Source organism: Variovorax sp. 01T432, assembly GCF_056398605.1.
In genome coordinates this window covers 224,089-277,076 of record NZ_JBFTPS010000001.1, presented here as the reverse complement: position 1 = coordinate 277,076, position 52,988 = coordinate 224,089, and the positions used below count along the sequence as shown (strand labels likewise).

The 52,988-nt window shown below is 66.6% G+C and carries 63 protein-coding genes (2 of these 63 only partly in view); 43 read left to right on the top strand and 20 right to left on the bottom strand.

The features are described 5' to 3' along the window. Both AC1DNF_RS01415 and AC1DNF_RS01410 read left to right on the top strand, forming a co-directional pair. Positions 1 to 5: the 3' end of a Bug family tripartite tricarboxylate transporter substrate binding protein gene (locus AC1DNF_RS01415; RefSeq protein ID WP_478146735.1), read on the top strand. 985 nt of this gene lie to the left of the window's left edge; only the last 5 of its 990 coding nucleotides appear in the window; its start codon lies beyond the left edge, outside the window; the stop codon is at positions 3 to 5. Between the two features lie 16 nt (positions 6 to 21). After that, positions 22 to 900, top strand: a complete 879-nt coding sequence (locus AC1DNF_RS01410; RefSeq protein WP_478146734.1) for a TauD/TfdA dioxygenase family protein — start codon at positions 22 to 24, stop codon at positions 898 to 900. A gap of 23 nt (positions 901 to 923) precedes the next feature. Here AC1DNF_RS01410 and dusA read toward each other — a convergent pair whose 3' ends face one another. Beyond that, positions 924 to 1,910 carry a tRNA dihydrouridine(20/20a) synthase DusA gene (gene dusA / locus AC1DNF_RS01405; RefSeq protein ID WP_478146733.1) on the bottom strand — a complete coding sequence of 329 codons (987 nt, stop codon included), beginning with the start codon at positions 1,908 to 1,910 and terminating at the stop codon, positions 924 to 926. 127 nt (positions 1,911 to 2,037) lie between these two features. On the opposite strand from dusA, the gene AC1DNF_RS01400 reads away from it, so the two are divergent. The 22 genes from AC1DNF_RS01400 (at position 2,038) to AC1DNF_RS01295 (ending at position 15,498) form a co-directional block, all read left to right on the top strand. Further along, the gene (locus AC1DNF_RS01400) at positions 2,038 to 3,072 is read left to right on the top strand and encodes a tyrosine-type recombinase/integrase (protein WP_478146732.1); all 1,035 of its coding nucleotides are present in this window, start codon (positions 2,038 to 2,040) and stop codon (positions 3,070 to 3,072) included. 130 nt (positions 3,073 to 3,202) lie between these two features. Next, the gene (locus AC1DNF_RS01395; protein ID WP_478146731.1) at positions 3,203 to 3,877 is read left to right on the top strand and encodes a hypothetical protein; all 675 of its coding nucleotides are present in this window, start codon (positions 3,203 to 3,205) and stop codon (positions 3,875 to 3,877) included. A 2-nt stretch (positions 3,878 to 3,879) separates the two neighbouring features. After that, the gene (locus tag AC1DNF_RS01390) at positions 3,880 to 4,476 is read left to right on the top strand and encodes a hypothetical protein (RefSeq protein WP_478146730.1); all 597 of its coding nucleotides are present in this window, start codon (positions 3,880 to 3,882) and stop codon (positions 4,474 to 4,476) included. A 125-nt stretch (positions 4,477 to 4,601) separates the two neighbouring features. After that, the gene (locus AC1DNF_RS01385; protein WP_478146729.1) at positions 4,602 to 4,856 is read left to right on the top strand and encodes a helix-turn-helix domain-containing protein; all 255 of its coding nucleotides are present in this window, start codon (positions 4,602 to 4,604) and stop codon (positions 4,854 to 4,856) included. Continuing rightward, complete coding sequence (locus tag AC1DNF_RS01380; RefSeq protein ID WP_478146728.1) at positions 4,853 to 5,053, top strand: hypothetical protein; 201 nt, start codon at positions 4,853 to 4,855, stop codon at positions 5,051 to 5,053. Before AC1DNF_RS01385 ends, AC1DNF_RS01380 begins: the two co-directional genes overlap by 4 nt. Beyond that, a complete protein-coding gene (locus AC1DNF_RS01375; protein ID WP_478146727.1) occupies positions 5,050 to 5,370 on the top strand; it encodes a helix-turn-helix domain-containing protein in 321 nt (106 codons plus the stop codon). Before AC1DNF_RS01380 ends, AC1DNF_RS01375 begins: the two co-directional genes overlap by 4 nt. Positions 5,371 to 5,373: 3 nt before the next feature. Continuing rightward, positions 5,374 to 5,967, top strand: coding sequence for a hypothetical protein (locus AC1DNF_RS01370; protein WP_478146726.1), 594 nt, complete (start codon positions 5,374 to 5,376; stop codon positions 5,965 to 5,967). A gap of 106 nt (positions 5,968 to 6,073) precedes the next feature. Then, positions 6,074 to 6,733 carry a DUF3102 domain-containing protein gene (locus tag AC1DNF_RS01365; protein WP_478146725.1) on the top strand — a complete coding sequence of 220 codons (660 nt, stop codon included), beginning with the start codon at positions 6,074 to 6,076 and terminating at the stop codon, positions 6,731 to 6,733. 11 nt (positions 6,734 to 6,744) lie between these two features. After that, positions 6,745 to 7,194 (top strand): hypothetical protein, encoded by a 450-nt coding sequence (locus tag AC1DNF_RS01360; protein ID WP_478146724.1) that lies wholly within the window; start codon positions 6,745 to 6,747, stop codon positions 7,192 to 7,194. A gap of 127 nt (positions 7,195 to 7,321) precedes the next feature. Then, complete coding sequence (locus AC1DNF_RS01355) at positions 7,322 to 7,618, top strand: hypothetical protein (RefSeq protein ID WP_478146723.1); 297 nt, start codon at positions 7,322 to 7,324, stop codon at positions 7,616 to 7,618. After that, the gene (locus tag AC1DNF_RS01350; RefSeq protein WP_478146722.1) at positions 7,615 to 7,854 is read left to right on the top strand and encodes a hypothetical protein; all 240 of its coding nucleotides are present in this window, start codon (positions 7,615 to 7,617) and stop codon (positions 7,852 to 7,854) included. Before AC1DNF_RS01355 ends, AC1DNF_RS01350 begins: the two co-directional genes overlap by 4 nt. Continuing rightward, a complete protein-coding gene (locus tag AC1DNF_RS01345; RefSeq protein ID WP_478146721.1) occupies positions 7,851 to 8,378 on the top strand; it encodes a hypothetical protein in 528 nt (175 codons plus the stop codon). The genes AC1DNF_RS01350 and AC1DNF_RS01345 overlap by 4 nt, the downstream gene beginning before the upstream one ends. Further along, entirely contained in the window at positions 8,375 to 8,821 is a 447-nt protein-coding gene (locus AC1DNF_RS01340; protein ID WP_478146720.1) for a hypothetical protein, read from the top strand. The genes AC1DNF_RS01345 and AC1DNF_RS01340 overlap by 4 nt, the downstream gene beginning before the upstream one ends. Positions 8,822 to 8,844: 23 nt before the next feature. After that, positions 8,845 to 9,558 (top strand): hypothetical protein, encoded by a 714-nt coding sequence (locus AC1DNF_RS01335; protein ID WP_478146719.1) that lies wholly within the window; start codon positions 8,845 to 8,847, stop codon positions 9,556 to 9,558. Between the two features lie 20 nt (positions 9,559 to 9,578). Beyond that, a complete protein-coding gene (locus AC1DNF_RS01330; RefSeq protein ID WP_478146718.1) occupies positions 9,579 to 9,905 on the top strand; it encodes an HNH endonuclease in 327 nt (108 codons plus the stop codon). Positions 9,906 to 10,121: 216 nt separating this feature from the next. After that, positions 10,122 to 10,565, top strand: coding sequence for a hypothetical protein (locus AC1DNF_RS01325; RefSeq protein ID WP_478146717.1), 444 nt, complete (start codon positions 10,122 to 10,124; stop codon positions 10,563 to 10,565). Next, positions 10,562 to 10,777, top strand: a complete 216-nt coding sequence (locus AC1DNF_RS01320) for a hypothetical protein (RefSeq protein WP_478146716.1) — start codon at positions 10,562 to 10,564, stop codon at positions 10,775 to 10,777. The genes AC1DNF_RS01325 and AC1DNF_RS01320 overlap by 4 nt, the downstream gene beginning before the upstream one ends. Positions 10,778 to 10,984: 207 nt before the next feature. After that, positions 10,985 to 13,597: a phage tail tape measure protein gene (locus AC1DNF_RS01315; protein ID WP_478146715.1), complete on the top strand. Its 2,613-nt coding sequence runs from the start codon at positions 10,985 to 10,987 to the stop codon at positions 13,595 to 13,597. After that, positions 13,594 to 13,767, top strand: a complete 174-nt coding sequence (locus AC1DNF_RS01310) for a hypothetical protein (RefSeq protein ID WP_478146714.1) — start codon at positions 13,594 to 13,596, stop codon at positions 13,765 to 13,767. Before AC1DNF_RS01315 ends, AC1DNF_RS01310 begins: the two co-directional genes overlap by 4 nt. Positions 13,768 to 13,811: 44 nt before the next feature. Further along, positions 13,812 to 14,753 carry a S49 family peptidase gene (locus tag AC1DNF_RS01305; protein ID WP_478146713.1) on the top strand — a complete coding sequence of 314 codons (942 nt, stop codon included), beginning with the start codon at positions 13,812 to 13,814 and terminating at the stop codon, positions 14,751 to 14,753. 91 nt (positions 14,754 to 14,844) lie between these two features. Continuing rightward, positions 14,845 to 15,105 carry a hypothetical protein gene (locus AC1DNF_RS01300; protein WP_478146712.1) on the top strand — a complete coding sequence of 87 codons (261 nt, stop codon included), beginning with the start codon at positions 14,845 to 14,847 and terminating at the stop codon, positions 15,103 to 15,105. 81 nt (positions 15,106 to 15,186) lie between these two features. Continuing rightward, a complete protein-coding gene (locus AC1DNF_RS01295) occupies positions 15,187 to 15,498 on the top strand; it encodes a hypothetical protein (protein WP_478146711.1) in 312 nt (103 codons plus the stop codon). A 174-nt stretch (positions 15,499 to 15,672) separates the two neighbouring features. On the opposite strand, the gene AC1DNF_RS01290 is transcribed toward AC1DNF_RS01295, so the two are convergent. The 4 genes from AC1DNF_RS01290 to ku all read right to left on the bottom strand — a co-directional run bounded on the left by AC1DNF_RS01290 (position 15,673) and on the right by ku (position 18,759). Further along, positions 15,673 to 16,008: a hypothetical protein gene (locus AC1DNF_RS01290; protein ID WP_478146710.1), complete on the bottom strand. Its 336-nt coding sequence runs from the start codon at positions 16,006 to 16,008 to the stop codon at positions 15,673 to 15,675. A gap of 246 nt (positions 16,009 to 16,254) precedes the next feature. Then, positions 16,255 to 16,719, bottom strand: a complete 465-nt coding sequence (locus AC1DNF_RS01285) for a hypothetical protein (RefSeq protein WP_478146709.1) — start codon at positions 16,717 to 16,719, stop codon at positions 16,255 to 16,257. Between the two features lie 262 nt (positions 16,720 to 16,981). Continuing rightward, positions 16,982 to 17,836: a tetratricopeptide repeat protein gene (locus AC1DNF_RS01280; protein ID WP_478146708.1), complete on the bottom strand. Its 855-nt coding sequence runs from the start codon at positions 17,834 to 17,836 to the stop codon at positions 16,982 to 16,984. Beyond that, the gene (ku, locus tag AC1DNF_RS01275; protein WP_478146707.1) at positions 17,833 to 18,759 is read right to left on the bottom strand and encodes a non-homologous end joining protein Ku; all 927 of its coding nucleotides are present in this window, start codon (positions 18,757 to 18,759) and stop codon (positions 17,833 to 17,835) included. The genes AC1DNF_RS01280 and ku overlap by 4 nt, the downstream gene beginning before the upstream one ends. A 212-nt stretch (positions 18,760 to 18,971) precedes the next feature. On the opposite strand from ku, the gene AC1DNF_RS01270 reads away from it, so the two are divergent. From AC1DNF_RS01270 to AC1DNF_RS01240, 7 genes are read left to right on the top strand one after another with little or no spacing between them, the layout of a single operon-like run. Next, the gene (locus AC1DNF_RS01270) at positions 18,972 to 20,144 is read left to right on the top strand and encodes an acyl-CoA dehydrogenase family protein (protein ID WP_478146706.1); all 1,173 of its coding nucleotides are present in this window, start codon (positions 18,972 to 18,974) and stop codon (positions 20,142 to 20,144) included. A 7-nt stretch (positions 20,145 to 20,151) separates the two neighbouring features. Further along, the gene (locus AC1DNF_RS01265) at positions 20,152 to 21,285 is read left to right on the top strand and encodes an acyl-CoA dehydrogenase family protein (RefSeq protein WP_478146705.1); all 1,134 of its coding nucleotides are present in this window, start codon (positions 20,152 to 20,154) and stop codon (positions 21,283 to 21,285) included. Next, the gene (locus AC1DNF_RS01260) at positions 21,282 to 22,166 is read left to right on the top strand and encodes an enoyl-CoA hydratase-related protein (protein ID WP_478146704.1); all 885 of its coding nucleotides are present in this window, start codon (positions 21,282 to 21,284) and stop codon (positions 22,164 to 22,166) included. The genes AC1DNF_RS01265 and AC1DNF_RS01260 overlap by 4 nt, the downstream gene beginning before the upstream one ends. After that, positions 22,163 to 23,686, top strand: coding sequence for an acyl-CoA synthetase (locus AC1DNF_RS01255; protein ID WP_478146703.1), 1,524 nt, complete (start codon positions 22,163 to 22,165; stop codon positions 23,684 to 23,686). The genes AC1DNF_RS01260 and AC1DNF_RS01255 overlap by 4 nt, the downstream gene beginning before the upstream one ends. 1 nt (position 23,687) lies before the next feature. Continuing rightward, positions 23,688 to 24,686: a phosphotransferase family protein gene (locus AC1DNF_RS01250; RefSeq protein ID WP_478146702.1), complete on the top strand. Its 999-nt coding sequence runs from the start codon at positions 23,688 to 23,690 to the stop codon at positions 24,684 to 24,686. A gap of 4 nt (positions 24,687 to 24,690) precedes the next feature. After that, positions 24,691 to 25,065 (top strand): DUF6285 domain-containing protein, encoded by a 375-nt coding sequence (locus AC1DNF_RS01245; RefSeq protein ID WP_478146701.1) that lies wholly within the window; start codon positions 24,691 to 24,693, stop codon positions 25,063 to 25,065. Continuing rightward, complete coding sequence (locus AC1DNF_RS01240; protein ID WP_478146700.1) at positions 25,065 to 26,204, top strand: acyl-CoA dehydrogenase family protein; 1,140 nt, start codon at positions 25,065 to 25,067, stop codon at positions 26,202 to 26,204. The genes AC1DNF_RS01245 and AC1DNF_RS01240 overlap by 1 nt, the downstream gene beginning before the upstream one ends. Before the next feature lie 39 nt (positions 26,205 to 26,243). On the opposite strand, the gene AC1DNF_RS01235 is transcribed toward AC1DNF_RS01240, so the two are convergent. The 8 genes from AC1DNF_RS01235 to AC1DNF_RS01200 are packed head-to-tail and all read right to left on the bottom strand — an operon-like array spanning position 26,244 to position 34,615. Next, positions 26,244 to 27,380 (bottom strand): acyl-CoA dehydrogenase family protein, encoded by a 1,137-nt coding sequence (locus AC1DNF_RS01235; RefSeq protein ID WP_478146699.1) that lies wholly within the window; start codon positions 27,378 to 27,380, stop codon positions 26,244 to 26,246. 52 nt (positions 27,381 to 27,432) lie between these two features. After that, positions 27,433 to 28,422 carry an NADPH:quinone oxidoreductase family protein gene (locus tag AC1DNF_RS01230; protein WP_478146698.1) on the bottom strand — a complete coding sequence of 330 codons (990 nt, stop codon included), beginning with the start codon at positions 28,420 to 28,422 and terminating at the stop codon, positions 27,433 to 27,435. Further along, a complete protein-coding gene (locus tag AC1DNF_RS01225) occupies positions 28,419 to 29,285 on the bottom strand; it encodes a MaoC/PaaZ C-terminal domain-containing protein (RefSeq protein ID WP_478146697.1) in 867 nt (288 codons plus the stop codon). The genes AC1DNF_RS01230 and AC1DNF_RS01225 overlap by 4 nt, the downstream gene beginning before the upstream one ends. Before the next feature lie 31 nt (positions 29,286 to 29,316). Further along, positions 29,317 to 30,114, bottom strand: coding sequence for an enoyl-CoA hydratase/isomerase family protein (locus AC1DNF_RS01220; protein WP_478146696.1), 798 nt, complete (start codon positions 30,112 to 30,114; stop codon positions 29,317 to 29,319). Then, positions 30,111 to 31,148, bottom strand: a complete 1,038-nt coding sequence (locus AC1DNF_RS01215; protein WP_478146695.1) for a DUF7064 domain-containing protein — start codon at positions 31,146 to 31,148, stop codon at positions 30,111 to 30,113. The genes AC1DNF_RS01220 and AC1DNF_RS01215 overlap by 4 nt, the downstream gene beginning before the upstream one ends. Before the next feature lie 8 nt (positions 31,149 to 31,156). Next, positions 31,157 to 32,125, bottom strand: a complete 969-nt coding sequence (locus AC1DNF_RS01210) for an NAD(P)H-dependent flavin oxidoreductase (RefSeq protein ID WP_478146694.1) — start codon at positions 32,123 to 32,125, stop codon at positions 31,157 to 31,159. Between the two features lie 10 nt (positions 32,126 to 32,135). Further along, positions 32,136 to 32,909, bottom strand: a complete 774-nt coding sequence (locus tag AC1DNF_RS01205) for an SDR family NAD(P)-dependent oxidoreductase (RefSeq protein ID WP_478146693.1) — start codon at positions 32,907 to 32,909, stop codon at positions 32,136 to 32,138. 59 nt (positions 32,910 to 32,968) lie between these two features. Beyond that, entirely contained in the window at positions 32,969 to 34,615 is a 1,647-nt protein-coding gene (locus tag AC1DNF_RS01200) for a long-chain-fatty-acid--CoA ligase (RefSeq protein ID WP_478146692.1), read from the bottom strand. A gap of 235 nt (positions 34,616 to 34,850) precedes the next feature. Here AC1DNF_RS01200 and AC1DNF_RS01195 point away from each other — a divergent pair, with 235 nt between their 5' ends. Then, positions 34,851 to 36,020: a thiolase domain-containing protein gene (locus AC1DNF_RS01195; RefSeq protein ID WP_478146691.1), complete on the top strand. Its 1,170-nt coding sequence runs from the start codon at positions 34,851 to 34,853 to the stop codon at positions 36,018 to 36,020. Between the two features lies 1 nt (position 36,021). Beyond that, entirely contained in the window at positions 36,022 to 36,423 is a 402-nt protein-coding gene (locus tag AC1DNF_RS01190) for a Zn-ribbon domain-containing OB-fold protein (protein ID WP_478146690.1), read from the top strand. Between the two features lie 24 nt (positions 36,424 to 36,447). Here the strand turns inward: AC1DNF_RS01190 and AC1DNF_RS01185 are convergent, their stop codons facing one another. The 6 genes from AC1DNF_RS01185 to AC1DNF_RS01160 all read right to left on the bottom strand — a co-directional run bounded on the left by AC1DNF_RS01185 (position 36,448) and on the right by AC1DNF_RS01160 (position 42,513). Further along, the gene (locus AC1DNF_RS01185) at positions 36,448 to 37,440 is read right to left on the bottom strand and encodes a Bug family tripartite tricarboxylate transporter substrate binding protein (RefSeq protein WP_478146689.1); all 993 of its coding nucleotides are present in this window, start codon (positions 37,438 to 37,440) and stop codon (positions 36,448 to 36,450) included. 34 nt (positions 37,441 to 37,474) lie between these two features. Further along, on the bottom strand, positions 37,475 to 38,674 hold the full coding sequence (locus AC1DNF_RS01180; RefSeq protein WP_478146688.1) for a CaiB/BaiF CoA transferase family protein: 1,200 nt from the start codon (positions 38,672 to 38,674) through the stop codon (positions 37,475 to 37,477). 10 nt (positions 38,675 to 38,684) lie between these two features. Then, positions 38,685 to 39,572 carry a CoA transferase subunit A gene (locus tag AC1DNF_RS01175; RefSeq protein ID WP_478146687.1) on the bottom strand — a complete coding sequence of 296 codons (888 nt, stop codon included), beginning with the start codon at positions 39,570 to 39,572 and terminating at the stop codon, positions 38,685 to 38,687. Between the two features lie 15 nt (positions 39,573 to 39,587). Beyond that, positions 39,588 to 40,394 (bottom strand): CoA-transferase subunit beta, encoded by an 807-nt coding sequence (locus AC1DNF_RS01170; RefSeq protein WP_478146686.1) that lies wholly within the window; start codon positions 40,392 to 40,394, stop codon positions 39,588 to 39,590. Between the two features lie 144 nt (positions 40,395 to 40,538). Further along, positions 40,539 to 41,375, bottom strand: coding sequence for a FadR/GntR family transcriptional regulator (locus tag AC1DNF_RS01165; RefSeq protein WP_478146685.1), 837 nt, complete (start codon positions 41,373 to 41,375; stop codon positions 40,539 to 40,541). A 406-nt stretch (positions 41,376 to 41,781) separates the two neighbouring features. Further along, on the bottom strand, positions 41,782 to 42,513 hold the full coding sequence (locus tag AC1DNF_RS01160) for a FadR/GntR family transcriptional regulator (RefSeq protein WP_478146684.1): 732 nt from the start codon (positions 42,511 to 42,513) through the stop codon (positions 41,782 to 41,784). A 147-nt stretch (positions 42,514 to 42,660) separates the two neighbouring features. Between AC1DNF_RS01160 and AC1DNF_RS01155 the strand changes: the two genes are divergently transcribed. Beyond that, positions 42,661 to 43,635: a Bug family tripartite tricarboxylate transporter substrate binding protein gene (locus tag AC1DNF_RS01155; protein WP_478146683.1), complete on the top strand. Its 975-nt coding sequence runs from the start codon at positions 42,661 to 42,663 to the stop codon at positions 43,633 to 43,635. 9 nt (positions 43,636 to 43,644) lie between these two features. On the opposite strand, the gene AC1DNF_RS01150 is transcribed toward AC1DNF_RS01155, so the two are convergent. Next, the gene (locus AC1DNF_RS01150) at positions 43,645 to 44,340 is read right to left on the bottom strand and encodes a nitroreductase (protein ID WP_478146682.1); all 696 of its coding nucleotides are present in this window, start codon (positions 44,338 to 44,340) and stop codon (positions 43,645 to 43,647) included. A 169-nt stretch (positions 44,341 to 44,509) separates the two neighbouring features. On the opposite strand from AC1DNF_RS01150, the gene AC1DNF_RS01145 reads away from it, so the two are divergent. The 9 genes from AC1DNF_RS01145 to AC1DNF_RS01105 all read left to right on the top strand — a co-directional run. Next, on the top strand, positions 44,510 to 45,829 hold the full coding sequence (locus AC1DNF_RS01145; protein WP_478146681.1) for a Rieske 2Fe-2S domain-containing protein: 1,320 nt from the start codon (positions 44,510 to 44,512) through the stop codon (positions 45,827 to 45,829). 21 nt (positions 45,830 to 45,850) lie between these two features. Then, positions 45,851 to 46,807, top strand: coding sequence for a PDR/VanB family oxidoreductase (locus AC1DNF_RS01140; protein ID WP_478146680.1), 957 nt, complete (start codon positions 45,851 to 45,853; stop codon positions 46,805 to 46,807). A gap of 15 nt (positions 46,808 to 46,822) precedes the next feature. Continuing rightward, positions 46,823 to 47,545: a FadR/GntR family transcriptional regulator gene (locus AC1DNF_RS01135; protein WP_478146679.1), complete on the top strand. Its 723-nt coding sequence runs from the start codon at positions 46,823 to 46,825 to the stop codon at positions 47,543 to 47,545. 40 nt (positions 47,546 to 47,585) lie between these two features. Next, positions 47,586 to 48,554, top strand: coding sequence for a Bug family tripartite tricarboxylate transporter substrate binding protein (locus tag AC1DNF_RS01130; protein ID WP_478146678.1), 969 nt, complete (start codon positions 47,586 to 47,588; stop codon positions 48,552 to 48,554). A gap of 9 nt (positions 48,555 to 48,563) precedes the next feature. Then, on the top strand, positions 48,564 to 49,856 hold the full coding sequence (locus AC1DNF_RS01125; protein WP_478146677.1) for a CaiB/BaiF CoA transferase family protein: 1,293 nt from the start codon (positions 48,564 to 48,566) through the stop codon (positions 49,854 to 49,856). Continuing rightward, a complete protein-coding gene (locus AC1DNF_RS01120; protein WP_478146676.1) occupies positions 49,853 to 51,034 on the top strand; it encodes a thiolase C-terminal domain-containing protein in 1,182 nt (393 codons plus the stop codon). Before AC1DNF_RS01125 ends, AC1DNF_RS01120 begins: the two co-directional genes overlap by 4 nt. Beyond that, positions 51,031 to 51,483: a Zn-ribbon domain-containing OB-fold protein gene (locus AC1DNF_RS01115; protein WP_478146675.1), complete on the top strand. Its 453-nt coding sequence runs from the start codon at positions 51,031 to 51,033 to the stop codon at positions 51,481 to 51,483. Before AC1DNF_RS01120 ends, AC1DNF_RS01115 begins: the two co-directional genes overlap by 4 nt. A 10-nt stretch (positions 51,484 to 51,493) precedes the next feature. Beyond that, positions 51,494 to 52,606 (top strand): CaiB/BaiF CoA transferase family protein, encoded by a 1,113-nt coding sequence (locus AC1DNF_RS01110; protein WP_478146674.1) that lies wholly within the window; start codon positions 51,494 to 51,496, stop codon positions 52,604 to 52,606. Positions 52,607 to 52,791: 185 nt separating this feature from the next. Beyond that, positions 52,792 to 52,988 carry the 5' end (the start) of an ABC transporter substrate-binding protein gene (locus AC1DNF_RS01105; RefSeq protein WP_478146673.1) on the top strand. It continues 1,111 nt past the right edge of the window, so 197 of the gene's 1,308 nt are visible here — the first part of the coding sequence; it begins with the start codon at positions 52,792 to 52,794; its stop codon lies beyond the right edge, outside the window.

Sequence of the window (52,988 nt, the reverse complement as noted above, 5' to 3'; positions counted from 1 at the left end):
AATAACTCCTTCCGTCCAGCCATGTCCCTCCAACTCAAACCTCTTCATCCCGTCTTCGTAGCCGAGGCCAGCGGCATCGACATCACGCGACCGCTGTCCGACACCGCGCTTCGCCAGATCAACGCAGCGATGAACGAATACGCCGTGCTCGTGTGGCGCGGACAAGCCCTCACCGGGCAGCAGCAGCTCGACTTCGCCAAGTCCTTCGGCCCGCTGGACCTGGGCCTGAAGAAGGTCTTCAGGCGCCCGGAACGCCTGGAAGACGAACGTCTCATCGACATCTCCAACGTCGATGCCCAGGGCAATGTCACGCGGCGCGATTCGCCCAAGAATCTCTCGAACTTCGCCAACCAGCTCTGGCACAGCGACAGCTCGTTCCAGAACCCGCGCGCGGCCTATTCGATGCTGCACGCGCTGGTGCTGCCGAGCTGGGGCGGCACGACCGAATTCACCGATCTGCGCGCCGCCTACTACACGCTGCCCGAGCGCACCAAGGCCGAGCTCGAAGGGCTCAGCGCCGAACACTACGCCTTGCACACCCGCATCCTGCTGGGCGACGAGGCCTACACCGACGACCAGAAGAAGGCCATCGCGCCGGCCGTCTGGCCCCTGGTCCAGACGCACCCGGGCTCCGGCCGCAAGCTTCTCTTCGTGGGCGTCCATGCCCGCGAGATCATCGGCTGGCCGACCGCCGAAGGCCGCATCTACCTGTCGGATCTGCTGGAGCACGCGACGCAGCGGCCCTTCGTCTACAGCCACGAATGGCAGGTGAACGACCTCGTGATGTGGGACAACCGCAGCACGCTGCACCGCGGACGGCGCTATGACATCGCCGAGCGCCGCGAATTGCGCCGCACCACCATCGAGGACGTGCCCGAGGCGCGGCTCATGGCCGCCTGAGCGCGCGACGCCCTCGCCGCCGTTCAGGCGGCCTGCGCGACCGGCTCGTGCGCGATGGCCATCACCTCGTGCGGCGACAGCGTCTTGAGCTTGTGGTCGCTCCACACCTGGCGCCAGCGGCGCGCGCCGGCGAGGCCATTGCGCAGGCCCAGCATGTGGCGCGCCACATTCGACCAGGGCGTGCCGTGCTCGGCCGCTTCCCGCGCCATGTAGTCGCACATGCGCAGCTCGACCGCTTCCCGCGTGAGCGTGGAAGGCGCCTCGCCATAGAAACTTGCATCCCACTCGACCAGCCACCAGGGGTTGTGATAGGCCTCGCGCCCGACCATGACTCCGTCGAGCAGCCGCAAGTGCGCATGAACCTGCGCGCTCTCGCTGAAGCCGCCGTTGATCAGGAAGCGCAAGCCCGGAAAGTCGTGCTTCAGCCGGTGCACCAGCTCATAACGCAGCGGGGGCACCTCGCGGTTCTGCTTGGGAGACAGCCCCTTGAGCCAGGCGTTGCGCGCGTGGACGATGAAGATGCCGCAGCCGGCCTCGCTCACCGCGCCGACGAAATCGCGCACGAACTCGTAGCTCTCGGTCTTGTCGATGCCGATGCGGTGCTTGACGGTGACCGGCACGTCCACCACGTCGACCATTGCCTTCACGCAATCGGCCACGAGCCGCGGCTCGTTCATCAGGCAGGCGCCGAAGGCACCGCGCTGGACACGTTCGCTCGGGCAGCCGCAATTGAGATTGATCTCGTCATAGCCCCATTCCTCGCCCAGCCTCGCGCAGTGCGCGAGATCGGCCGGCTCGCTGCCGCCCAGCTGCAGCGCAACGGGATGTTCCTCGGCGTTGAAGCGCAGGTGGCGCGGCACGTCGCCGTGCACGAGCGCGCCGGTCGTCACCATCTCGGTATACAGCAGGGTGCGGCGCGTGAGCAGGCGATGGAAGAAGCGGCAGTGCCGATCGGTCCAATCCATCATCGGCGCTACAGACATAACCGACGATCTAATCTGTTGATTCATATAGGTATTTTTCTCTGGGCCGCGCTACGAAACCGGGTCGTGTTCAAAATAAGTGCACACGCGATGCACACACGGGAAAGATTCAGGCAATAATCTGTGCACGATTGGACAGACACAGATTGCACACATGGCTTCATTTTCCCAGCTACCCAGCGGCAAGTGGCGCGTACAGGTAAGGCGCGGCGGCTTCTACCGGGCGGCGACCTTCCCCCTCAAGCGCGAGGCCGAAAGCTGGGCGAAGTCGATCGAGACTCAGGCCCACCAAGTTGTTGCGAGCGGTTTTGCGCAGCCGCCGAAAGGCGCCACCCTCGGCGACCTGATCGACAAGTACAACGAGATGCACGCCAAGGAGGCCGGCAAGACCAAGGCGGCCACCCTGGCGATGCTGAAGGCCCGCATGGGCAAGGTGAAGCTGACCGCCCTATCGGCAATCGTGCTGCGCGACTTCATCGACAAGCGCATTGAGGATGGCGCGGGCGGCGTGACGATCGCTGGCGACCTTTCCTTTCTCGGTGCCGTCCTGAAGTGGGGCCGGCATGCTCGCCAGCTCGATCTGCCCGATCGACTGCCCGCCGAGGCGCGCGCCGGCCTCAAGCACCGCGGCCTCGATACGCGCAGCCAAGAGCGCGAGCGCGAACCAACCGATGACGAGCTGGAGCGCCTGTACGCATACTGGGCGACCCGGCCGCGGCAAAAGATCGACATGCCGACGCTATGCCGGTTCGCACTGGCGACGGGCATGCGCCAAGGCGAGATCTGTTCCCTTCAGGTTGAAGACGTCGACCTCGAGCGCAAGACGGTGTTGATCCGCGACCGGAAAGACCCGCGCAACAAGATCGGCAACAACCAGGTGGTGCCGCTGCTGCCCGACGCGCTCGAGATCGTGAAACCGCTCATCGAAGGCCGCAAGGATGGATCTATTTTCGACTCCCGGGCCTACTCGGTGTCCACGTCCTTCACGCGGGCTTGTGCGGCTCTCGTGCCTCCCATCGTCGACCTGCACTTCCATGACCTGCGGCACCGCGCGACCGCGCAATTCTTCCGCCAGGGTCTGGATATTCCCCGCGTGGCGCTGCTCACCGGGCACAAGACCTGGACGATGCTGCGCAGGTACACCGCCACGAAGCCGGAGGACGTCCACGCCGCATATCGGGAAATCTGACACGCCGAGCCTCAGGGCGGCAAATATCCCGATTTCGGGGGATTTGGATCTGAGACAACTAGAACGGCCGGAAGGGTGTTGCCGCACCCGACCGACCTGACCACAACGTGCATCACATGAAAGGCACATCATGGCTCTCACCATTATCTCAACTACGAACCGGCCGCGCAGTCTTTCTGCTCAGCTTCCCAGCGACATCACGGTGAGCGAGCAGGTTGACTGCAACGCATACCGCGGCCCTGTGGCATCGCTCGTTGCGGCGGGAATCGTTCGCGCCGATCAGCTGCCTCCGGCCGGCGCACTCAAGATCGCTTACTTCCAAGGTCAGGTCATCAAGCGGAAGTGCAAAAGGGATGAAACGTACTTGCGCGTGGATCTGCGCGACGACGGGTCGGCCCTTGTGTTGGTCGGTGTGCCTCATGATGTTCAAGCCGACCGCCGCGCCGCGAGACAGGAGGCCGATCTCGCGGCTCGGCGTGAGGCCGAGATGCGGGCCGCGATGAAAGATCCCGGGATCGAGGCTGCGAAGGCGGCAATGCTTGAGAGCCCAGCAAGATTCAATGTCGGGGAGGCGTGCGTGACGAGTGGTGGCGATCTGGCTGAGATCGTCGGCGAATACGGGGTGTATCGGGTGCGGGACGAAAACGGCTCCTTCTTTTGCGATGACGGCGTTCGTTGTTCCTACCTGCCTGGCTACCTCCTGAAGAGGCCCGGTCAGCAGCGGTTCTTTTGCCGGGCTGGCCGCCTGTCGAACGAGGACCAATCCATTCGCCATCTGCAACTGGTCCGCTCCGGGCCGAGGTAGACATGACCAACCGACCCCGCCACGAACGCACGCCGATCACTGAGGCACTGGCTGTCGTCGATCATTTGGACCAGGTGTATCGCGGCTTTGCCGGCGCGTCATTCGTGGACGACTACTTCGAGCCGATGGGGCGTGATCCGGCCACAAGCGGCGACGTCCTGGCCGAGCGCATCCGCGACGAGACGGGCATCATCGACAGCATGGCGACGGCATGCGCCTATGCCGTCGAGGCGATCAGAGCGGCTAGGGTCGGCGATACCGGCACGGCGTGGTCGTTCGTGGGCGACGCGAAGTTCTGGTGCGGCGCGGCAACCTTCGCCGCTTGGGTGAAGAACCACCCGAATGCGATGTCTCTGGAGGTAGCCGCGAGAGGTGGTGCCAAGGGCGGCGCGGCAAAGTCGACCAAGAGCGCAGCCGAGCGCACCAAGCTGCGCGAATGGTGCGATGGCAAGCTCGATCAATACGACACGTTGAAGGACCTGGGCGACGATGCGCATGCCGCCAAAGTCATTGCGTTTGGCCGCGAAAAGATTGGCGAATGGATCACTGATTTCGCCAAAGATTGGCGCCTGGAGGGGCGCTGTCCGGGCCAGAAATGACCCCCCTTTAGACCGCTCTAACACCCCCCTTTAGACCGGTCTGGGCGGGTTCTCGGCCGCCCTGGTCTCCGATTTGATCCACCCCATCACAACTACCGGCAATGCCCGGTTAAGGATGGGTCCAGATGGATGCAACAGAAGTACAGGATATTGATCGAGTACGGCACATGGCCGACCGTCTCGATTGCCTGATCGAAGAAGACTTTCAATTGCTTGCCGGCGCCACCGCCAACACGGTGGAAGCATGGCGCAAGCGCGGCCAAGGCCCGGCTTACATCCGTCTGGGCACTCGCTACCTTTACCCACGCAAGGCCGTTGCCGAGCATCTCCAATCGCTGACCAAGACGCGCATCTCGGCGCCGGCAAGGGGATCGCTATGAACAGCGACCACGACAAGGCTTTGAAAACGTTGCAGGCGCGCGCCGCATTGGAACAAGGCATGACCTGCACGCAGACCGCCGCCGGCTACATCGTCATGTCCCGCATGGGTTGTGGCGGCTGGATCTTCGACAACGTGGGCAAGGCGACCGCCTGGCTCGACCGTCTTCCCCAACCCACCACGGAGGTGCAACCATGAGCCCCGAAAAGACGAAACCTCCGGGCGGTGCGGGCCGCTCGGAGGTTCCAAACGAAAACAGAATGCAGCGCGAGTCTAAGTCGACCGCGACGGAAGTGCAAATCGCGAAGCTGCTGAAGCGGCTGCGAGTTCGTCCGCACCATACGCACGAGTTGCGCATGTGCGGAATCAGTCACCCGGCCGGCCGCATCATGGATCTGGAAAAGCGTGGCTACCTCATCGAATCCAACCGCATCACCACGGTCGACTCGGATGGCTTCGAGCATGTGCGCGTGGCGCTGTACTCGCTGACCGCCGAGCCGGAAAGGAGGGCGTGATGCATGGCCAAATTCGACAAGCCGCCTGCCGACCCGCGCGGAGGACATGTACGGCTCTACTGGGAGCTGCTGGACTCGAATGCATGGCGATGCCTCAGTTCGAGCGATCAACGCGCCTACGTGGCTCTGCTGCGTTTCCTGCGATCCACCAACAACGGGGATCTGTCGCTGCCGTTGTCGGTGGCAAAGCAGCATGGCATCAAGAGCCAGACCACGCTGGCCAAGAGCCTGCGGGCGCTGGTTGCGGTGGGCCTGCTGGCTGTGTCGCGCAAGGGCGGCTGTGCCAAGGGTGGTCAGCGGCTGCCCACTCTGTACCGGATCACGGACCAGCCGGCCTATGCGAACCCGGTGAAGCACATCGAGGCGTCGAAGGCCACCAACGACTGGAAGGCAATCACGACGCTGGGCATGGGGCGGGAGGCGATTCGACAGGCCGACGCGGCTGCGTTGGAGGCGACTTCAAAAACGAAAAGCCTAGTCCAAAAAATGGATGCTACCAGTCCAAAAAATGGGGGGGTCAGGCCGATAACCAGTCCAAAAAATGGACCATGGCCCGATCGACCACCCCAAAAGGTGGACTTGGTGAAGTCGTCGTGATGGTCCGCAAACCCAATGCTGGCGCGTGTTTCGGCGTTTTGGCCGAATTTCTACGATCGCAAATCCATAGTCCATTTATTGGACTCCTAAGTACTGTTGCCACCCTATGGGGGCCAATGGGCATGCAAGTGCTGTCGGGGAGGCTGTCATGAATGCGCTCCGACTGAACCTCGCGGCCGACATCAACCGATTCCACGAACTGGCTTGCCTGCGCGCGGACGAGGCCATCGCCCATGCGAAACAGGCCGGCCTACTTCTGCTGGAGGCCAAGGCGGCGCTGAAGCACGGCGAGTGGCTGCCCTGGCTCGAGCAGAACATCTTCGTGAGCGCTCGCCAGGTGCAACGCTACATGCAGGTTGCTCAGGGTCGGGCACTGCCGATCCGCACGCTTGTCTCGAAGGAGCCCGAGCCGGTCAAATACGACAGGATGTCGCATTTGGAAGTGGACGCGCCGCGGATCATGCCGGGCGTGCCTGACGAGGCCCAGTTCGTGCCCGATGCAGGGATGTGCTTCGGGCATGTGGCGAAGGACGGCGCCGTGTATCTGGTGGAGCCATCGAGTCGGCATCCGGGCTTCTTCTTCGTCACGCGTATGAATCGCGACGACGAGACCTATGACTGCACGAGGCGCCCGATAGCCGCGCAATGGGTGGAATGCAATCTGCAGTACTACGGCCTCGAAGATCCGGCTGCGGCCGATTGGAAGGTCAAGGAGTCGGCCGGTGTGCTGGCGGCGATGGAAACCTTCGATGGGGTCGCAGCATGAAGATTCCAGACTTGAGCATCGACACTGTCGACGGACTGATCGAACTCGAACAGCAGAACGGCCTGGACGAGCCGGATCGCATCCAGATCCATCCGCTGCATCTGCGCTACATGGCAGAAACGACCGGTCTTATCCGCGAAATGTCCGCATCGGAAGCGGACGCATTGCGGATGTGCGAGGAGCGCGGGCGGCGGTTGCTGGCGCTGAAAGCGCGCATCGATCACCTCGCCAGCTATCTGGCCCTTTCGTCGGACCACGAGCGGGCGGACTTGGCCTACGAGACCGACTATGCGGCGGCTACGGCCGATGTGTGCGAGGCCTACTGCGCGGACATCTCGGCCGGTAACGCTGCGAGCGTTACTCCAGCGTTACCGCCTGTCCCAGCGGTGTCCCGCGGGACAAGCACGGAGCATCGGCACCCGGTGCCGACCGTGCCCAGCCAACTGGAGCTCGCCCCATGAACGCGGGCATCAATGGGAAGGTCTCGTTAGTTAACGTGACTCACACGTTAGACAACGTTAACCCACAGTCGTCTAACGCCAGCACCCCAACAAGCGCGCCCTCAGTGGCGATGCGAAAGGAAAAGCAATGAATGATCTGACCCGACAAGCACCACATGCGGACCTGAGCTACGCGAATGCGGCGCAGATCCTGATGGCGCACCTCGAAGACTTCTACTTGTCGCTGAACGAGGAAAGCATCGACGCCGAGGTCGCAGAGTACGCGCGCGACGCCGGCTTTGATCTGAGCAGGCCGAGTGAGCGCGAAGAGCTGGACTACTTCCGTGCGCATCTGCACCGCCATGTTCGCGAGGCCCACGCCAGGCGCGCTGGCGTCGAGATTCTCAAGATGTTCACTCTGCCGAAGCCGGAGGCCCGCTCATGAGCAACGATATCAACGTCGCAATGGCATTCATGAGGTATTGCACCGACCCCAGCGTCGACACCGCCGAGGCCGTTGCGATCGCGGTCGAAGGCCGTCCGGACCTGGGCATCTCGGCGCAGCGCACTCGTGAAGTACTGGTTGAGAACATTGAGCTGATGCGCGCCGCGGCCACGACCACGCCTGCGGCACAGACCGCCACGCTGATGCAGAAGCTCCTTGCGAAAGGCCAGCGATGAGCGGCGAACCCTTGCACGATCCATTTGGACGATCGAGGCTTCCGCCCGAGCACAAACGCGATCCCGAGCGTGAACGCGAGACCCGCGTCCGGATGCTCGACGAGGTGCGCGGTGCCCTCATCGCCGGCCATATGCCGTCCCGAGAGGCCGCGCACTACGTCGGCTTCAGCATGTTGGACTGGTTCGAGAGCGGCGGCAGCTTGGAGCATCGCCTCAAGGTCGTGAAACCGAAGTCCCATCTGACGGTCTCGCGCATCTGGGCATCGCTCAAGGGAAAGGACGTTGCTCATCTGGATGAGGACGCGCCGGCCGAGAAGCGCGACTATCAATCAAGCCATCAAACAGACCTTGCAATGCACCTGATGAACTTCGTAGCGAGACCCAACCGTGAAACGGTTGAAGCGGTCGTGTCCGCGCTCGAAGCGCAACCGAATCAGCAGAGCACACCAGAGCAAGTGCGCGAGATGCTGACGTCGCTCATTCCGGCCACGCGCGCCGCAGCCGACTCGGGAGGCCGCGCATGATGATTGATGAAGAGCTTCGCAGCACTGCCTTCCACGAAGGCGGGCACGCTGTCGTGGCAGAGCATCTGACCGGCATCGCGGCCAGCATCGAACTCGTTCGCACTGGCAAGCGAGGGATTACCTGGATCGCTGGCCGGTGCCTCCACGCGCCAGGCAGGACGCCCGGCGACTGTCGGTCCATCAGCTTGGCTGGCGCCTGCGCCGAGATCTTGTCCGGTGACTCGCGCGACAACCTTGGCGATGCGCTGCTGAACCCAATCACAGCTCGCATCTCTGCTTCCGACGCTGCCAACGCTGGCGGCAGCTACAGCCGCCGCGATGTCTGGGATTGCGTGGCGCTTTGCCGGCAGCTCTGGCCCTGGATCACTGCCCGGGCTCACATCGAGATCAATCGCTTTCATCAACGCGAGGTTGCCGGCTCGGCGTCGCGCGCGTACTCATAACCCATATCTCCGAAGGAACCATCATGCAATTCCCACAACAACCGACCAGCTTCTTCAACGAACTCAAGAGGTTGGTTTCTCCAGCGAACGGCGAGATTCTCGATCGCTTCCTGGCGCGTCCGGAAGTTCAGAAGGTCGTCTTTCAAGAGGAAGAAGAGCGGCTGGCCGTGCGCGCCGCGAAGGTGAAGCGCCTCTCCAACGTCGAGGCCGAGTTCCAAGCGCCGTTGGCCGCTGCAGCCAAGCGCATGGCGGCCGTCGAAAAGCGAGAGCGCACCATGGAGATCGAGCGGCTTGCGATTCAGACCGAGAAGGCGGCCGCGTACACCGAGCAAAGCTCGCTCAGTGTCCAGATCACCAACACCATCGGCCAGTTGGAGAGGGAGCTTCTCGCGGACGCTGATCCCCGCCTGGAGGTCGCCATCGAATGCCTGACCACGCTATTGGTGAACCGTGTTCGCCATGCCGATCGTCAGGGCGTCACAGGCGTCGAGAGGAACCCGTTCAGCGGGATCAATCGATCGATCATCTGGACCAACATCTCGGATGTGCGGCGTGCATGGGATGCCGTCCAAGCGGGGATCGAGGAATGCCAGCGCATGCGCGGCGAAGCGATCAGTTCGCACGACGTCGAAGCCCGTCTGTCCGCCATCTTCAAGAGCGTCGCGGTCGCCCTCGCGCCGATCGACGTGCATACCACACTGCAGATGGTGGACGGCGCTGTTGTCGCTCCCGCCTGATCACCTGCCGACAGCGAACCATGAACCGAAACTCAGCCGCGCCCAGTTGGCGCACTGACAAGCGAACTACTGCCGAGCGCGGCTATGGCGCAGCATGGCAACGCGCGCGCGAGCGGTTCCTTCGTGAGCATCCGCTGTGCGTGATGTGCCAGAAGGAAGGCAAGCTAACTGCCGCTACGGTTGTTGACCATCGCACTCCACATCGCGGCGACATGGTTGCTTTCTGGGATGAAAGCGGATGGGACGCGCTCTGCGCACCTCATCACAACAGCGACAAACAGATGCTCGAGAAGTCAGGCCGCGTGAGGCAAACGATCGGGCTCGATGGCTGGCCGGTGGCGTCATGACACACACCCGAAACGCCATGGATCGGCCCACAGCACGCGCCGCGCACGGGACGCCACCACCGCACCGACCCTGCTCGGATGAGCGCGTGGGCGGCCTGCCAGCAGGCACGGCGAGGGCGACCGGCATGGGTAGAGGGGGTCGCCGATCTAGGGTTGGCTGCCCCATGACCGCCGTGTGACCTGGGCTCGCTTAAACCCGTACTTTCAAGAAAAAACATGATGACCGAAAAACGAGGCCGGAAATCAGCTGCTTCACTCTCGGCCGTGCACACGTTGCCCGGCATGCGGGCTCGGCCAGTGCCGCCCGCTGACCTTCCCGACGCTGCCGCGGCACTGTGGCGTGAGATCTGCGCCGGCTTGCCCTCCGACTACTTCGCCGCGGGCGATCTGTCCCTTCTCCATGCCCTGGTGCTGGCTGCGCACCAGAAAGCCGGCTGCGATGCTCTCGTCGCCAAGGAAGGCCTGATCCTTGAGGGCAAAGCACACCCGGCCGCCAAGTTGTCTATTCAACTGGCGGCGACGATGGCTGCGCTGTCGGGAAAGCTGCGCCTGTGCCAATCGAGCCGAACGCGCCCTGATGCCGCTGCACTGAAGTCCGCCATGAAGAGCAGCGCGCGGCCTTGGGAAACCTCGCCAGGCGCTGCGGAGTTCTTTTCATGACCGCCGCAAAGGCCAAGCGGTTGACAGTCGCCGGACTGCGCCTATCGACGATGAACGCACTGCGGTCGCTCTTCGAGAGCAACGACGCGCGCGACCGACGGATTGCCGACCTCGCGGCTGAAGTCGACGAGTTGCACGCCCGCGTGATGGCGCTCGATGCGCGCTTGGACGCACTGGACCCGATCGACCCGCCGTCTGCCAGCCATGGGTAGTGGGGTCGAGTCTCACCAAAGTGCACGGCGCGGAAACCGCTGTGGACCCCATGTGCGGAATTTTTCCCCCGTTGAGCGTTTTGTTAATCAAGCGCCCGTCATGTTAATCCGGCAGAAACCCAATGCTGGCGCGGCTCCCCGGCCCTTTGGGCTGCCGATTTCGAACGAATCCTGTTAACGCTTTAACACCCGCGCAGAAAGCAAGCAATGTCAAACCTTGGTTCCCTAACCGTCGAACTTTCAGCAAATACCGTCAAACTGCAGTCCGACCTGGGCAAGGCCGCGGCCGTTGCGGATGCCCGTTCACGCGAGATCGCCCGCAGCTTCAGCGTCGTGCAGAACGCCATCGCCTCGCAGCGCGGCATCAGCACCGATGTCCTCAAGCCCTACATTCAGCAGTTGGAAGCGACGACGGCGCGGCAGGGCGAAGCCAGCCACGCGATGGAAGAGTTCAGCTTCAAGACGGCCGGGGCCAAGCGCGAATTGCTGGTGCTGGCCCATGAACTGAGCCAGGGCAACTATTCCAAGTTCGGCGGCTCCATGCTGGTGCTCGGCGAGCGCACAGGCGCGGCGTCGCTGCTCTTCAGCAAGGCGGGCCTCGCTGCACTGGGCCTCGCGGGCGCAGCGGCGGCCGTGGTGGCGACCATCGTCCAGGCCTCGAACGAGGTAAACGAGTTCAACAAGGCGCTGACCGGCACGGGGAACTACGTCGGCAAGACCATCGACGACCTGAACCGGCTATCGGCCGCGGTGGCTAACTCGACGCATTCCTCGCAGCATTCGGCCGCAGAGGTCGCTGCTGCTGTCGCGGCGTCCGGCAAGATCTCGGGCGACTCGTTGCAGTTGGTTTCTGAAGGCGCCCTTGCGATGAGCAAGACGCTCGGCATCTCCGTCGACGATGCGGTCGGCTATTTCACGAAGCTTTCCGAAGACCCGGCGAAAAACTCCGCGAAGTTCAACGAGACGCTGCACTACCTGACCGCGTCGACGTATGAGCAGATCAAGGCGTTGGACGACCTCGGCCAGAAGGAGCAAGCCGGCTCGCTCGCTGAAGAGACGCTCGCAAAGGCCGCCAAGGTGCGGCAGGACGATGCAATCAACCACCTCGGCGTCTTCGCTCGAGCGTGGCAAATGCTGGCAGCGGACGCATTGAAGACGTGGAACATCATCGCGAACGTCGGGCGGCCTGAAACCAACGCTGAGAAGCTGCAGAACGCGCAGAACACGCTCGCTGACAAACTCTCCCGCGGTCCGCTGAACAGCACCACGGGCGACGCCTACAACAAGGGCTTGCAAGCGGCGAAGGATCAGGTCGCGGCCCTTCAGGAAGTCATCGCCCTTGAGAAGAAGCAGGCCGGCATTCAGGCCGAACAGGCGAAAACCGAGCAGGCGGGCATCCGTGCAGTAGATGCGGTCGACAAGTGGCAGAAGCAGGCCAAGGGCATCGACTCTGTCAATCGCGAACTCGACAAGTACCGCAAGCAGCTCGACGACATCCGTAAGGTCAACCCGAATAGTGCGTTGCTGGACCCGAAGGCCATCGCGGCCGGCGAAGACGCCATTCGCAAGTCATTCAGCGGTCCGAAAGGCGCGGCACCCAAGGCATTTCAGGACGATGCCGCGACCAAGTACATCGAGCGCCTGAACGAGATGGAGGCATCGCTAAAGGCGCAGCTCGGCAGCGAAGGCAAGATCACCGAGGCGCAGAAGCTTCAAGCGCAGTTCACGCAGTTGATCGCCGACCTGAAAGAAAAGAAGGTCCTGACAACGGAGCAGAAGCAATTGCTTGCGGGAGAGGCCGCGATCAAGGCAAAGCTCGATGAATTGAATGCGGTCGATGCTCTGGTCGAGAAGAAGAAGCAGGAAGCCAAACTGGACGAGACGAAGCTTGCTTTCGCGAAGCAATTGCAGGGCATCAACCTTGCGATGGCTTCCGCGCAGGACAGCCGCAACGAGCAAAACGACCGCATGCTAGGCGCCTTCGGATTGGGTGACCGCGCACAGCAAGAGGTGGAGGCTCAGAAGGCGATTCGCAAGGAATACAGCAAGTACTTGCTGTCGGCCACCGAGAAGGCCTCGGCGGTCGATCCGAAGACCGGGTTTAATGCCCTCGGATCGCAGGCCTATCAAGATGAGGTCGAGAAGATCAAGACGTCCCTCGCCGCTGCCCTTGCGGTCCAGGAGAAGTACTACGCTGACATCAAGGCCAAGCAGGGCGACTGGTCAAACGGTGCAACCAAGGCGCTTGCGAACTACGTCGATTCCGTCAACAACGTGGCGGCTGCGACCGAAAGCGCCATGACCAATGCTTTCAAGGGTGCTGAGGATGCGCTGACTACGTTCGCGACCACCGGCAAATTGAGCGTGAAGAGCCTTGCGGACTCGATCATCGCGAACATGGCCCGCATCGCCATCCAACAGACCATCACCGGCCCGCTGGCGAAGGGCCTGCTCAGCATCCTTAGTGGCTCTGCCAATGCCGCAGGAGGGGCGAATAGCACCGGCTTCGGCTCGGGCGCAGGCTTCGGGAATATGGATTTGGGGCTCGCGCTCGCGAATGGCGGTTCTCCACCCCTGGGCAAGATTTCGCTCGTCGGCGAGCAGGGGCCGGAACTCTTCGTCCCAAGCCAATCCGGCACGATCATCCCAAATGGCGCATTCGGCGGCGGCAGCGGCGGCCAGCACATCAACGTCGTGATCAACAACACGGTGGGCGATGTTGCAACGCTCTCGCAGCTTCGCGAGGCCCAGGCTGGCACGGAGCGCCGCATTGCCGCGCAGATCAGCCGTAGCCAGCGCTACGCAGGCAGCATGTCATGAGCACGATCACGCTGGCGCTCGCTTCGCTTCCAAATACCCCGAAATCGGGGCATTTGGTGCAGCTGGGGCGCCCGCCGCGCTTCGATACCAAAGCAGTAATTCCTGCTTCAACCCTTCAAATACGGGAAATTCTGGCAATTGCGCTTCGGCGCGTAGGAACTGAATCATGAATGAAGAAATGTTGATCGCAAATGCACTCGCAAGCCCTTGGGCCATGCAGCCCGAGGTGTTGACCTCGTATGCGGGCGCCCTGATGCGCCGGCTGTCCGGTCGGACTCCTGATGCGGGCGAGCGTGCCACCGTGGCCGCGGCTCCTCGCAACCGGCCAGGCGCCAAGATGGGCTCGACCTCTGGCTCGATCGCAGTGCTTCCCCTCTATGGCGCGATCATGCAGCACCCGAGTTGGATAGAGATGTTCGGCGGTGGCACTTCCACCGACACGTTCACCGCGGCGTTTCGGGCTGCGATGGCCGATGACAGCGTGAGCCAAATCTTGATCGACATCGACAGCCCGGGCGGGTCGGTGTTCGGCGTCGGCGAGCTGGCGGCCGAGATCTTCGCCGCGCGCGCAAAGAAGCCTGTCGTCGCCTTCGCGAACAGCCTCGCAGCGTCGGCGGCCTACTGGATCGGCAGTGCGGCAAGCGAGTTCTACACGACCCCCGGGGGCCAAACCGGTTCGATCGGCGTCTACATGGCACACGAGGACGTCTCGCAGGCGCTCGCCAATGCAGGCATCAAGGTCGAGTTGATCAGCGCCGGCAGATTCAAGACCGAAGGCAACAGCTTTGAGCCGCTCGGCGACGACGCCCGGAACAACATGAGGTCCATGGTCAATGAGATCTATGGCGCCTTCGTCGACGACGTGGCCCGGGGCCGCGGTGTGTCTTCCGCTAAGGTGCTCGGCGGCATGGGCCAAGGCCGCGTGCTCGGCGCAAAGGGCGCCATGGCCGAAGGCATGGTGGATGGCGCGATGAGCTTCGCCGATGTCGTTCGGAAGATGCAGGGCGCTTCTCGGCGGCCGATGCCAGCCGGGCGCAGTGCCTCGGCGCTCGCGATGGCCCGCAACGAACTCGATCTCGTCGCCGCGGGGGCCACACCGCGCCAGGCTTCGCCTCGGCTCGATCGTGCCCGCAGAGAGATCGACCTCATGAGTTGACCGCCGGTCCAAAGTGGCAACGTTGCCAGGCCGCTTCTGGGCGAACTGGTGCATGATCGCGACGACCAAGAATAACGATAGGAGAAGAAGCATGCGCGTGATCCTTCTTGCCGCAGCGGCGGCCCTCATTACTGGGTGCGCCGCCCAGCAGCCTCTGGTCTGGGATCGGGTTTGGCCCGGCGACGCCGACCTGAGCCAAGATCTCGCGCGCTGCGACTATGAGTCCACCGCGGCGACTCAGGCAACGGACTATTCATTCCGATCCGGGCTTGGGCAGGAACTCGACCGGGCAATCAGGAAGCGCGACCTCGGCATGCTCTGCATGAAAAGCAAGGGCTGGGCAGCGCGCTAAGGCGCGGGCCGCTTGCCCGAAATGCGGGGCACCAGCCAGCTCGAAGCCCTGTCTCCCCGAGTTTCAAACTGGAGAATAGCAATGGCACAACACGATGATGGCTTCAACTCGCTGCTGGCGGCGCGCGACGGCCCTCCCAGCGCGGCCAAGCCGCGTATCGGACTCTGGGTCGCCATCGCCATCTTCAGCTTGGTGATCGCGTTTCTGGCGATGGGGCACTTCGCTGGCAATTCGCCGGAAGCGCAGGCCAGGCAGCGCGACGCAGATGTGATCAGCGACTGTCGCCGACAGATCGAAGACTCGCTCACGCCCACGTCGACCAAGGAAGCGCTCAGATATTTGTGCAGCGGCCTGCGAAACGACTACGTGCGCAAGTGGAACCGGGAACCCTGACCTACCGGCATTGAGTCGACCTTCAAGGCGGCTTGATCGCGGGCAGTGCCCTGGTCTGGCAAAGGGGATGGAAAACTTTCCATACCCTTTGAAGTGCCGCCGATTACGCCGCCAGCAGCCATGCGCTCCTTCGCCTTGGCGGCGTAGTAGCTCTTCAGTTTTGCGCCGCAGGGGCTATTTGCGGCCGGTCGGATAGAGCCGTGCATCTGCTCCAGTGACCTGATTACGGCGAGACGCTGGCGTCGCAAGCGGGCCTAGAACAATGTCCGTGGCGCCGAAGCTCTTCAAGCACGCCATCGACGCATCCTCTTCGGCGGTCAGATCGACCATCGAGGCGTAGCTCGATCGCCTGAGTTCATAGGTTCCATCGTCATGAATGTCAGCGACCACGTATTGGAACGCAGACGCGATGACATCGACGCGATATCCGTCTGCCCGCTTGACCTGCCGCACATGGGTCGCCAGCGCCATGTTCTGTGCGCCCAGGAACCCATCGAAGATGCAGTCCATGAATACCGGCTGCTTCGACACGTCAAACCTCGCGGCATGTACTCGCTCGAATTTGTCCGGCCGCGCGGCAGTGGTCGGCGCTGTGCCACATCCCACTATCGAAGCGCAGGCAACAACACACAGAGTCAAACGCATAGAAGCTCCTGATTGGGTTCTTGTTGTTCACGCCTGGGCAACCTATGACCGGTCCGCGTGCCAGGGCTTGCTCATCTCGTTTCGAAGGCGGTTGACGCTGACCACGGCACCTTAGGATTGATCCGTAAAGGACCGAAACACCAACTTATCTTTGCAGCGTGCACATGACAAAGATCGCTCGCGATTGGTATGCATGTGCTGCATCTGCAGGAAGGACTTGTGCTTCTGGCTAAAACAATTGGCACACAACTTGACGGCGTTCACGAGCTTTCCTTCGTGGCCCCGCTCAACGAACGCAATGATGCCCTGAGCCACCTCCGATAGCTCATAGTTGGCCGCTTCGATTTTCCACTCGTCGCGCTCCCGTAGAGCGTTTTCCAGCTCCTCCACCTTTTTGCTCAGTGCCGCCTTCTCCTCCATCGCCTGGAGCGCGGCCCCTTGAGTGTCCATTAAGCGCTGCTGAATTTCGAAGAGGGCGTTCGCCATAGCCGCCGCGTCAACGGCTCCCTTCCCAGCTTTCGCGAGGTCCAGAGCCACCTTAAGCGCGGTCAACCCACCTTGAATCTCTGCGTACATCAACTTCTCCAAAGCGCACATGCTATGCACACGACCACTCGTGAAGGCGCATGAAATATAGGGATTTCTACCAATCCATCATCGGCGCAACCGAAAGCCTGTTGGCGTCGTAAGTCGTTGTCGGCATTGGATAAGTGCTTGAATTCTCAGGAATCTCGTGGTCCGGCCCTGCCGAAGGCCACCCCATGCAGGGGGGACATTCTCCCCGAAGGCGCGTGGCCGTGAAGCCGCCGGTCGGCGCCCGCACGAAAAGGTCGGCCCCTCAGCCGCGCGGCTGCAGCCGCCGATACGCGCTGAAGTGGCGAATCGCGAGGTGCTTCTGGCCGTTCCTGGCATACAGCAGCGCCGCATTCTGGTGGGCGTCGGCCAGATCGGGCTGGAGCCGCAGGCACTCCTCATAGCTCGCCAGTGCCGAGCTCACTTCACCCAACGCCTCCAGCGCGACGGCGCGGTTGTAGTGCACCAGGGGATCATCCGCGCAATGGCGCACGGCGGTCCGATAGAGCGACGCCGCCTCTTGCCACCGCGCCGCCTCGCACAGCATGAATCCCAGGTTCAGGTAAGCGTCCGCATGAGACGGATCGGCCGCGAGCATGCCGCGATAGGCCTCTTCCGCCGCGGCCGGGTCGGATTCCTCCAGCGCCTCCGCCATCTCGAACATCGTGTCGCGATCAGGCACGGATGCCTCGACCGCCCCGCTCTCGGCACGCTGGAAGATGAAGCTGACCTTGCCCTCGGCGGGCGCGACGCTGAAGTCCATCACCAGTTGCCCGGTGTCGGGCTCCCATTGCGCGTTGTCTTCGCGCACGGTGATCCGGTCTCCCACGGCGGTGATGCGCAGGCCGCTGACCGGCATCTCCGGTGGCAGTGCCTCCTTGAGGAGGCGAAGCGAGCGAAGAATCTTCCGGGTCGGGATGCGCGCCTCGCGCAAGTCGTGGGCGGAGCGCAGCAGCACGACGTCCCGGAACGAGAAGCGGTAGACGCGCCCGGGCCCGCGCAGCGGCTCGACGAATCCCAGCTCGATCAGCTTCGAGACGGCATGACGTGTCAGGCCGAGCATCTGACGGATGCCGCGCAGCGTGTAGGGATGCGTGCCTTGACCGGCTGCTTCTGTCACTTCTTCATGCGCGCGCGCGTGACCGGCGCGGACTCCGACGCCTTCGCCGTTCTCGGCGCACGCTTCGCGCCCTTGCTCACCGCGGCATCGATCGAAGTCACCTCGCGGCTCTCCGCCGTCTTGACCGGGCGCTTGGGCGCGCCCTTGGCCGCCTTGGTCAGGCTGGCGCGCAGTACTTCGGTGAGATCGATGACCTGGCCGCTTGCCACGTCCTCCGGATGCTCGACCGCGACGACCTCTTCTCCGGCGATCTTGGCGTCGATCGCGGCCAGGATCCGCTTCTTCTCCTCGTCCTCGAAGAGCGTCGGGTCGTAGGTGTCCGTCGAGATCTGGTCGATCAGCTGCAGCGCGAGCTTCAGTTCCGCCGCCGACGGCGTGATCTTCTCGACGTGGAGATCCTTGAGCGAGCGGACCTCATCGGCATACAGCAGCTGCTGCAGCACCAGCCCATCGTCGTTCGCCCGCACCTGGACCACGTACTGCTTCGACTTCCAGGCCCATCTGGCCAGCGCGCAGCGCCCGCTCTGCTGCATCGCCGCCCGCAACAGGTTGTAGGGCTTGCCGCCCCGCTTGTCGGGCGCGAGCAGGTAGGCCTTGTCGAAGTAGATGGGGTCGACCGCCTTCTCCGGAATGAAGGCAACGATGTCGATCAGGTGGCTGGCGCCCTCCTCCAGGGCCTTGAGTTCCTCCGGCGCAAAGATGACGTAGCGATCCTTCTCGAACTCGTAGCCCTTGACCAGCTCCGAGCGAGGGATGACGGTCTGGTCCTTCTCCGAGACGTACTGCTGCTTCACGCGCGAGCCATCCTTGGACAGCAGGTTGAAGTGCACGGTCGACGAACTCTCGGTCGCCGAATACAGCCGAACCGGTATCGACACCAGCCCGAATCCGAGCGACAACGATGCGATGGAGCGGGCAGCCATGGCGATCCTCTCAGGCGAACGAAGACCGCCAGCATGCCATCTTTCCGCGGGCAGGTGAATAGGCATGCAGCGATGCGCACCGTGAGCGAACCCTTTCCCCACGCTGTGCTTCGCGCCCGGACCATCTGCGGCTCAACAAAGCAATGGTTGATCCAATCCACAGACGCGCGCTATGATGGCTGACACCCACCACAGACGTACGCCGGTAACCGATGGACCTAGAACTCACCGCCAGCCAGGCCGAATTCCGCGACGAGGTGCGTCGCTTCGTGAAAGACCGCCTGCCCGCCGACATCCGTGAACGGCTTCGCCTGGGCCACCCCCCGCGAAAGCAGGACACTGTCACCTGGCAGCGCATCCTCAACGAGAAAGGCTGGGCCGCGCCGCATTGGCCGCGCGAATTCGGCGGCGCGGAACTCGGCCAGACCGAGCGGCTCATCCTTCTCGACGAGATGTTCCGCGCGCCCGCGCCGCTGCCGCAGGTGTTCAACGTCGGCATGCTGGGCCCGGTGCTGCTGAAGTTCGGCAGCGACGCGCAGAAGCGCTTCTTCCTTCCGAAACTCGCCAACCTCGACCTCTGGTTCTGCCAGGGCTTTTCCGAGCCGGGCTCAGGCTCCGACCTTGCATCGCTGCGAACCGCAGCCCGACGCGATGGCGATCAATACGTCGTCAACGGGCAGAAGATCTGGACCACGACCGCGCATCTGGCCGACTGGGTATTCGCGCTGGTTCGCACCGATTCCGAAGGCAGGAAGCAGCACGGCATTTCCTTCCTGCTGATCGACCTGCGCACGCCCGGCATCACGATCCGCCCCATCACCTCCATCGACGGGCAGCATCATCTCAACGAAGTCTTCTTCGACGAGGTCCGGGTCCCGGTGGACAACCTCGTCGGTGAAGAAGGCCGGGGCTGGGATTGCGCCAAGTACCTGCTGATGAACGAGCGCACAGGCATCGCCAACGTGGGCCTGTGCCGCGAACGCCTGGACTATGCGCGCGAGCTGGCCGGCAAGCTGACGCAGGCGGGACGGCCGCTCATCGAAAACGCCAGGCTGCGCGGCGAGTTCGCGATACTCGACGCCGAAATCCGCGCACTCGAAATCACGAACTGGCGCTTTCTCCTGTCGCCCGACACGGCGCAGACCAACCCCGGCTTCGCATCCGTTCTCAAGCTCAAGGGCACCGAGCTCCAGCAGGAGATCGCCCAGTTGCTCCAGCGCATCGCCGGCCCCGCCGCGATGGAGCGCCGGCCGCATGACGGCGAGGGCGCCGACCATTGGGCGGGTCCGCTCGCCATGCGCTACTTCTACAGCCGCGCGGCCAGCATCTACGGCGGCACGAGCGAAGTGCAGAAGGACATTCTTTCCAAGACGATCCTGGCTTAGGTCCACCATGAACTTCGAACTCAATGAAGAGCAGCAGGCGCTCCAGGGCAGCCTGGCCCGCCTGCTGGCAGACCTCTATGGCTTCGAGCAGCGACGCGCCATCGCCGCGAGCGCGCCCGGCTGGAGCCAGCCGGTCTGGCAGCAGCTGGCCGCACTCGGTCTCGCCGCCCTGCCCCTGCCGGAGGCACACGGCGGCTTCGGCCGCGGTGCGGTCGATCTGCTGCCGGTGATGCGCGAGTTCGGCAAGGCGCTGCTGCTCGAGCCCTTCCTGTCGTCGATCGTCCTCGGCGCCACCGCCCTTCGTCTGGCGGGCGACGACACAGCCAAGGCGCTGCTGCTGCCCGACGTCGCCAGCGGCGAAGTGCGGCTCGCCTGGGCGCATGACGAACACGCGGGCCGCCAGGCGCCGCTCTGGATCGAGACCACGGCAAGGCCCGCGAACGGACACTGGCTGCTCGACGGCGGCAAATGCAACGTGCTGCACGCCCCGGCGGCGCATCGCTTCGTCGTGAGCGCACGCGTGGCCGGCGCCCCCGCGGACGCGGGCGGCGTGGCGCTGTTCCTGGTCGACGCAAACGCCAGGGGATGGAGCTGCCGGCCTCACCGGCTGGTGGACGATACGCCCGCCGGGGAGCTGCGTTTCGAAGCCGCCGTGGCCACGCCGATCGGCGACCCGCGCGATGCCGCGCAGGCGCTGAAGGCGATCGAAGGCACCCTTGCGATGGGCACCGCCGCCGTGTGTTCCGACGCGGTCGGCGCCATGGAATCGGCCTATCGACTCGCCGTCGACTACCTCCAGACGCGCCAGCAGTTCGGCCGGCTGATCGGCGAGAACCAGGCGCTTCGCCACCGCGCGGCGGAGATGCTGGTCAGCCTGGAAATGTGCCGCAGCATGGCGATTGCCGCGGCCATTGCCGCCGACAACCTGGACGCCACCGGCGCCCGAGCCGACCTGGCGCGGGCCAAGCTGATGATCGGCCGGCACGGCAGGTTGGTCTGCCACGCCGCGATCCAGCTGCACGGCGGCATCGGCATGACCGAGGAGTACGCGGTCGGCCACTGCCTGCGCCGAGTGACGCTGATCGACCAGCTCTTCGGCGATGTCGAGGCGCAAGCGACGAAGCTGGCGGAGATGGCATGAGCGGATTCGAGACCATCGGCTGGGAACTCTCGGGCCCCGTGCTCACGCTGACACTGCACCGCCCCGACAAGATGAACGCCATGACCCACGCCATGCGGCGCGAGCTGTGCGAGGCGCTGGACCGCGCCGATGCGGACGATGCCGTGCGCGCCGTCGTGGTGACCGGCGCCGGGCGCGCGTTCTGCGCCGGCTTCGACCTGTCGGAGGGCAGCCGCGCATTCGACCCCGCTTCGGCATCGCGGGCGCCCGGGACCGGCGAAGAACCCGGCCGCGACGGCGGCGGCGTGCTGGCGCTGCGCCTCTTCGCCTGCACCAAGCCGCTGATCGCCGCAGTCAACGGAGCGGCCGTGGGCATCGGAGCCTCGATGCTGCTGCCGATGGACGTGCGCATCGCATCGACCGAAGCGCGCTTCGGCTTCGTCTTCGCGCGGCGCGGCATCGTGCCGGACGCCTGTGCAAGCTGGTTCCTTCCGCGCGTCGTCGGCATCTCGAAAGCGCTGGAATGGAGCCTGGGCGGCCGTGTCTTCGATGCCTCCGAGGCATCGGCCGGCGGACTCGTCAGCCAGATCTGCGAGCCGGGCGAACTGCTCGTCCGCGCGCGGGCGCTGGCGCTGGACATCGCCGACAACGCGGCGCCCGTCTCGGTCGCGCTCACGCGGCAACTGATGTGGCGCATGCTCGGCGCCGCCCATCCCATGGAGGCGCACCGCCTCGAAAGCGCCGCGCTGCAATCGCGCGGCGGATCGGCCGACGCCGCCGAGGGCGTCGCATCCTTCAGGCAGAAGCGGCCGGCGAAGTTCGTCGACAAGGTCAGTGCCGACATGCCGCCGTTCCATCCATGGTGGACGGACCCGCCCTTCTCCGGAGACAAGGCACCATGAGCCGGCTGGTCCTCGACGAGCGCAGTGTCGCGCGCGACCTGCTCATGCTGCGCGCACTGCGCGCGGCGCGCGGCTTCGATAGCCTGGGCGTGCGCGAGGGCGATGCCGTCGCGCTGCTGATGCGCAACGACTTCGCCTTCTTCGAAGCCCAGCAGGCCGCCGCCGCGCTCGGGGCTTATGCGGTGCCGATCAACTGGCACGGCAAGCCGGAAGAAGTCCTCTACATCATCAACGACGTAAAGCCCCGGGTGCTGGTCGCGCACGCCGACCTGCTCGCGCCACTCCGCCACCGGATCCCCACGGAGACCGCTGTCATCACCGTGCCGACACCGCCCGAGGCCCAGCGCAGCTTCGCCTTGTCCGACGCCGCGGTCGGCATGCCCGCGGACGCGCTCGAATGGAACGGCTGGCTCGAAGCCATCGCCCCTTGGGACGGCCCGCCCCGGCGCAGCCGCGCGACCATGATCTACACCTCGGGCACCACCGGCCGCGCCAAGGGCGTGAAGCGCGAAGCCGCCACGCCGGAGCAGGCCGCCGCCTATGTCGAGCTGCTGCGCAGCGTCTACGGGCTGCAGCCCGGTGTCCGGGCGCTGATCGGCGGGCCGCTCTATCACGCCTCGCCCAACGCCTATGCGCGCCAGGCCCTGCCGATCTGCGAGCTGCTGGTGATGCAGACCCGGTTCGACGCCGAGGCCGTGCTGGCGGCCATCGAACGTCACCGCATCAGCCACATGGTGGCGGTGCCGACGATGTTCGTGCGCATGCTCAAGCTGCCCGAGGCCGTGCGGCGGCGCTACGACCTGCGCTCGCTGATCTGGGTCACGCACACCGGCGCGCCCTGTTCGGCCGAGACCAAGAAGGCGCTGATGGACTGGTGGGGCCCGGTGGTCTACGAGACCTACGGCGGCACCGAGGTCGGCACCGCGACGCTCAGCACGCCCGAAGACGGCCAGGCCTTCCCGGGCAGCGTCGGACGCCCCACGCCCGGCACGCGCATGGCGCTCTACGGCGAAGACGGCCAGCCCGTGGCGCCCGGCGAGGTCGGCGAGATCTACGTGCGTGTGCCCGCCTACGCGGACTTCACGTATCACAACGATCCCGAGAAGCGCAAGGAGGTCGAGCGCGACGGCCTCATCAGCTGCGGCGACGTCGGCTACGTCAAGGGCGACCACCTCTACCTCTGCGACCGGCGCTCCGACATGGTGATCTCCGCCGGCGTCAACATCTACCCGGCCGAGATCGAGGCCGTGTTGCTGCAATGCCCGCTGGTTCGCGACTGCGCCGTCTTCGGCATTCCCGACGAGGAAATGGGCGAGAGCCTGGCGGCGGCGATCGAGCCGATGCCTGGCACCGATCCCGACAGCGACGAGATCCGCGGCTTTCTCGAAGCGCGCATCGCGAAGTACAAGGTGCCGCGCCGCATCGACTTCCACGCCGCGCTGCCGCGCGAGGACAGCGGCAAGATCTTCAAGCGGCGCCTGCGCGATCCCTTCTGGCTGGCCGCCGGGCGCAAGATCTGACGTGGGCGCCGAACACGAGCTCGGGCTTCGCGTCGCCGCGGCGCTGCGGCGCCACGCGCGCTTGCACGGGCAGGTCGACGCGCTTGGCCGACTCACGGGCGGCGCCACCAAGACGACCTGGTCCTTCGACCTGGTGGCCGGGGGGGAACGGCGCCCGATGATCCTGCAGCAGACATCCGCCCCGCCCGCTTCGGCCGACCGGGCCGCGCCCAGGTTGAACGCCCCCGAAGACGCGCGCCTGATGATCGCCGCGCGCGCCCATGGCGTCCCCGCGCCCGTGGTTCTCGCCATCCTCGACGAGAACGACGGCCTGGGCCCGGGCTACATCACGCAACGCATCGAAGGCGAGACGCTGGGTCGCAGACTCGTGGCGGACCCGGCCCTGGCGCACGCGCGCGGCGCGATGGCCGCGCAGGCCGGCGCGATTCTCGCGGCGATCCATGCCATGCCGACGGCCGGCCTGCCCTTCCTCCAGCGACTCTCGCCCGCGCGGGAGCTGGACGTCTATGGCGACTTGCTCGAGCGCACGGGCTTTCGCCATCCCGCGCTGGCGTTCGCGCTCCAATGGGTTCGCCATCATCTGCCCACGGGCGGGCGCGATGCGCTCGTGCATTCCGACTTCCGCACCGGCAACCTGATCGTCGGGCCGGAGGGCATCCGCTGCGTGCTCGACTGGGAAATCGCCCGCGTCGGCGACCCGATGCAGGACCTCGGCGTGCTGTGCATGAGGACCTGGCGCTTCGGCGGCGCCGCCGAGGTCGGCGGCTTCGGGCAACGGGAAGACCTGTACGCCGCCTACGAACGCGGGAGCGGCACGTCGGTGGACCCGGACCGCGTGCGTTTCTGGGAGGCCTTCTCCAACCTCAAGTGGGCCATCGGCTGCGTCCGCCGCGGCCTGGCGACGCGCGGCGATGGCCAGCCCGCGAGCCTCGAACTCTGTGCGGTCGGCCGGCGCATGGAAGAGCCGCTCTGGGACTTCTTCCACTTGATCGAGGACTGACGACATGCCGACTTCCGTACCAACGGCCGACACGCTCCTGCAGGCGGCCGCCCGCTACCTCGAGGACGAACTGATGCCCACGCTGGAGGGCTACCACCGGTTCCAGACGCGCATCGCCGTCAATGTGCTGCGCATGGTCGAGCGCGAGCTGCGCCTGGGCGCTTCACAGGACGAGGCGGCGCGCGAGCGGCTCCTCGCGCTGCTCCGAGACGCGCATGCCGGCGGCGATGCCGCAGACCTGGATCTCGAACTGGCCGAGGCCATCCGCACCGGCCGGATGCCGACCGATGCACCGGGCCTTGCGCGACACCTGCGCACCGGCCTCGGCGAAGCGCTGGCGATCAACAACCCCGCATGGACAACCCCCCGGAGACCCTGATGAATTTCACCGAAGAGCAGATCGCCTTTCGCGACGGCGTGCGCCGCATGGTCGAGCGCCATGTCGCGCCCATCGCCGCGGAGATCGACGAGAACGACCGATTTCCCGAAGAGCTGATCCCGATCTACGGCGACATGGGCCTGCTGCAGCTGTGGGTGCCCGAAGAATATGGCGGCCCCGGCGCCAACCTCACGATGGTGTGCATCGCGCGCGAGGAAATCTCGCGCGTCTCGGAGTCCTGCGCGCTGATGGCCGGCATGAACACCATGTTCGCGCTGCCCATCATGCATTTCGGCACCGACGCCCAGAAGCGGCGCTTCCTGCCGCTCCTGGCCGAAGGCCGCACGGTCACCGCCATCGCGATCTCCGAGCCCGATTGCGGCAGCGACGTCGGCGGCATGCGCACGCGCGCGGTGCGCGACGGCGACAGCTACGTTCTCAACGGACAGAAGCAATGGTGCACCTTCGGCAGCCGCGCCGACTACATCCTCGTGTTCGCGAAGACCGGCGAGCGCGGCGGTGCCGACGACATCAGTCCCTTCATCGTCGACGTGAAGCGCAGCGAGGGACTCGCCTTCGGCCGCAACGAACGCAAGATGGGCATGAAGGGCACGATCAACGTGCCGATCTACCTCGACAACGTGCGCGTGCCCGCCGAGCACCGGCTGGGCGAGGAAGGCAAGGGCTTTCGCTCGGCGATGCGCGCCCTCGACCTCAACCGCCCGGCCATCGCGGCCGCGTCCGTCGGCCTCGCGCAGGGTGCGCTGGACGCCGCCCTCGCCTATGCCAGGCAGCGCAAGCAGTTCAAGCGCGCGATCATCGAGTTCCAGGGTATCCAGTTCATGCTGGCCGACATGGCGATGCAGATCGAGGCCGCGCGCTGCCTGGTCTACGAAACGGCGCGGCTGGCCGACATCGGCGACTGGCGCCAGCTGCCCAAGTTCGCGAGCATGGCCAAGTGCTTCGCGAGCGACATGGCGATGAAGGTCACCACCGACGCCGTGCAGGTGTTCGGCGGCTACGGCTACGTGAGGGACTATCCCGTGGAGAAGATGATGCGCGACGCCAAGCTCAACCAGATCTTCGAGGGAACGAACCAGATCCAGCGCGTGGTCATCGCGCGCGAGCTGATGCGCTGAACGAGCACCGGGGCCGCGGCCCCGGCCCGCGCCCTCCCGCTAGGCGAGCAGTTGCCTGGCGATCATGTTGCGATGGATCTCCGAGGCACCCTCGTAGATGCGCAGCACCCGGAGGTCGCGGTACACGCGTTCGACGATCGTGCCCCGGCAATAGCCGGAACCGCCGAAGATCTGCAGCGCCTTGTCGGCGATGCGGCAGGCCGCCTCGGTACAGATCACCTTCACCATCGACGCCTTCATGCGCGCATCCTCGCCGCGCGCGGCGCGCCAGACGGCTTCGAACAGCACCATGCGCGCCGCATGCAGGTCCATCGCCATGTCGGCGATCATGTGCTGGATGGCCTGGTGCTCGCCGAGCGCCTGGCCGAAGGTCACGCGGGTCTTCGCATGCTCGATGGTTTCGTCCAGCGCGATCTGCGCCGGCCCGAGCGCCTGGCAGCCCACGTTCAGGCGCCCCTCATTGAGGCCCGACATCGCATACGACAGGCCGCGTCCCTCTTCGCCCAGCAGGTTCTCGGCCGGGATGCGGCAATCGGTGAAGGCGATCTCGCACAGGCTGTCGTCCATCCAGCCCATGGTGGGCATCGTGCGCGTCACCGTGAAGCCGGGCGTCTTCGTGTCGAGCAGGAAGGCGGAGATGCCATTCTTGCCGGCCTTGCGGTCGGTACAGGCGAGCACGGTGATGGTGTGCGCGTGGTTGGCGTTCGAGATGAAGGTCTTGACGCCGTTGAGCACGTAGTGGTCGCCGTCGCGCCGGGCGAAGCTCAGCATCTTCGCGGCGTCCGAGCCCGCGTGCGGCTCAGTGATGGCGATGCAGTTGCGCGAGCGGCCGGAGGCGATCTCCGGCAGCCACTTCTTCTTGATCGCTTCGCTGCCGTGATCCACGATGATGTGCACGCCAGGGCCCAGCGCCGATCGCACGAAGGGCCAGAACTGCGGCGGCAGGCGCGCGAGTTCGAGCTGGACCGCCACGCTCGTGAGGTGGTCGACCGGCATGCCGCCGTAGGCCTCCGGGATGGCCATGCCGTAGAAGCCCATCTCGCGCAGCGTGTGCTCGACCTGCTCGGGCACCTCGCCGGTCTCGTGGTAGCGCGGCTCCAGCTTGAGCAGCGCGTCGACCGCATCTCGGGTGGCGATGCGCATCTCTTCCGCTTCGGCGGGCAAGTCGAAATTCATGAAGTCTCCTTTGGTAGAACCATTGCCAATGGTACACTCCGGCGGAAGAGTGTCAACTCAGCGCGAGAGGATCAGGATCGCCTTGCCCGATGTCCACCGGCGTTCCAGCGCCTCGAGCGCGGCTGGCGCGGCCTCGAAGTCGAAGGCCGAGGCGTCGAGCGGCCGCAGGCGGCCTTCGCGGTACCAGGCCTGGATATCCCCGGCCGTTTGCGCCGCGAGCCCGGGTTCGCGCTTGCGCACCTCCCCCCAACAGCACGCCGATCGCCGATGCGTTGGCGAGCAGCAGGCGGTTGGCCGGCAACTGCGTCAAGCTGCCGCTCGCGAAGCCGATGACGAGCAGGCGCGCGCCGAAGGCCAGGCATCGCGCGCTCTGTGCGCCGATCTCGCCGCCGACAGGGTCGAACGCCACATCGACGCCGCGAGGCGCAAGCTCGCGCAGCGCGTGGACCCATGTCGCGTCGGTGTAGTCGATCGCTTCATGCGCGCCTAGCGCGCGGCAGGCGTCGAGCTTGGCGGCGCTGCCGGCCGTCGCGATCACGCGGGCGCCCATTTGCCTGCCGAGCTGCACGGCGGCGCTGCCGACACCGCCGGCGCCCGCGTGCACCAGCAGGGTCTCGCCGGCCGCGAGCCGGCCGGCATGGCGCAACGCGTAGAGCGAAGTCGGATAGTTGCCGCGCAAGGCCATCGCGGCCCCCGGCGGCACGTCCGGCGCCACCGCCACGGCCTCGGCGCGCGGCACCAGCGCGTATTCGGCGAAGCCGCCGAATCGTCCGGGCGGCGTGGCGGATGCGACGCGAGTCCCCGCCCGCAGGCCGGCGGCGCCCTGCCCGCCGACGATGGTGCCGACGACCTCGATGCCCGGCGTGAAGGGAAGCGCCGACTGGGCCTGGTACCGGCCCTTGACGGCGAGGGTGTCGAGGAAGTTGAGCCCGGCGGCCTCGACCTTCACGAGGTACTGATCTGCCGCCGGCACTGGCATCGGCACCTCGGCCAAGCGCATCCGGCCGGGATCGCCGATCTCCTCGACCCGCCACGCCCTCATCGGATCTCGGCGCGGCCGTTGGTCAGCACCAGCACGTCACGCTCCACTGCGCGCGCGCGGAAGGCGATCTCGCTGCCCTCTCGCCAGCCTTCGAGCCGGATCGTCTCGCCAGGATAGACCGGCGCCGAAAGACGCGCACGCATGGCCGCCAGCCGTGCCGGGTCGAAGTCGGCGCAGGCCGCGATCAGCCCGCGCCCGGCGATGCCCCAGGTCGCCAGGCCATGCAGGATCGGGCGCGGGAAGCCCGCCCTGGCCGCGAACGCGGGTTCCACGTGCAGCGGATTGATGTCGCCCGACAGGCGGTACAGCAAGGCCTGGTCGGCTCGCGTCGGCAGATCGAGCGTCAGCTCGGGCGCCGATTCCGGCATCGCCGGCGCGGGGGGCGCGGCCTCGTCGCCCTGCCCCTGCGCCTTCGAGAAGCCGCCGTCGCCGCGCAGGAAGTACACGCTCTCCACCGTGGCCAGCGGCCGCTGCCCCTCGTCGGCGATCTCCTTCTCGACGTGCAGCACCGCCCCCTTGCCTTCGCCCTTGTCGACGATGCGCGTGACACGCGTGCGCCCGATCACCGTGCCGGAGGGAGGCAGCGGCGCATGCAGGCGCAGCGCCTGTTCGCCGTGCACCAGCTTCATGAAATCGATGCCGAGCTCCACGCGCTCGCGCATCCAGAAGCCGGGGGACGCCAGCACGGCGGCCATGGTGGGCAGCGCAACCAGCGCCTTCTCGTAGACGAATCGCAACTGTCTCTCGTCGAGCGGGTCGGCACCCAGGCCAAGGCCGAGTGCGTAGAGCATGGTGTCCTTCGCGGTGTAGGTATGGCGCACCTCGCCGGACTGCCAGTCGCGTGTCTTTCGGTAATCGAGCATCTTGCTTTCCTTCTTGTTGTCCCGGCCGGAGTCAGTCGGACGAGGCCGATGGCCAGCGGAACTGCGCCGGTTCGCGGGCGGCGAAGCGGCGCACCGCTTCCTTTGCGTAGTCGCTGTTCGAGGCCAGGGCCTGTCCCGCGGATTCGATCTCCAGCAGCGTTGGCAGATCGCTCGCGAGCGCGCTCTGCAGCGCGCGTTTCGAGATGCTCATCGCCACCGGCGATGCGCCCGCGAAGCTGCGCGCGATGGCCAGGGCGCGCGCCATCAGCTCGCCCGCCGGCAGGACTTCCATCGCGATGCCCAGGCGCTTCGCCTCGGCCGCATCGATCTCGCGCGCCGAGAAGATCAGCTCCTTCGCGCGCTGCAGGCCCACCACGCGCGGCAACGTATAAAAGGCCCCCATGTCGGGGATCAGCCCGATGCGCTGGAACACCATGCACAGCCGGGCACGCTCGCTCAGCAGCACGATGTCGCACATCAGGGCGATGCTGAAGCCGGCGCCGAAGGCCACGCCGTCGACGGCGGCGATGACGGGCCGGTCCAGCGCCATCAGCTCGGTGCAGATGCGCGCGTAGCGCGCCATGCCGGCGCGTCGCTGTTCGGGGGTGCGCGGGCCGCCCTGCCCCATGGCCTTGACGTCGCCGCCGGCGCAGAACGCGCCGCCGGCACCGGTGACGACCAGCACGCGCACCGCATCGTCGGCGCGGATCGAGGCCAGCAGCTCGCCGAGCTCGTCGGCCATGACGGGATCCAGCGCATTCTTCGATTCGGGGCGGTTGAGCGTCAGCGTCGCGACGCCGTCCTCGACACGGTAGTCCAGGGTCTTCATCGCACAGGCTCCTCCAGCAGGGAGATCGGTATCCCCTTGACCATCGCATCGCAGTACTCCGACATGCCGAGCACCGTGCGCCCCTCGCAGCTGTATGCGGTGATGCCTTCGGTGATGCGCGTGTACGAATCCGTATCGCCGCCCGTGCTCCTGTGGCGCAATGGCACCAGCGCGCCGACCTTGCCCGTCATGGTGTAGGCGCGTTCGGCCGTGCGCACGTGCGCCGTGAAGCTCACGGGGTAGTAGCGCTCGTCATAGACGGTGTCGATGTGCCCGCCGATCACCGGCTCGTATCGGCCGTCGCGCAGCACGTTGCCGCTGACGTTGTTCGACTGGCCCTTGCGGCCCTTCACCGACAGCAGCACGCCGAAGCCGCGGTCGAAGGTGACCGGCAGCCACTTGTACCAATAGAAGCTGTGCCAGTGCCGGGGCCCCCAGGATTTGTCGCGATAGCCGAAGCCCTCGATTGGATGCCGCTGGCCGTCGATCGCGATGTGGCCGCGCACCGCCATGTTCTGCTCGGTATGTCCACGGTAGACGGCGTGCTCGGGATCGACCTCGAGTCGGCTGCCGTCCAGCGCGACGATCTCGCCGCCGTGCATCGGCGAGATGCCTTCGTAGTCGAGCTCGATCGAGGCCGGCCGCTTGGGATAGCGCTTGAACGCGCGGCTCGGCTCGGCCATGGCGAGGGGGTCGTCCATCAGCAGCAGCTCGCCCTCGTAGACCACGCGCATGCGCTTGAAGGGCTCGACCACCTCGAAGCGCATGCCGCCGGCGTCCATGGCCTCGTTGTGGCCGATCTTCGGGCGGCCGTACATGAAGCCGACGCGGCCGTCAGGCAGGTAGACGCAGCATGTCATCTCCGCGTAGCCCTCGTTGGGGCGGTTCCCCAGCCGCATCCAGGCCCCGATGCCGCGCGCGCTGTCGAAGGCGTTGAAGTACATGCTCTCGTTGTAGTTCGAGGCAGCTTCGGGCGCGTGGGTGTATTCGTCGCGCGGGTCGAGGCGCAGCTTGCTGTCGGCGGGCATGTACATGTCGGGTCCTAGAGAAAGGCGGTGGCGCGCGCCAGCTGTTGCCGGCACTCGGCGACCATGCGCTCGAGCAGCTCCGCGCAGCTCGGCACGTCGTCGATCAGGCCGATGACCTGCCCGGCCCAGACCGGACCGTCATGCACCTTGCCCGACTCGAGAGCGGCCCTGCCGCGCGCGCCGGACACCAGCGCCCTGATGTCATCGAAGCTGCAGCCACCGGGCCTGCGCTCCGTCGCGATCACTTCTTCGGCAATGGCGTTGGCGAACACGCGCGCCGTGTTGCCCATCGTGCGGAACACCAGGCGTGTGTCGCGCTCGCTGGCCTGCACCAGCGCCTGCTTGATGTCCGGATGCACGGGCGCCTCCCGCGTGCAGACGAAGCGCGTGCCCATGTTCACGCCCTCGGCGCCGAGCACCAGGGCGGCGGCCATGCCGCGGCCGTCGGCAATGCCGCCGGAGGCGATGACCGGGATCTTCAACGCCCGCGCCGCGGCCGGGATCAGCACCAGCCCCGGCACGTCGTCCTCGCCCGGATGGCCGGCGCACTCGAAGCCGTCGATGCTGACGATGTCGACCCCGCGCCTCTGCGCGGCCAGCGCATGGCGCACCGAGGTGCACTTGTGCAGCACGGCGACACCGTTGCGCTTGAGCAGATCGATCACATCCCCGGGCACGTTGCCGGCGGTCTCGACGATCTTCACGCCGCTCTCGACAACGACCTCGAAAATGCGCGCGTAAGGCGGCGGGCTGACGCTGCGCAGCATGGTGACGTTGACGCCGAAAGGCCGCTGCGTCATGTCGCGGCAGCGTTCGATCTCGCGCGCCAGGTCTTCGGGCGTCGGCTGGGTCAGCGCCGTCAGGAGGCCGAGCCCGCCTGCATTCGACACCGCCGACGCCATCTCGGCCCGTCCGACCCACTGCATGCCGCCCTGGACGATCGGATAGCGGATGCCCAGCAACTCGGTGACGCGCGTCTTCATGAAGACCCGATCAGAGGCTGATGTGGAAGCCGCCGTTCACCCCGAGATGCTGGCCCGTGATGTACGAGGCCGCGTCGGACATGAGGAAGCACACCGTCTTGACCACCTCCTGCGGTGTCGACCAGCGGCCCAGCGGAATCTGCGCCAGCATGCCGTCGCGGAATTTCTCGCCGCGCACCACCTCGGTCATCGGCGTCTCGACGACACCGAAGCAGATCGAGTTGGTGCGGATGTTGTACTTGCCCCATTCGCGCGCCGCGGTCATCGTGATACCGAGCATGCCGGCCTTGGCGGCGGCGTAGTTGATCTGGCCGATCGAGCCCTTGCGGCCGGCATCGGAGGAGATGTTGACGATCGCCCCGCCCGTCCTGTCGCCGTCCCTGGCGCGCGCGACCATGTGGCGGCCGACCGCCTGGAGCCAGTAGAAGGTGCCGGTCAGGTGCACGTCGATGACCTCCTGCCACTGCGTCGGCGTCATCTTCTCGATCATGGCCGGGCGCGTGATGCCGGCGTTGTTGACCAGGCCATGCACGCCGCCGAAGCGGCCCGCGGCTTCGTCGACGGCCCTGGCCGCCAGCGCCGCATCGGTCACGCTGCCGACCACCTGCTGCACGCGCTCGGCGGGCAAACCGGCCATCGCGCCCTGGAGCGTGTCCGGATTCAGGTCGAGGGCGACCACGTTGCCGCCGAGCTCGATGACGAGCTCGGCAATGGCGCGGCCGATACCCTGGCCCGCGCCGGTGACGACGATGGTGCGGCCTTCGAGGGTGACGAGATTCTGCATGTGCTGTCCGTTCGATCAGTTGGGGGTTGAACCAGTGGTATTCGTCTGAAGCCTGCCGATCAGGCCTCCGCGCGCGGGGCCTTCGCGCGCTCGGCCTCCTGCAGCTGCCGCCAGGCGATCTTTCCGGTGGCGGACTTCGGGAGCTCGGCCACGAATTCCACCAGCCGCGGGTACTTGTAGGCGGCCATCTTGTGCTTCGCCCACTCGATGATGTCCGCCTCGCCGACCCGGCCGCCGTGCGAGTCCCGCAGCACCACGACCGCCTTCACCGTCTCGCCGCGATAGGCATCGAAGGACGCGATCACGCAGGCCTCGGCGATGGCCGGATGCTCGTGCAGCATCGCCTCGACCTCGGCGGGCCACACCTTGAAGCCCGAGGCGTTGACCATCCGCTTGAGCCGGTCGACGATGAAGAAATAGCCTTCCTCGTCGCGCCGGCCCAGGTCGCCGCTGCGAACGAAGCGCTTGCCGTCGATCTCCACGCTGGCCGCGCGGGTGGCTTCCTCGTTGCGCCAGTAGCCGACGAAGATCTGCGGCCCGGCCATCACGATCTCGCCGACTTCACCGGGCGGCAGTTCCGCCAGCGTGTCGGGGTCGATGACGCGCAGGTCGGAGTTGAAGAGCGGCACGCCGAGGCACTGCCGCTTGAAGGCCTCCGGCGGATTGCCCGAAACGTGCGCGGTCTCGGAGAGGCCGTAGCCTTCCAGGAAGTCCAGCCCGGTCATGGCCTTGAGACGCTGGCCCACCGCTTCGGGCATGCCGGCGCCGCCGCCGCCGATGCGGCGCACCGAGCGCAGGTCGTACTCGGCCAGGCGGGGACTGGAGAGAAAGTCGATCACCATCGTCGGCATCGCGGTCCAGTGACTGACCTGGTGGCGCGCGATCAGCTCCGCCGCCTGGTCGCGGTTCCAGCGCTTCATCAGCACCAGCGTCCCGCCGCCGTAGATCGGCGCGTTCAGCAGGTTCTGCATGCCCGTGATGTGGAAGTACGGAAGTGCCACGAGCTGCACGGAATGGGGAACCAGCCCCATCCAGTGCGCGACGATGACGGTGCTCGCCATGAGCGTGCGGTGCGTGTGCATGCAGCCCTTCGGCGCGCCGGTGGAGCCCGAGCTGTAGAGGATGAGCGCCAGGTCGTCCGGTCGATGTTCCAGCGCGGCGGCCTTGCCCGAGGGCGTCGCCAGCACGCGGCGCAGTCCGATCGTGCGCGCCTGGTGCGGCAGCGCCTCGGGCTGCGCTTCGGCCGGGCCGGGGTTGCCGACCACGATCACGCGGCGCAACTGTTGCGCGCCGGGCACCGCGAGCATCTCGGCCACGTTCTCGGAGCCGCAGAAGGCGACGACCGCCTCGGTATCGCCCAGGTAGTGCGGCAGTTCATCGCGCTTGTTCATCGGATTCACCGGCACGACGACGGCATTGATGCGCAGGATCGCGTAGTAGGCCGCGATCCATCCACGGCCGTTCTGCAGGCAGATCAGCACCCGGTCGCCCCGCCGCACGCCGAGCTCGTTCTGCAGAAAGGCGGCGATGCAGTCCACCTGCTCCACCAGCTGGGCGTAGCTCAGGCTGCCGTGCTCGTCGATCAGCACCGGGCGCCGCGGATAGCGCATGGCCGACACGAGCAGGTTCGCGCACAGGTTGGTGGGCGGAATGTCGAGTTCGCGTGGCAGGGCGCGCGGCCACGTGCGCAGATCATGGGGGGTCATTTCTTGCCTTCTTCCTGTTCGGCCCGGCTGTCGGAGCGCCTCATGCGTTGTCTCGTGGAAAACGCCCTTCGAACTGCGCGTAGAGCTTCTGGTTCATCGAAAGGCGAGGTTATGATTCAAATCTGTTTTGGTTGAACCAATGATAATGATGAGCTCGATGCGCCGTCAAGGGCGCCGCGCCGATTGACATCTTGAGTTCCATGGTTCTACCATTGATCTATTACGGAGCAACTGAATGAGCATCAAGCGGCAGGCCTGCATCGCGGGCGCTTTCGAACACCCCACCCGAAAGGCGCCGGACAAGACCGTCGCCCAGCTGCATGCGGAATGCGCGCGCGGCGCGCTGGCCGACGCCGGCCTCACGCTGCGGGACGTCGACGGCTACTTCTGCGCGGGCGACGCGCCGGGCCTCGGGCCCCTGAGCATGGTCGACTACCTCGGCCTGAAGGTGCGCCACGTCGACACCACCGACACCGGGGGCTCGGCCTACCTGATCCAGGTGTCGCACGCCGCCCAGGCGATCGCGGCGGGCAAGTGCAACGTCGCGCTGATCACCCTGGCGGGCCGGCCGCGCAGCGAGGCCAGCACCGTGGGCGTCGGCCCGCGCAACGTGACCGCGGCCACGCCCGACGTGCCATGGGAGATGCCCTATGCGCCGGTCACGGTGAACATGTATGCGCTCGCCGCGGCGCGCCACATGCACGAATTCGGCACCACGAGCGAGCAGCTCGCATGGATCAAGGTCGCGGCCGCCGCGCATGCGCAGCACAACCCCAATGCGATGCTGCGCGAGCCGGTCACGGTAGAGGAGGTGCTCGCGTCGCCGATGATCTCCGACCCGCTGCACAAGCTCGACTGCTGCGTGGTCAGCGACGGGGGCGGCGCCCTGCTGGTGGTGCGACCCGAGATCGCCCGCGCGCTCAAGCGGCCGCTCATCCATGTCCTGGGAGCGGGCGAAACGGTCAAGGGCCAGGCCAACGGCCAGGTCGACCTGAGCTATTCGGGCGCCGCCGTTTCGGGTCCCATCGCATTCGCGGAAGCCGGCGTCCAGCCGGGCGACATCCAGTACGCCTCGATCTACGACAGCTTCACGATCACGGTGCTGATGCAGCTGGAGGACCTGGGTTTCTGCGGGAAGGGAGAAGGCGGGCGTTTCGTTTCGGACGGCAACCTGATCTCCGGCGTCGGCAAGCTGCCTTTCAACACCGACGGCGGCGGGCTGTGCAACAACCACCCGGCCAACCGCGGCGGCATCACCAAGGTGATCGAGGCGGTGCGCCAGTTGCGCGGCGAAGCCCATCCCAAGGTCCAGGTTCCCAACTGCGCACTCGCGCTCGCCCAAGGCATGGGCGGCCTCCTCGGCTCGCGCCATGGAAGCGCAACGCTAATTCTGGAGAGAAACTGACATGAGCACCCCATACCAGGAGCGCCCGCTGGGCGCACCGATCGTCGACGCGGCCACCGAGCCTTACTGGAACGCCGCCAGGGAAGGCATCCTGCGCATCAAGCGCTGCACCGCCTGCGTCAAGCCGCATTGGTATCCGCGGGCGCTGTGCCCGTATTGCCTCGGCGATACCGAATGGGTGGACGCTTCGGGCCTGGGCTCGATCTACAGCGTGAGCGTGACGCGCCGCGCGGGGCCCGTTCCCTATGCGATCGCCTATGTCGCGCTCGACGAAGGCGTGACGATGCTCACCAACATCGTCGATTGCGATCTCGATGCGCTGCGCATCGGCGACCGGGTGAGACTGACTTTCAAGCCGGCCGAAGGCGGCTTCCTGGTCCCGATGTTCACACCGAGCGCCTGAGGAAGAGCCGCAGGAAGAACGCGGCTAATCGGTCTTGATGTTCGCCTCGCGGATCACGCGGGTCCACGTGGCCCACTCTTCGGCGATCCGGCTGCCCAGCTGTTCCGGCGTGCTGGCGGTCGCCGCGGCGCCGGCGGTCTCGAACTTCTCCTTCACCTCGGGCAGCGCCAGCGCCTTGGCGATGGCCTCGTTGAGCTTCATCACGGCATCGCGCGGCGTGCCGGCGGGCGCGAAGAGGCCGAACCACACTTCGGGATTGAAGCCCGCAACGGTGTCGGCGATCGGTGGCGCGCCCGGGGCCAGCGGCGAGGGCTCCAGCGACGACACGCCGAGCAGGCGCACCTTGCCTTCCTTGATGAACGCATTCATCTGCGACGAGCTCGTGCTCAGCAGGACCTTCGATTCGCCGGTCAGGATCGCTTGCGTGGTCGGCGCCTGGCCCTTGTAGGGAATGTGGACCATCTCGATGCCGGCCTTGCGGCTGAAAAGCTCGGTGGCCAGGTGGCCGAAGGATGCCGACCCCGCGGTCGCGAAATCGAGCTTGCCCGGGTTGGCCTTGGCGTAGTCGATGAACTCCCGCACCGTCTTCGCCGGCACAGCCGGATTGACCACCAGCACCATCGGCTGGAGCGAGACCAGGGAGATGGGCGCGAAGTCCTTGAGCGGCTCGTAGTTGGCGTCCTTCGAGACCTGCGGCGAGATCACCAGGCCGTTGTTGGGAAAGAGCAGGGTGTAGCCGTCGGCGGGCGCCTTGGCGACGAACTTCGTGCCCAGCACGGCCGAGGCCCCGGCCTTGTTGTCGATGATCACGGGCTGCTTGAGGAGGCGCTGCAAGGGCTCCTGCAGCACGCGCGCCAGCACGTCGGTCGTGCCGCCCGGCGGATACGGCACGACGATCGTGATCGGCCGGTTGGGAAAGTTCGATTGCGCGATGCCGGCCTGCGGCAGCATCATCGCGCCGGCGGCCAGCAGCGCGGCCCAGAACGCCGCGGACAGGCGCTTGAACTTGCTCTTCATGTCTCGTCTCCTTCTTTATGGATGAACACCCGGCTCAGCCGCGAACGTGCAGCGTGCGGCTCTCTCTCAATGCGGCGATCCTCTCTTCGCTCCAGTGCAGCAGGCTGCGCAGCAAGGCCGGACCGTCCGCGCCCAGCGCCGGCACGCTGTCGCGCGCATGCGCGGCCGTGCGGGCAAAGCGGAACGCGGGATTCGGCACCTGGAAGGCGCCCGAGCCGTCGTCGATCGTCTGGAAGACCTGGCGCTCGACCAGCGGCGGCAGCTTCATGGCCTCGCGCACGGTGAAGTAGCGCGAGCACGGCACGCCGGCGGCGTTCATCGCCGCCTCGCACTCGGCGGCCGTCCGGGTCCCGGCCCAGTCGTCGAGCAGTTGCATCAGCTCGCCCCAGTGGTGCTCGCGCTCCGCATTGGCCGCGAAGCGCAGGTCGGTGATCCACTCGGGATGCCCGACGCCGCGCGCGAGCGCCTCGAAATTGTTCTGGCTCACCGGCGCGATCAGCAGGAAGCCGTCCATCGCCTTCGTCGGCCGGTAGAGCGGGCGGCGCCGCGCGGCGGGAAACTGAGCCTCCTGGCATTCATAGACCAGCATGCCGAGCATCGCGTCCATGAGCGACAGATCGACGTGGTCCCCCTCCCCCGTTCGCTCGGCGCGCAACAGCGCGCTCTGGATGGCGCCGAAGGCGAGCGAACCGCCCAGCACGTCGGCCACGAAGATGCCGTTCTTGAGCGGCCGCTCGACGTCGCCTTCCTGGTAGTCGAGATTGGCCATGTCGTAGCCGCTCGCCGCGTGCAGCACCGGCGCGTAGGCGCTGCGGCCGGCCCACGCCCCGTCCTGGCCGAAACCGGAGATGGAGCAATACACCAGCTTCGGGTTCAGGGCCGAGAGCGATGCGTAGTCCAGGCCCAGCCGTTTCATCACGCCGGGCCGGTAGTTCTCGACCACCACGTCGCTCTTCGCCACCATCTCGCGGATCAGCGCGATCGCCTCGGGCTTCTTGAGGTCGAGCGCCAGGCTCTTCTTGCCGGCGTTGAGCTGCGCGAAATAGGTGCTTCGGCCTTCGCGCTGCGGCGCCCGCAGGCGGATGTAGTCGCCCTCCGGCGGCTCGACCTTGATGACCTCGGCGCCGAGGTCGGCCATGAGCCGGGTGCAGTAGGGCCCCGACATCATGGCGGTGAAGTCGAGGACGCGAACGCCGTCGAGGATTCCGGGCTTCGCGGCGTTGCTGTCGCTCATCGGGTGGCCTTCAAAAAAGATTCGTCTCGGACACCGCGAGCCCGGCCAGCCGGGCGCCGCCCAGCGCGTCGAGATAGTCGGCATGCGCGGCCGCGTCGCCGGCGTAGCGCTTGAGGTAGGCGGCGAAGGCTTCCTCGCTCGCGCTGGCCTTGACGTATTCCTTCAGATGGCGCTCGTCGGCGCGGTAGAGCGAGGGCGAGGATGTCGGGTGCGCACCGTAAGGCGCCTCCACCACCGCATCCACCATCACGCTCGGCAGCTTGGTCAGGTGGTTGGAGCGGCGGATGGTGTCGGACGACACGATGCGATCCACCGAAACGATCACGTGCCGCGACGCCTGCGCGAGCATCGCATCGAAGAAGGGCGTGGCGAGGTACTGCACGTTGCCGTGCTCGTCGGCCTGCTGTGCATGGAGAAGGCAGACGTCGGGCTTGATGGCCGCCGCGGCCAGCATCTTGCGCTCGCCCGGCCTGGACGGGAGCGGCCAGTAGTGTTCGGGCGTGTGGCGCGGCAGGTCGGTGCCGAGGTCGGGAATCGCCGTCCAGGGCATGTCGCAGATGCCGGCGCGCAGGCCACCGGCAATGCCGGGACCGTCGAGCTCATAGACCTTCAGCATGCCCGCCTCCGCTTGCCGGCGGAAGTGCGGCGCGAGGCCGAACTGCTCGAAGCTGATGAACACGCAGGCGGTGCTGCGCGCACAACCGGCGCCGATCAGCATGTCGGGCGCGATGGAACCAGGCGCGGGGATCAGGTCGAGCTCGCGCACGCCCTTGCGGATCAGCGCGCGCACGAGCGCCATCGGCTGCGCGTTGAAGATCCAGCCGCCCAGGCCGACCTTGTCGCCATCCTTGACGACGGCCACGGCCTCATCGAGGGAGATCAGTTTGCTTTTGCTCATGGGAATGGGGATGGGTCAGGGAAACTTGCGGCGCAGCGTCGCGCGGGTGTCGACGCGGGTGCGCAGAAGGCGCAGCTCTTGAGCCGTCGGCATCGCGGTGGTGGGCGGCGTGCCGTCGACGCGCATTTCGAAACCCGTGGCCGACTGGATCTGGTCCAGCGTGACGCCGGGATGGACGGAGCGCACCCGCATCTCCTTGGTGGTCGGCTCGAAGTCGAAGACGCCCAGGGGCGAGACCACGAGCCTGGGGCCGCCCGCCGGCAGGCCGGCCTCCACGCGGGAGTTGCCGCCTTCCATGTGACCGGCGCCGCAGAGGAAATCGACGCGCGGCACGAAGGCGCTCCTGTCATGGCGCGTCAGAGCCACGTAGAAGCGCCTGGCCAATCCGCACAGGGCACTGATGCCCACCGTCCCTGGTCCGCGCACCCTGGGCTTGGCATGGTCGCCCACCACCACCGTGTTGATGTTGCCGAAGCGATCGACCTGGAGGGCGGAAAGAATCGCGAAGTCGAAGAAGTGGATCTTCCAGTCGATGAAGTCGATCATGTTTGGAAGATCCATCCAGGCCTCGGACGACTCGATGTTCTCCGAGTCGGCGGTCGACAGCAGGTGGTCGCGCACGGGGTTGACCATGCCGCCCGGCCCCGAGATCCACCACAGCCGCGGCGCCTGCATCTGGCGGGCGAGGTTGCAGGCGGCGAGCTGGATGTCGGAGTTGGTCCCGATGATGACCTTCTCGCCATCCTCGAAGTCGCGGGCCAGCAGCACGGCGAGGAGTTCGCCGGTCGACGGCTTGTCGTCGTCTTTCGTTGTTTGCTTCATTTTTGGTTCAACCATTGCAAAATGGTAGGAGCCGACCCTGAAGCTGTCAAGCAGGGTTCGCCCCCGCGGCGCGCAATAAAAAGACCGCGCGCCTTGCGGCGGGCGGTCAGGGGCTGGGCGGCGGGCGGGTTCGCCGCTGCGTGTTCAGCGCGCGGCCTTGACGGCCGCCTTCGCCGCCGGTCTTGTCGCCGCTTTCACGGCCGGCTTGGCCGCGGGCTTTTCCTTGCTCTCGACCTTCGACAGATAGCTGCGCTGGAGCCGCTTGAGGATCGACTCCATCTCCGCCACGGCCGCATCCGCGTCCTTGGCGGCGATGTGCTTCACGAAACGCCGGCGGGAAGGCAGTACATAGGCGTTCTCGTAGTGCCCGATCTGGCCGATGAACTCGGCCAACACGTTGAGCACGCCGTTCATCACGATCACCATGATCGGGTTGCCGGTCATGCGCGCGAGGATGCGATGAAACTCGAGGTTGGTGGCGGCGCGCTCGGGAAAGTCGCCCTTGCGCGTGGCCTCCTCGGCAGCCTCGATGTTCCTGTTCAATGCCTCGATGTCGGCCGGCGTGGCGCGTGCGCAGGCTTCCCGCACGAGGATGGACTCGAGCCAGATGCGCGCCTCGGTCAGGTGCTCCGGCTGTATGGCGCCCATGTGGTACATGTCCATCAGGCCGGTGGCGATGGCGTCGCCGCTGCGCCCGCTGATGAAGGCGCCGCCGCTGGCGCCCTTCTGCAGCCGGATCAGCCCGGCGTGCTCCAGCGAACGCAAGGCCTCGCGCAAGGTGTTGCGCGACACGCCGAATTGCTCGGAGAGCGCGCGCTCCGAAGGCAGGCGGGTGCCGACCTTGAGCCGTCCCTGGGCCAGCTCGGCACGGATCTGCTGGGCAATCTCCTCGAACGCGCGGGCCGAGCGGATGGCCTGGAACTTCGCGGGCGACGCGGGCGGCGCGTCGGCCCGCACATCTTGTGAAACTTTGGCATTCATGGGGGTCACCTCGCGGAGAAAAAAATGTTCGACCTTTGAGCCAATGATAGATGGCGCCCATCTTTCCCATGTCGCTCGCATTCAGACTTTTCTAGACTGGTTCGACCATTGAATCCGCAAGCAGGAAAACAGATGACGCAACAGAACCTCCCGAGCGACGAAGAGCGAGCCATGCTGCGCGACTCGGTCCGCCGCTTCTTCGCCAGGCACTGGCCGGCGGAAAAGGCCGGAATGGGCTGCCGACCCTGGTCGCATTCAGGGGGTGTGGGGCCAGCTGGCCCATCAGGGGCTGGCATCGCTGGGCACGGACCCGAGCGAAGGCGGCCTGCGCGAGGCCGTCATCGTGCTGGAGGAAATGGGCCGCGCGGCCTGGGCTTGCCGCGCTGAACCGGCACCGGCGCGTCGCTCAGCGCGCCGCCTTCCTCGCGTCCATCGCCTCCAGCAACACGTTGAGCGCGTTCAGGTGCTTGGCGAGCGCGGCGCTCGCCTTGTCCGCATCGCCCTCGCGCATGAGGCGCAGGACCTTGCGCCGCACCTGCACCACATTGCTCTGCGGCGCCGAGTCGAGCCTGGCGATCAGGCCCCGCAGGATCTCCGACAGCGCATCGATCAGCATCACGATGACCTCGTTGTGGGTCGCCCTGCCGATCAGCCGATAGAACTCGGTGATCAAGGCGCTGTCGCGCACCGGCCGGCCCTGCTTGACCAGTTCGGCGAAACGGTCGATGTCTGCTTCGAGCGCCAGGAAGTCCGCCTCGGTCGCGCGCTCGCAGGCCAGCCGGATGGCCAGGCCCGTCAGCAGGATGCGCGCCTCGGTGACGTCCGACACCGGCACCTGGTTGAGCGCCACCATGTCGCGCACCGCCTGCGTGATGCCATCGGGATGCGCCTGCTTGATATAGAAGCCGCCGTTGACCCCGGTCAGCGCCTCCACCATGCCGGCCATCTCGAGGCTGCGCAGGGCCTCGCGCACGCCGCTGCGGCTGACGCCGAACTGCTCGGAGAGCTCACGCTCGCTGGGCAGGCGGTCGCCGGCGGACAGGACGCCGTCGACCACCTGCTGACGGATCTGGTCGCAGACGGCCTCGAATGCGCGACGCATGCGCACCGGTGCGAAGACTGGGGTTGATTCCGACATGGCTCCTTTTCTCCTGGAAACGCGAACGTTGATGAACTTCGGACGCGGAGCCGATAGTGTGCCTCGCCGTCGGGCCGGCTCCGATTGACCAGCCACATCATATTATGTATGGTTCAACCAATACAATTCTTATCAGGAGACAGTCCGATGAATCCATCCCGCCGCCGCACGCTGACCACCGGCCTCGGATTGCTTGGCGCCGCCGCATTGCCGGGCATCGGCCGGGCGCAGCAGCCGGCCTATCCGAATAACGTCATCAAGTTCATCATCCCGACGGCGGTCGGCGGGGGCCACGACACCATGATGCGCGTCATCGGCCAGAAGCTCACCGAGGCCTGGGGCCATGCGAGCATTGTCGAATCCAAGGCCGGCGCGAGCGGCGCCATCGCCGCCGCCACCGTGGCCAAGGCAGCGCCCGACGGCTACACCTTGCTGGTGAACTACAGCGCGCTCGTGAGCAACCTGGTGCTGCAGCCCAACCCGACCTACAAGCTCTCCGAACTGGCGCCCGTCAGCATGCTCGCATTGACGCCGATCGCCATCGGCGTGCGCGAGTCGCTCGGCGTGCAGACGCTGGGGCAGTTCGTCGAACTCGCCAGGTCGAAACCGGGCAAGCTCTCCTACGGCTCCTACGGCCAGGGCTCGGGCGGGAATTTCGTGGGCGAACTGCTCAACGTGGCGGCCGGCATCGAGACGATCCACGTGCCGTACAAGGGCGAAGCGCCGGCGCTGCAAGACCTCATGGGCGGGCAGATCGACGCGGCCGTCGTCTCGCTCGGCGGGGTGTCGCGCTATCCGGGAAAGATCAGGCCCCTGGCCGTCGCGAGCCCGAGCCGCTTCCCGCTCTATCCGGACGTGCCCACCTTCGCGGAGGCGGGCTTTCCCGCCGTCAACATGCCGGGCTGGGGCGCGCTGTTCGCGCCGGCCGGCACGCCGCGCCCCATCATCGACAAGCTGGCGGCCGAGATGGCGCGCATCGTCAAGCTGCCCGACGTCGCGCCCAAGCTGCTGGAGCTCGGCTTCGAGCCGGCCGGCTGGGGGCCCGAGAAGCTCTCGGGCTTCCTGGCCGAGCAGCTCGCGCTGACGCAGAAGCTGGTGTCCGCCGGACGCGTCAAGCTCTGAAGCGCGGCCTCAGTCTTCCACCCAGCGGCAGGCCTCATCCAGGCCGGCGCGCGGGGTGCGGAAGCGGTTGGCCGGGTGCGCGGGGTCTTCATAACCGAAGGCGATGCCGCACACGACCCGCCGGTCCTCGGGTATCTCGAACCAGCGGCGCAGGAACTTCGCGCGCGCCGCGACGGCGGCCTGCGCGATGCTCGCCACGCCGCGGCTCCTGGCGGCCAGCATGAAGTTGCTGACGTAGGCGCCGCAATCCAGCACGCCATAGGTGCCGAGCGCGGCTTCGGTGGTGATCAGCGCCATGTGCGGCGCGCCGAAGAAGCCGAAGTTCAGCTGCGCCTGCCTCGCCGAGGCCTCGCGATCGCCATGCGCGATACCCACGCTGTCGTAGAGCTGGAACCCGCATGCCCGGCGCCGATCGCGGTAGACGCCGCGGTATTCGGCCGGTGGCGCGATGTCGAAGCCGGCATCGGCCGAGGCCTCGGGCGTCGCCATGGCCTCGCACAAGCGGCGGGTGGCGGACGCGCTGGTCACCGCCACTTGCCAGGGCTGCGAGTTGCACCACGAGGCGGTGCGCTGCGCCGAGCGCAGGATCGCGTCGATGAGCTCGCGCGGCACCGGCGTGGGAAGGTAGCCGCGGCAGCTGTAGCGCTCGCCGAGCAGCGCGTCGAAGACCGCCGGCGGCGTGCATTCGAGGGGCGTGTGGTTCATGTCGGAGCCCATGCTGTTTCATCCATCTATGGTTGATCCATTCTAAAGGGTATTGGTCCGAATTCTTTACAGGACCAGGGAGCCGCACTAGCATTGGTCCTACCAATCTGGCCCACCAAAGTGGACACGTCGCTTTCCGTGTCCCAGCCCTACAAGGAATTCTGCCGCCATGCTCTCGCACGAAGACAACGAAACTCTTGTTCGCGTCGGCCCCGACGCCGCGATGGGGCGGTTGATGCGCCTCTACTGGATTCCCTTCCTCCCCTCCCGCGATCTCGAAGCCGATGGCCAGCCCCAGCGCGTGCGCCTGCTCGGCGAAGAACTCCTGGCCTTCCGCGACAGCGAGAACCGCGTCGGCCTGATCGACCACGCCTGTCCGCACCGGGGCGCGCCGCTGGTCTTCGGCCGCAACGAGAACTGCGGCGTGCGCTGCATCTATCACGGATGGAAGTTCGACACCGAAGGCCGCGTCGTCGACACGCCCGCCGAGCCGCCGCAGAGCCGCCTGAAAGACACGGTGAGCATCAAGAACTACCCTTGCCGCGAACGCAACGGCATCGTGTGGACCTACATGGGCCCGGACCGCGAGAGCCCGCCGCCGCTGCCGAATGTCGAATGGAACCTGGTTCCGCAGGAAAATGTCTACGTGAGCTTCCGGGTGCAGGAATGCAACTGGCTGCAGGCCGTCGAAGGCGAGATCGACTCGGCCCACGCCCCCATCCTGCATGGTCGCATCGACTCCCAGGGCGCCATCAGCGACTGGGTGGCCAAGAAGGATCTCCGGCCCACCTTCGAGTGCAAGCGCCAGGATTTCGGCATGAGCGTGGCGTCGCGCCGCGTCCTCGACGAGAACACGCACTACTGGCGCGTCAATCAGTTCCTGCTGCCGTTCTACACGCTGGTGCCGCCGCAGTCGCGATACCCGGAGCTCAGCGGCCATGCGTGGGTGCCGCTGGACGACAACAACACGCTGTGCATCATGTTCTCGTACCACCCGACGCAGAAGTTCTACGAGAAGACACGAAAGCTCTTCGACAACGGCCACGCCGGCCGGGAGACCGGGCACCCGAGCGCGAACGCCTATGCGCCCCGCCCCGCGACCGAGCCCTACGCCAGGTACTGGACCCGGTTCAACCCGCAGAGCGCGTTTCTCTTCAACTACGACGCGCAGACCAAGACCTGGTTCTCGGGGCTGCCCGGGCTCTGGGTGCAGGACGCGGCCTGCCAGTCCGGCGTGGCACCGATCTACGACCGCTCGAAGGAGCACCTCGGCATGAGCGATACCGGCATCGCGATGACGCGCCGGCTGCTGCTGGAAACCGTGCGCAACCTCTCGTTGCGGGAACAGCGGCCGCCGCGCATCGAGGACCCGGACCTGACGATGGTGCGCGCCGTTTCGCTCACCGTTCCGGCAGGAGAGTCGTGGAGCGAGTCGGGCCGTGACCTGATGACGGCACGGCTCGGCGCCGACTTCGGCTACACGCCCTGAGCCCGGGACCCGGCGCCACCCATGAACAAGCCCCTGATCGACCTCCGCCTGAAGCAGATACGGCTGGAGGCGGACGGCATCGCCTCCTATGAATTCGTCCCGACCGCGGACCAGACCCTGCCGGCGTTCAGCGCCGGCTCGCACATCGACCTGCACCTCGCGCACGACATGGTGCGCAGCTACTCGCTCGTGAATGCGCCGGCGGACCGATCGCGCTACGTGATCGCCGTCCAGCGCGACAGCGAAGGCCATGGCGGCTCGATGTGGATGCACTCGTCACCGCGCGTCGGCGACGTCATGCGCGCCAGCGCGCCGGGCAACGACTTTCCGCTGGTCGAGGATGCGCGGCAGTCGGTCTTCATTGCCGGCGGGATCGGCATCACGCCCATCATGTCGATGCTGCGCCGGCTCGACGCGCTCTCTCGCCGCTGGCGCCTGCACTACGCCAGCCGTTCGCCGCGGGAGACGGCCTATCTGGATGAACTGCGCGGCATGGAAGGCGAAAGCGGCGAGGTCGACTTCTGCTTCGGCTCCTCGCGTGTCGCCCGGCTCGACATCGCCACGATCGTGCGCGACGCGCCGCCCGACTGCCATCTCTACTGCTGCGGCCCGAGCCGCATGATCGACGCCTTCATTGCCGCCTGCGCATCGCGACCGCCGCACACGGTGCATTTCGAGCGCTTCGCCGCCGGCAGCGAGGCCGCGACCGAAGGCGGCTATGAAGTGGTTCTGAACCGCAGCGGCGCGCGGCTGACGGTGGCCCCCGGCAAGACGATCCTCGACACGCTGCTCGACCACTCGATCGACGTGTCTTACGCCTGCACGGCGGGCGTGTGCGGGACCTGCCGCACGCAGGTTCTCGCCGGCGAGCCCGACCACCGCGACGACTTCCTCAGCGACGAGGAAAAGCAGGCGAACGACGCGATGATGATCTGCTGCTCCGGCTCGCGTTCGAAGACGCTGGTGCTCGATCTCTGACACGGATGCGGACCCATGACGACGAAGCTCGAACCGGCCGGCGAATCGCACGACAGCGCCGGCAACGGCGTGATCGCGGGCATCCTGGCCTATCTGCGGGACCGCCGCCTGCAGCCCGGCGACCGCCTGCCTTCCGAACGCGACCTCGCCGAGCGGCTGGGTGTCGGCCGCAACGCGGTGCGCGAGGCGCTCGCGACGCTGGTGACGCTGCGCATCGTCGAATCGCGTCCCCACTCGGGCATCTATCTGCGGCACGTCGAGCGCGAGAGCAGTTTCGAGGCGCTGGTGATGCTCACCGACATGGGCGCCACGCCCACGCCCACCGAGGTCGCGGAGACGATGGAGGTGCGCGCCCATCTCGAAGTGCTTGCGGCGGGTCTGGCCTGCAAGCGCCGCATCGAGGCCGACCTGGAGCGCATGGAGGCCGTACTGCGCCGCACCGACGAAGTCCTCGCGCAAGGCGGGAACATCGCCGCGGCCGACACCGACTTCCACATCGCCCTGGCGGACGCGACGCACAACTCGGTGCTGGTGCGCGTGCTCAACGCCTTCTATCGATTCACCGGCCGCCGCCGCGAAGCGATGTTCGAGGACCCGGCGCAGGGCAAGGCCTCGCTGCGCGACCACCGACTGCTGTTGCAGCACATCAGGAACCGTGACGCGGCGAAGGCCCAGTTGCTGATCCTGCGCCACATGGACCGCGCCCGCAGCTACTGGTCGACCGTCCTCGGCGCCTGAGCCATCCATTCATCCATTCGACAAGACAAGGAGACCCCCCATGAAACAAGCTCTCGCCACACGGCGCGCCCTGCTGTGCGCCGCCTGCCTTTCGCTCGCCCTGCCGGCCTTCGCGCAGGGCTATCCGACCAAGCCGATCCGCATCATCGTCCCGTACGCGGCGGGCGGCAGCACCGACCAGCTCGCGCGCGCGATCCAGCAGTCGATGAGCGAGACGCTCGGCCAGCAGGTCATTGTCGAGAACAAGCCGGGCGCCGGCGGGACCATCGGCGTGGACTACGTGGCCAAGGCCGCACCGGACGGCTATACCCTGGTCTTCGGCAACACCGGCCCGAATGCGGTGGTGGCGCTGATGCGCAAGGTGCCCTACGACCAGTTCAAGGACCTGCGCCCGATCTCGACGGTGGCCATCACGCCGATGATCCTCGCCGTCCCGGCGGACAGCCCGGCGAAGACGATGAAGGAATTCCTCGCCTACGCCAGGAGCAGCGGCAACGCGTTGAACATCGGTTCGGTCGGCAATGGTTCGCTGTCGCACCTCACGGCCGAGTATTTCAACCAGGCCGCCGGCACGCGCATGCAGCACATTCCCTACAACGGCGGGGCACCGATGATGACGGCCTTCGCCGGCGGACAGCTCCAGGCGGCCTTCGTCACCGGCCTCGATGGCGCCACGCTCGTCAACTCGGGCAAGGTGCGCTATCTCGCCGTGGCGACGCCCAGGCCCACCGACACCGTTCCCGGCCTGCCCGCCATCGCGGATGAGGTTCCGGGCTTCAGGAGTTCGGCCTGGTTCGGTGTCCTGGCACCCAGGGACACGCCCGCCGACGTGGTCGCCAAGCTCCATGCGGCGGTCGCGACCGCGGTCGCGCGCCCCGAGCTGCGCAAGATGTTCGGCGAGCGCAATGTCGAGGCGCGCAGCAGCACACCCGAGGAACTCGAGAAGCTCATCAAGGACGAGACGGCCCAATGGGGCCCCGTCGTTCGCAAAGCCAACATCCAGATGTAAGGACAGTCCATGCTCGAGAACCTGGAAACCGACTTCCCCGAACACCGACCTCGACCCGCCAATGCGCCCCAGGCGCTGGCGGGCATCAAGGTGGTCGATTTCACCCACTTCATCGCCGGGCCGTTCGCGACCATGATGCTGGCCGACATGGGCGCCGACGTCATCAAGATCGAGGCGCCGGGCCGCGGCGACGACTTCCGGCAGTACCCGCCGGTGCATCCCGGGCTTGCGCAGGGAGCGCCCTTCCTCTGGTCGAACCGCAACAAGCGCAGCGTGGCCCTCGATCTCAAGACGCCGCAGGGGATGGAAGTGGCGCGCGAACTCGTCGCCACGGCCGACGTGGTGGTCGAGAACTTCTCGACCGGCGTGATGGAGCGCTTCGGTCTCGACTACGAAAGCTGCCGCCGGCGAAATCCGGAACTCATCTATTGCTCGGTGTCGGCCTATGGCCGCGAAGGCGCGTTCGCCGACAGGCTCGGCTTCGATCCGATCGCGCAGGCCGAGAGCGGCTTCGTCTCGATGAACGGCTATGCGGATCGACAGGGCGTGCGCGCCTTGTCGCCCGTCATGGACATCAGCACCGCGATGATGGCTTCCAATGCGATCCTCGGCGCGCTGGTGGCGCGCGAGCGCACCGGGCGCGGACAGGCGGTCGAGGTGGCGCTGTTCGACAATGCCGTGCTGATGACGGGCTATGCCGCGCTGCAGCATGTCTTCAGCGGCGCGGAGCCGCAGCGGCACGGCAACACCAGCCCGGACACCTGTCCGTCGGGCGTGTTCGAGGCGCGTGACAGGTCGTTCTACATCAACTGCGGCAACAACAAGATCTTCCAGCGGCTGATGTCGCAGGTGATCGAGCGTCCCGACGTGGCGAACGACCCGGCCTTCGCCACCGGCCGCGAGCGCACGCAGCGGCGGGAGGAATTGTTCGCGCTGCTGGGCGAGGCCTTTGCGCACCAGCCCTGGTCGCATTGGCAGGCCCGCATGCGCGCCGCGGGCGTGCCCTGCGGCGAGGTGCGCTCGGTGGGCGAGGCGATCCGTTCGCCCGAGGCGCGCGAGCGCCGGCTGGTCACGCGCATCCCGCATCCGACCGTAGGCTGGGTGCCCAACATGGCGCTGCCGATCCGCTATTCGGGCACGCCGATCGCCGATCCCATCGCGGCGCCGACGGTCGGGCAGCACACGAGGGAGGTCCTGCGCGAAAGCCTCGGCTACGACGAGGAGCGCCTGGCCGCACTGGAAGACGCCGGCGCGTTCGGCCCACCGAGCGCGCGGCACGAGGCCGCCGACATCCCCGCATGACAGCGCGCTCGCTCAGAGGCCGTGTGGCGGTGGCCGGCATCGGCGAGACCGGGTACTTCCGCCACGGGCAGTCGCCGGACGCGGAGTTCAAGCTCGCGCTGAAGGCGATTCTTGCCGCCTGCGAGGACGCGGGGCTCGATCCGCGCGAGATCGACGGGTTCTCGTCGTACAGCGACGACCGCAGCGAGCCCTCTCGGCTGGCCGCGGCGCTCGGCATCCGGCGACTGCGCAGCGCGACGATGCAGTGGGGCGGCGGCGGCGGCGGCTGCTGCGCCGCGGTAGCGAACGGCGCGGCCTCCATCGCCGCGGGGCTGGCCGACTGCGTGGTCGTCTTCCGCGCGCTGGCGCAGGGGCAGCACGGGCGCTTCGGGCAGGTGGCGGGCATCGACACCATCGCCGGCGAGAAAGCCTACCTGATGCCCTACGGCGTGCTCTCGCCACCGCAGCGCTTCGCGATGCGCGTGCGCCGCTTCATGCACGATCACGGCGTGAAGCAGGAAGCGCTGCGCGCGATCGCCATGGCTTCGTACCACCACGCGCAGGCCAATCCGCGCGCCGTGATGCATGGCAAGCCGCTCGACGTTGCGAAGTACGACGCGTCGCGCTGGATCGCGGAGCCGTTTCACCTCTTCGACTGCTGCATGGAGAACGACGGCGCGGCCGCCATCGTCCTCGTCTCCGCCGGGCGCGCCAAGGATTTCGCGCACAAGCCGGCCTACGTGCTCGGCGCGGCGATGGGCTCGGGCTATCGCGCCGGCGCCATCGCGCACAACGCGCCGGCCTACGGCAGCGCGAGCTTCGAGACGGTGGCGCCCGAGCTGTATGCGATGGCCGGGATCTCGCCCGCCGACGTCGGTGTGGTGCAGAGCTACGAGAACTTCACCGGCGGCGTGGTGATGGCGCTGGCGGAGCACGGATTCTTCAAGCCCGAGGAGGCGAACGAGTTCCTCACGCTCGAGAACCTGAGCGCGCCTTCGGGGCGCCTGCCGCTGAACACGAGCGGCGGCAATCTGGCCGAGTGCTACATGCATGGCTTCGAACTGGTGCTGGAGGCCGTCCGGCAGGTGCGAGGCACCTCGACCAGCCAGGCCGTGCGCAACGACGTGGCGCTCGTCATCGGCGGGCCGATGGTCACGCCGGTGAGCAACCTACTGCTGGCATCGGAGGCCGTGCTGTGAACGACGAATCGACCCCGCGCTACCTGCCGCCGGGCCTGCCCATCCCGGAGCCCGAGGCGGATGGGCTCTCCGAGCCCTACTGGACGGGCCTGCGCCAAGGCCGGCTGCGCGTGCAGCACTGCGCGCGCTGCGGCGCCTGGCAGTTCGGCCCCGAATGGCTGTGCCACCGCTGTCACGACTTCGACCCGGCCTGGGAAGACGTCGCGCCGCGCGGGCGCATCTACAGCTGGGAGCGGGTCTGGCATCCGGCGCACGCGGCGCTCAAGGACCGGGGCGCCTATCTGGTCGTGCTGGTGGAGTTGCCTCATGCGGGCGGCACGCGCATGGTCGGCAATCTGCTGGGCGACCCGATGCAGGATGTGCGGATCGGCGCGGAGGTGGAAGGCGTGTTCGAGCATCACGCGGACGCGCAACCGCCGTTCTCCCTGCTCCAGTGGCGCTGTGCCTGAGTCCAAAGCCATGAACCCGAACACCGAAGCTCGCGGCCCCCTGGCCGGCCTGCGCGTCGTCGAATTCGCCGGCCTCGGCCCCGGTCCCTTCGCCTGCATGCTGCTGTCGGACATGGGCGCCGACGTCATCGCGGTGGAGCGCGCGGGCAGGAAGCCGGGCGACCGCGCGGACATCACCGGCCGGGGCCGCACCGTCGTGCTGGCCGACCTGAAGAATCCCGCATCGCGCGAGGAAGTCCTGCGGCTGATCGACGAGGCGGACGTGCTCGTCGAGGGCTTCCGGCCGGGCGTGATGGAGCGCCTGGGCCTCGGACCCGGCGACGTGGCGACGCGCAATCCGAGACTGATCTACGGCCGCATGACGGGATGGGGCCAGCAAGGCCCGCTCGCGCAGGCCGCCGGCCATGACATCAACTACATCGCGCTGACCGGGGCATTGCACGCCATCGGACCCGCCGCGGGCGCGCCGGTGCCGCCGCTCAACCTGGTGGGCGACTACGGCGGCGGCAGCCTCTACCTGGTCGTCGGCATCCTCGCGGCGCTTCATGAAAGCCGGCGGTCGGGTCGAGGCCAGGTCGTCGATGCCGCCATCACGGACGGCGTGCACTCGCTGATGAGCCTCTTCCGGACCGGTGCGATGCGCGGCACCTTCTCGGAGCAGCGCGGCGCCAACATGCTGGATGGCGGCGCGCCCTACTACGGCGTGTATGAAACCGCGGACCACAGGCACGTGAGCATCGGGCCGATCGAGCCGCACTTCTTCGCCGAGCTGTGCGAGCGCCTGGGCGTCGAGCCCTCGCTGCGCGACGCGCAGCACGACAGGCAGCGTTGGCCCGCACTGCGCGCCGAGCTCGATCGCATCTTCCGCACGCGCGGCAGGGATGAATGGACCGCGCTGCTGGAAGGCAGCGATGCCTGCTTCGCGCCGGTGCTCGCGCTCAGCGAAGCCCCCATGCATCCGCACAACGCGGCCCGCGATGCGTTCGTCGATGTGGACGGCGCGATGCATCCGGCACCGGCGCCGCGCTTCTCGCGCACACCCTCGGCGATCCAGGGCGCGGCACCCGCGCAAGCCCGGACGATCGTGGAGGTGCTCGACCGCTGGGCGCTCCGGCCGTCTTGACGGGGCGCGCGACGAATCGCGAGGCCGAATAGAACACATCTTGAATTGCCTGAATTAGGGAAGTCACCGATCAACCGGTGCATCCAAGTATCGAAGCAGGCAATCCAAGTACCAAACCCGCAACGCGGAGTCTCCAGAATCCGGCCACGGCGACCAGCCTGTCGTCGACCACAAAGGAGACATTCATGAAGCGTTTTCTGAAGGCGGGCCTGGTGCTCGCTATCGCGAGCGCGGGCCTGGCCCACGCCGCGACGGAGCTCGTCATCGCCACCGTGAACAACGGTCACATGATCGAGATGCAGAAGCTCACGCCCTTCTTCGAGAAGGCCTACCCCGACATCAAGCTCAAGTGGGTCACGCTCGAGGAAGGCACGCTGCGCCA

What these genes read in the sequence shown, in the direction of transcription:
- AC1DNF_RS01155 (WP_478146683.1), top strand. Translation starts at nt 42,661, where the DNA reads ATGAATCCATCCCGCCGCCGCACGCTGACCACCGGCCTCGGATTGCTT.
- AC1DNF_RS01320 (WP_478146716.1), top strand. Translation starts at nt 10,562, where the DNA reads ATGACCGCCGCAAAGGCCAAGCGGTTGACAGTCGCCGGACTGCGCCTA.
- AC1DNF_RS01240 (WP_478146700.1), top strand. Translation starts at nt 25,065, where the DNA reads ATGAATTTCACCGAAGAGCAGATCGCCTTTCGCGACGGCGTGCGCCGC.
- AC1DNF_RS01330 (WP_478146718.1), top strand. Translation starts at nt 9,579, where the DNA reads ATGAACCGAAACTCAGCCGCGCCCAGTTGGCGCACTGACAAGCGAACT.
- AC1DNF_RS01130 (WP_478146678.1), top strand. Translation starts at nt 47,586, where the DNA reads ATGAAACAAGCTCTCGCCACACGGCGCGCCCTGCTGTGCGCCGCCTGC.
- AC1DNF_RS01145 (WP_478146681.1), top strand. Translation starts at nt 44,510, where the DNA reads ATGCTCTCGCACGAAGACAACGAAACTCTTGTTCGCGTCGGCCCCGAC.
- AC1DNF_RS01305 (WP_478146713.1), top strand. Translation starts at nt 13,812, where the DNA reads ATGCAGCCCGAGGTGTTGACCTCGTATGCGGGCGCCCTGATGCGCCGG.
- AC1DNF_RS01255 (WP_478146703.1), top strand. Translation starts at nt 22,163, where the DNA reads ATGAGCCGGCTGGTCCTCGACGAGCGCAGTGTCGCGCGCGACCTGCTC.
- AC1DNF_RS01395 (WP_478146731.1), top strand. Translation starts at nt 3,203, where the DNA reads ATGGCTCTCACCATTATCTCAACTACGAACCGGCCGCGCAGTCTTTCT.
- AC1DNF_RS01310 (WP_478146714.1), top strand. Translation starts at nt 13,594, where the DNA reads ATGAGCACGATCACGCTGGCGCTCGCTTCGCTTCCAAATACCCCGAAA.
- AC1DNF_RS01210 (WP_478146694.1), bottom strand. Translation starts at nt 32,125, where the DNA reads ATGAAGACGCGCGTCACCGAGTTGCTGGGCATCCGCTATCCGATCGTC.
- AC1DNF_RS01385 (WP_478146729.1), top strand. Translation starts at nt 4,602, where the DNA reads ATGGATGCAACAGAAGTACAGGATATTGATCGAGTACGGCACATGGCC.
- AC1DNF_RS01205 (WP_478146693.1), bottom strand. Translation starts at nt 32,909, where the DNA reads ATGCAGAATCTCGTCACCCTCGAAGGCCGCACCATCGTCGTCACCGGC.
- AC1DNF_RS01270 (WP_478146706.1), top strand. Translation starts at nt 18,972, where the DNA reads ATGGACCTAGAACTCACCGCCAGCCAGGCCGAATTCCGCGACGAGGTG.
- AC1DNF_RS01125 (WP_478146677.1), top strand. Translation starts at nt 48,564, where the DNA reads ATGCTCGAGAACCTGGAAACCGACTTCCCCGAACACCGACCTCGACCC.
- AC1DNF_RS01410 (WP_478146734.1), top strand. Translation starts at nt 22, where the DNA reads ATGTCCCTCCAACTCAAACCTCTTCATCCCGTCTTCGTAGCCGAGGCC.
- AC1DNF_RS01265 (WP_478146705.1), top strand. Translation starts at nt 20,152, where the DNA reads ATGAACTTCGAACTCAATGAAGAGCAGCAGGCGCTCCAGGGCAGCCTG.
- AC1DNF_RS01195 (WP_478146691.1), top strand. Translation starts at nt 34,851, where the DNA reads ATGAGCATCAAGCGGCAGGCCTGCATCGCGGGCGCTTTCGAACACCCC.
- AC1DNF_RS01390 (WP_478146730.1), top strand. Translation starts at nt 3,880, where the DNA reads ATGACCAACCGACCCCGCCACGAACGCACGCCGATCACTGAGGCACTG.
- ku (WP_478146707.1), bottom strand. Translation starts at nt 18,759, where the DNA reads ATGGCTGCCCGCTCCATCGCATCGTTGTCGCTCGGATTCGGGCTGGTG.
- AC1DNF_RS01170 (WP_478146686.1), bottom strand. Translation starts at nt 40,394, where the DNA reads ATGAAGCAAACAACGAAAGACGACGACAAGCCGTCGACCGGCGAACTC.
- AC1DNF_RS01400 (WP_478146732.1), top strand. Translation starts at nt 2,038, where the DNA reads ATGGCTTCATTTTCCCAGCTACCCAGCGGCAAGTGGCGCGTACAGGTA.
- AC1DNF_RS01325 (WP_478146717.1), top strand. Translation starts at nt 10,122, where the DNA reads ATGATGACCGAAAAACGAGGCCGGAAATCAGCTGCTTCACTCTCGGCC.
- AC1DNF_RS01120 (WP_478146676.1), top strand. Translation starts at nt 49,853, where the DNA reads ATGACAGCGCGCTCGCTCAGAGGCCGTGTGGCGGTGGCCGGCATCGGC.
- AC1DNF_RS01135 (WP_478146679.1), top strand. Translation starts at nt 46,823, where the DNA reads ATGACGACGAAGCTCGAACCGGCCGGCGAATCGCACGACAGCGCCGGC.
- AC1DNF_RS01290 (WP_478146710.1), bottom strand. Translation starts at nt 16,008, where the DNA reads ATGGACTGCATCTTCGATGGGTTCCTGGGCGCACAGAACATGGCGCTG.
- AC1DNF_RS01370 (WP_478146726.1), top strand. Translation starts at nt 5,374, where the DNA reads ATGGCCAAATTCGACAAGCCGCCTGCCGACCCGCGCGGAGGACATGTA.
- AC1DNF_RS01350 (WP_478146722.1), top strand. Translation starts at nt 7,615, where the DNA reads ATGAGCAACGATATCAACGTCGCAATGGCATTCATGAGGTATTGCACC.
- AC1DNF_RS01295 (WP_478146711.1), top strand. Translation starts at nt 15,187, where the DNA reads ATGGCACAACACGATGATGGCTTCAACTCGCTGCTGGCGGCGCGCGAC.
- AC1DNF_RS01220 (WP_478146696.1), bottom strand. Translation starts at nt 30,114, where the DNA reads ATGAAGACCCTGGACTACCGTGTCGAGGACGGCGTCGCGACGCTGACG.
- AC1DNF_RS01190 (WP_478146690.1), top strand. Translation starts at nt 36,022, where the DNA reads ATGAGCACCCCATACCAGGAGCGCCCGCTGGGCGCACCGATCGTCGAC.
- AC1DNF_RS01140 (WP_478146680.1), top strand. Translation starts at nt 45,851, where the DNA reads ATGAACAAGCCCCTGATCGACCTCCGCCTGAAGCAGATACGGCTGGAG.
- AC1DNF_RS01235 (WP_478146699.1), bottom strand. Translation starts at nt 27,380, where the DNA reads ATGAATTTCGACTTGCCCGCCGAAGCGGAAGAGATGCGCATCGCCACC.
- dusA (WP_478146733.1), bottom strand. Translation starts at nt 1,910, where the DNA reads ATGAATCAACAGATTAGATCGTCGGTTATGTCTGTAGCGCCGATGATG.
- AC1DNF_RS01365 (WP_478146725.1), top strand. Translation starts at nt 6,074, where the DNA reads ATGGGGGCCAATGGGCATGCAAGTGCTGTCGGGGAGGCTGTCATGAAT.
- AC1DNF_RS01260 (WP_478146704.1), top strand. Translation starts at nt 21,282, where the DNA reads ATGAGCGGATTCGAGACCATCGGCTGGGAACTCTCGGGCCCCGTGCTC.
- AC1DNF_RS01150 (WP_478146682.1), bottom strand. Translation starts at nt 44,340, where the DNA reads ATGAACCACACGCCCCTCGAATGCACGCCGCCGGCGGTCTTCGACGCG.
- AC1DNF_RS01355 (WP_478146723.1), top strand. Translation starts at nt 7,322, where the DNA reads ATGAATGATCTGACCCGACAAGCACCACATGCGGACCTGAGCTACGCG.
- AC1DNF_RS01335 (WP_478146719.1), top strand. Translation starts at nt 8,845, where the DNA reads ATGCAATTCCCACAACAACCGACCAGCTTCTTCAACGAACTCAAGAGG.
- AC1DNF_RS01380 (WP_478146728.1), top strand. Translation starts at nt 4,853, where the DNA reads ATGAACAGCGACCACGACAAGGCTTTGAAAACGTTGCAGGCGCGCGCC.
- AC1DNF_RS01180 (WP_478146688.1), bottom strand. Translation starts at nt 38,674, where the DNA reads ATGAGCGACAGCAACGCCGCGAAGCCCGGAATCCTCGACGGCGTTCGC.
- AC1DNF_RS01245 (WP_478146701.1), top strand. Translation starts at nt 24,691, where the DNA reads ATGCCGACTTCCGTACCAACGGCCGACACGCTCCTGCAGGCGGCCGCC.
- AC1DNF_RS01225 (WP_478146697.1), bottom strand. Translation starts at nt 29,285, where the DNA reads ATGCTCGATTACCGAAAGACACGCGACTGGCAGTCCGGCGAGGTGCGC.
- AC1DNF_RS01200 (WP_478146692.1), bottom strand. Translation starts at nt 34,615, where the DNA reads ATGACCCCCCATGATCTGCGCACGTGGCCGCGCGCCCTGCCACGCGAA.
- AC1DNF_RS01345 (WP_478146721.1), top strand. Translation starts at nt 7,851, where the DNA reads ATGAGCGGCGAACCCTTGCACGATCCATTTGGACGATCGAGGCTTCCG.
- AC1DNF_RS01285 (WP_478146709.1), bottom strand. Translation starts at nt 16,719, where the DNA reads ATGTACGCAGAGATTCAAGGTGGGTTGACCGCGCTTAAGGTGGCTCTG.
- AC1DNF_RS01375 (WP_478146727.1), top strand. Translation starts at nt 5,050, where the DNA reads ATGAGCCCCGAAAAGACGAAACCTCCGGGCGGTGCGGGCCGCTCGGAG.
- AC1DNF_RS01300 (WP_478146712.1), top strand. Translation starts at nt 14,845, where the DNA reads ATGCGCGTGATCCTTCTTGCCGCAGCGGCGGCCCTCATTACTGGGTGC.
- AC1DNF_RS01215 (WP_478146695.1), bottom strand. Translation starts at nt 31,148, where the DNA reads ATGTACATGCCCGCCGACAGCAAGCTGCGCCTCGACCCGCGCGACGAA.
- AC1DNF_RS01230 (WP_478146698.1), bottom strand. Translation starts at nt 28,422, where the DNA reads ATGAGGGCGTGGCGGGTCGAGGAGATCGGCGATCCCGGCCGGATGCGC.
- AC1DNF_RS01110 (WP_478146674.1), top strand. Translation starts at nt 51,494, where the DNA reads ATGAACCCGAACACCGAAGCTCGCGGCCCCCTGGCCGGCCTGCGCGTC.
- AC1DNF_RS01340 (WP_478146720.1), top strand. Translation starts at nt 8,375, where the DNA reads ATGATGATTGATGAAGAGCTTCGCAGCACTGCCTTCCACGAAGGCGGG.
- AC1DNF_RS01315 (WP_478146715.1), top strand. Translation starts at nt 10,985, where the DNA reads ATGTCAAACCTTGGTTCCCTAACCGTCGAACTTTCAGCAAATACCGTC.
- AC1DNF_RS01165 (WP_478146685.1), bottom strand. Translation starts at nt 41,375, where the DNA reads ATGAATGCCAAAGTTTCACAAGATGTGCGGGCCGACGCGCCGCCCGCG.
- AC1DNF_RS01185 (WP_478146689.1), bottom strand. Translation starts at nt 37,440, where the DNA reads ATGAAGAGCAAGTTCAAGCGCCTGTCCGCGGCGTTCTGGGCCGCGCTG.
- AC1DNF_RS01160 (WP_478146684.1), bottom strand. Translation starts at nt 42,513, where the DNA reads ATGTCGGAATCAACCCCAGTCTTCGCACCGGTGCGCATGCGTCGCGCA.
- AC1DNF_RS01175 (WP_478146687.1), bottom strand. Translation starts at nt 39,572, where the DNA reads ATGAGCAAAAGCAAACTGATCTCCCTCGATGAGGCCGTGGCCGTCGTC.